The organism is Cupriavidus basilensis, assembly GCF_000876015.1.
In the GTDB taxonomy this organism is placed as follows: domain Bacteria; phylum Pseudomonadota; class Gammaproteobacteria; order Burkholderiales; family Burkholderiaceae; genus Cupriavidus; species Cupriavidus basilensis_B.
The window spans coordinates 1-54776 of the sequence record NZ_BBQM01000027.1 but is presented as its reverse complement, the minus strand read 5'-3'; the positions used below and the strand labels follow the sequence as shown (position 1 = coordinate 54776).

The 54776-nt window shown below is 69.8% G+C and carries 55 protein-coding genes (1 of these 55 running past the window's edge); 11 read left to right on the top strand and 44 right to left on the bottom strand.

Features of this window, described 5'->3' with window-relative positions; genetic code table 11:
* The 4 genes from hslU to KF708C_RS28930 form a co-directional block, all read right to left on the bottom strand.
* Nucleotides 1-621, bottom strand: the 5' portion of a protein-coding gene (gene hslU, locus KF708C_RS28945) for an ATP-dependent protease ATPase subunit HslU (RefSeq protein ID WP_020205157.1). The gene continues 711 nt to the left of window position 1, outside the view; 621 of the gene's 1332 nt are visible here — the first part of the coding sequence; its start codon is at nucleotides 619-621; its stop codon lies off the left edge, out of view.
* 66 nt (nucleotides 622-687) lie between these two features.
* A complete protein-coding gene (gene hslV, locus KF708C_RS28940; protein WP_020205158.1) occupies nucleotides 688-1224 on the bottom strand; it encodes an ATP-dependent protease subunit HslV in 537 nt (178 codons plus the stop codon).
* Nucleotides 1225-1524: 300 nt separating this feature from the next.
* Entirely contained in the window at nucleotides 1525-2511 is a 987-nt protein-coding gene (locus KF708C_RS28935) for a tripartite tricarboxylate transporter substrate-binding protein (protein WP_059414814.1), read from the bottom strand.
* Nucleotides 2512-2817: 306 nt separating this feature from the next.
* Nucleotides 2818-3717 (bottom strand): alpha/beta fold hydrolase, encoded by a 900-nt coding sequence (locus KF708C_RS28930; RefSeq protein ID WP_059414812.1) that lies wholly within the window; start codon nucleotides 3715-3717, stop codon nucleotides 2818-2820.
* A 300-nt stretch (nucleotides 3718-4017) separates the two neighbouring features.
* Between KF708C_RS28930 and KF708C_RS28925 the strand changes: the two genes are divergently transcribed.
* The 7 genes from KF708C_RS28925 (at nucleotide 4018) to KF708C_RS28895 (ending at nucleotide 12846) form a co-directional block, all read left to right on the top strand.
* A complete protein-coding gene (locus tag KF708C_RS28925) occupies nucleotides 4018-4494 on the top strand; it encodes a Fur family transcriptional regulator (protein WP_156174016.1) in 477 nt (158 codons plus the stop codon).
* 97 nt (nucleotides 4495-4591) lie between these two features.
* A complete protein-coding gene (locus KF708C_RS28920; protein ID WP_059414808.1) occupies nucleotides 4592-5656 on the top strand; it encodes a CobW family GTP-binding protein in 1065 nt (354 codons plus the stop codon).
* Nucleotides 5657-5958: 302 nt separating this feature from the next.
* Nucleotides 5959-6645 carry an RNA polymerase-binding protein DksA gene (dksA, locus tag KF708C_RS36800; RefSeq protein ID WP_231401717.1) on the top strand — a complete coding sequence of 229 codons (687 nt, stop codon included), beginning with the start codon at nucleotides 5959-5961 and terminating at the stop codon, nucleotides 6643-6645.
* 269 nt (nucleotides 6646-6914) lie between these two features.
* Entirely contained in the window at nucleotides 6915-8258 is a 1344-nt protein-coding gene (gene zigA / locus KF708C_RS28910; RefSeq protein WP_059414803.1) for a zinc metallochaperone GTPase ZigA, read from the top strand.
* Nucleotides 8248-8730: a hypothetical protein gene (locus KF708C_RS28905; RefSeq protein ID WP_063923083.1), complete on the top strand. Its 483-nt coding sequence runs from the start codon at nucleotides 8248-8250 to the stop codon at nucleotides 8728-8730. Before zigA ends, KF708C_RS28905 begins: the two co-directional genes overlap by 11 nt.
* A gap of 195 nt (nucleotides 8731-8925) precedes the next feature.
* Nucleotides 8926-11088, top strand: a complete 2163-nt coding sequence (locus KF708C_RS28900; RefSeq protein WP_020206486.1) for a TonB-dependent receptor — start codon at nucleotides 8926-8928, stop codon at nucleotides 11086-11088.
* 177 nt (nucleotides 11089-11265) lie between these two features.
* A complete protein-coding gene (locus KF708C_RS28895) occupies nucleotides 11266-12846 on the top strand; it encodes an ABC transporter substrate-binding protein (RefSeq protein ID WP_059414799.1) in 1581 nt (526 codons plus the stop codon).
* A gap of 859 nt (nucleotides 12847-13705) precedes the next feature.
* Here KF708C_RS28895 and KF708C_RS28890 read toward each other — a convergent pair.
* The 23 genes from KF708C_RS28890 to KF708C_RS28780 form a co-directional block, all read right to left on the bottom strand.
* Nucleotides 13706-14254 (bottom strand): GNAT family N-acetyltransferase, encoded by a 549-nt coding sequence (locus tag KF708C_RS28890; protein WP_020206976.1) that lies wholly within the window; start codon nucleotides 14252-14254, stop codon nucleotides 13706-13708.
* Between the two features lie 95 nt (nucleotides 14255-14349).
* The gene (locus KF708C_RS28885; RefSeq protein WP_059414797.1) at nucleotides 14350-14961 is read right to left on the bottom strand and encodes a GatB/YqeY domain-containing protein; all 612 of its coding nucleotides are present in this window, start codon (nucleotides 14959-14961) and stop codon (nucleotides 14350-14352) included.
* A 138-nt stretch (nucleotides 14962-15099) separates the two neighbouring features.
* The gene (locus KF708C_RS28880) at nucleotides 15100-16032 is read right to left on the bottom strand and encodes an MBL fold metallo-hydrolase (RefSeq protein WP_059414795.1); all 933 of its coding nucleotides are present in this window, start codon (nucleotides 16030-16032) and stop codon (nucleotides 15100-15102) included.
* Between the two features lie 59 nt (nucleotides 16033-16091).
* Nucleotides 16092-16853 carry a 2-hydroxychromene-2-carboxylate isomerase gene (locus KF708C_RS28875; RefSeq protein ID WP_059414793.1) on the bottom strand — a complete coding sequence of 254 codons (762 nt, stop codon included), beginning with the start codon at nucleotides 16851-16853 and terminating at the stop codon, nucleotides 16092-16094.
* 7 nt (nucleotides 16854-16860) lie between these two features.
* Nucleotides 16861-17121, bottom strand: coding sequence for a DUF1289 domain-containing protein (locus tag KF708C_RS28870; protein ID WP_059414788.1), 261 nt, complete (start codon nucleotides 17119-17121; stop codon nucleotides 16861-16863).
* A 4-nt stretch (nucleotides 17122-17125) separates the two neighbouring features.
* On the bottom strand, nucleotides 17126-17647 hold the full coding sequence (locus KF708C_RS28865; protein ID WP_020206981.1) for a YbaK/EbsC family protein: 522 nt from the start codon (nucleotides 17645-17647) through the stop codon (nucleotides 17126-17128).
* A 20-nt stretch (nucleotides 17648-17667) separates the two neighbouring features.
* Nucleotides 17668-18603, bottom strand: coding sequence for a hydroxymethylglutaryl-CoA lyase (locus tag KF708C_RS28860; protein ID WP_020206982.1), 936 nt, complete (start codon nucleotides 18601-18603; stop codon nucleotides 17668-17670).
* A 71-nt stretch (nucleotides 18604-18674) separates the two neighbouring features.
* Nucleotides 18675-19616: a 2-hydroxyacid dehydrogenase gene (locus tag KF708C_RS28855; RefSeq protein WP_020206983.1), complete on the bottom strand. Its 942-nt coding sequence runs from the start codon at nucleotides 19614-19616 to the stop codon at nucleotides 18675-18677.
* Nucleotides 19617-20675: 1059 nt separating this feature from the next.
* Nucleotides 20676-21719 (bottom strand): biotin synthase BioB, encoded by a 1044-nt coding sequence (bioB, locus tag KF708C_RS28850; protein ID WP_059414785.1) that lies wholly within the window; start codon nucleotides 21717-21719, stop codon nucleotides 20676-20678.
* Between the two features lie 52 nt (nucleotides 21720-21771).
* The gene (gene bioD / locus KF708C_RS28845) at nucleotides 21772-22485 is read right to left on the bottom strand and encodes a dethiobiotin synthase (protein ID WP_059414783.1); all 714 of its coding nucleotides are present in this window, start codon (nucleotides 22483-22485) and stop codon (nucleotides 21772-21774) included.
* Nucleotides 22482-23696 (bottom strand): 8-amino-7-oxononanoate synthase, encoded by a 1215-nt coding sequence (bioF, locus tag KF708C_RS28840; protein ID WP_059414778.1) that lies wholly within the window; start codon nucleotides 23694-23696, stop codon nucleotides 22482-22484. Before bioF ends, bioD begins: the two co-directional genes overlap by 4 nt.
* Nucleotides 23686-25170 carry an adenosylmethionine--8-amino-7-oxononanoate transaminase gene (bioA, locus tag KF708C_RS28835; protein WP_059414776.1) on the bottom strand — a complete coding sequence of 495 codons (1485 nt, stop codon included), beginning with the start codon at nucleotides 25168-25170 and terminating at the stop codon, nucleotides 23686-23688. The genes bioF and bioA overlap by 11 nt, the downstream gene beginning before the upstream one ends.
* 312 nt (nucleotides 25171-25482) lie before the next feature.
* On the bottom strand, nucleotides 25483-25911 hold the full coding sequence (locus tag KF708C_RS28830; protein ID WP_020206775.1) for a YchJ family metal-binding protein: 429 nt from the start codon (nucleotides 25909-25911) through the stop codon (nucleotides 25483-25485).
* Entirely contained in the window at nucleotides 25908-26597 is a 690-nt protein-coding gene (locus KF708C_RS28825; protein ID WP_059414774.1) for an HAD family hydrolase, read from the bottom strand. The genes KF708C_RS28830 and KF708C_RS28825 overlap by 4 nt, the downstream gene beginning before the upstream one ends.
* Entirely contained in the window at nucleotides 26594-27271 is a 678-nt protein-coding gene (locus KF708C_RS28820; RefSeq protein ID WP_020206773.1) for a 2-hydroxychromene-2-carboxylate isomerase, read from the bottom strand. The genes KF708C_RS28825 and KF708C_RS28820 overlap by 4 nt, the downstream gene beginning before the upstream one ends.
* Before the next feature lie 105 nt (nucleotides 27272-27376).
* On the bottom strand, nucleotides 27377-28507 hold the full coding sequence (locus KF708C_RS28815; protein WP_059414771.1) for an acyl-CoA dehydrogenase family protein: 1131 nt from the start codon (nucleotides 28505-28507) through the stop codon (nucleotides 27377-27379).
* A 66-nt stretch (nucleotides 28508-28573) separates the two neighbouring features.
* Entirely contained in the window at nucleotides 28574-29254 is a 681-nt protein-coding gene (locus KF708C_RS28810) for an SDR family oxidoreductase (RefSeq protein WP_020206771.1), read from the bottom strand.
* Between the two features lie 83 nt (nucleotides 29255-29337).
* A complete protein-coding gene (locus KF708C_RS28805) occupies nucleotides 29338-30534 on the bottom strand; it encodes an acetyl-CoA C-acetyltransferase (protein WP_020206770.1) in 1197 nt (398 codons plus the stop codon).
* A gap of 85 nt (nucleotides 30535-30619) precedes the next feature.
* Nucleotides 30620-31291, bottom strand: a complete 672-nt coding sequence (gene can, locus KF708C_RS28800) for a carbonate dehydratase (RefSeq protein ID WP_059414769.1) — start codon at nucleotides 31289-31291, stop codon at nucleotides 30620-30622.
* A complete protein-coding gene (gene aceK / locus KF708C_RS28795) occupies nucleotides 31288-33096 on the bottom strand; it encodes a bifunctional isocitrate dehydrogenase kinase/phosphatase (protein ID WP_020206768.1) in 1809 nt (602 codons plus the stop codon). Before aceK ends, can begins: the two co-directional genes overlap by 4 nt.
* A 138-nt stretch (nucleotides 33097-33234) precedes the next feature.
* A complete protein-coding gene (locus KF708C_RS28790) occupies nucleotides 33235-34416 on the bottom strand; it encodes an isovaleryl-CoA dehydrogenase (protein WP_059414767.1) in 1182 nt (393 codons plus the stop codon).
* 86 nt (nucleotides 34417-34502) lie between these two features.
* Complete coding sequence (locus KF708C_RS28785) at nucleotides 34503-34970, bottom strand: PaaI family thioesterase (RefSeq protein ID WP_059414765.1); 468 nt, start codon at nucleotides 34968-34970, stop codon at nucleotides 34503-34505.
* Between the two features lie 138 nt (nucleotides 34971-35108).
* A complete protein-coding gene (locus KF708C_RS28780; protein WP_029044304.1) occupies nucleotides 35109-35549 on the bottom strand; it encodes a MerR family transcriptional regulator in 441 nt (146 codons plus the stop codon).
* Nucleotides 35550-35755: 206 nt separating this feature from the next.
* On the opposite strand from KF708C_RS28780, the gene KF708C_RS28775 reads away from it, so the two are divergent.
* Complete coding sequence (locus KF708C_RS28775) at nucleotides 35756-36829, top strand: MBL fold metallo-hydrolase (RefSeq protein WP_020206321.1); 1074 nt, start codon at nucleotides 35756-35758, stop codon at nucleotides 36827-36829.
* 33 nt (nucleotides 36830-36862) lie between these two features.
* Here KF708C_RS28775 and KF708C_RS28770 read toward each other — a convergent pair whose 3' ends face one another.
* The 5 genes from KF708C_RS28770 to argS form a co-directional block, all read right to left on the bottom strand.
* On the bottom strand, nucleotides 36863-37693 hold the full coding sequence (locus KF708C_RS28770) for a helical backbone metal receptor (protein ID WP_059414763.1): 831 nt from the start codon (nucleotides 37691-37693) through the stop codon (nucleotides 36863-36865).
* The gene (locus KF708C_RS28765) at nucleotides 37690-38490 is read right to left on the bottom strand and encodes an SDR family oxidoreductase (protein ID WP_059414761.1); all 801 of its coding nucleotides are present in this window, start codon (nucleotides 38488-38490) and stop codon (nucleotides 37690-37692) included. Before KF708C_RS28765 ends, KF708C_RS28770 begins: the two co-directional genes overlap by 4 nt.
* Before the next feature lie 142 nt (nucleotides 38491-38632).
* Nucleotides 38633-39271 carry a thiol:disulfide interchange protein DsbA/DsbL gene (locus KF708C_RS28760; RefSeq protein ID WP_020206324.1) on the bottom strand — a complete coding sequence of 213 codons (639 nt, stop codon included), beginning with the start codon at nucleotides 39269-39271 and terminating at the stop codon, nucleotides 38633-38635.
* A gap of 90 nt (nucleotides 39272-39361) precedes the next feature.
* A complete protein-coding gene (locus KF708C_RS28755) occupies nucleotides 39362-40117 on the bottom strand; it encodes an SPOR domain-containing protein (protein WP_020206325.1) in 756 nt (251 codons plus the stop codon).
* A gap of 116 nt (nucleotides 40118-40233) precedes the next feature.
* Nucleotides 40234-42027 (bottom strand): arginine--tRNA ligase, encoded by a 1794-nt coding sequence (gene argS / locus KF708C_RS28750; RefSeq protein ID WP_059414759.1) that lies wholly within the window; start codon nucleotides 42025-42027, stop codon nucleotides 40234-40236.
* Nucleotides 42028-42277: 250 nt separating this feature from the next.
* Here argS and KF708C_RS28745 point away from each other — a divergent pair, with 250 nt between their 5' ends.
* The gene (locus tag KF708C_RS28745; RefSeq protein ID WP_020206327.1) at nucleotides 42278-42598 is read left to right on the top strand and encodes a DUF1840 domain-containing protein; all 321 of its coding nucleotides are present in this window, start codon (nucleotides 42278-42280) and stop codon (nucleotides 42596-42598) included.
* Between the two features lie 330 nt (nucleotides 42599-42928).
* On the opposite strand, the gene KF708C_RS28740 is transcribed toward KF708C_RS28745, so the two are convergent.
* The 3 genes from KF708C_RS28740 to KF708C_RS35140 form a co-directional block, all read right to left on the bottom strand.
* Nucleotides 42929-43375 (bottom strand): DUF883 family protein, encoded by a 447-nt coding sequence (locus KF708C_RS28740; protein WP_020206328.1) that lies wholly within the window; start codon nucleotides 43373-43375, stop codon nucleotides 42929-42931.
* A gap of 43 nt (nucleotides 43376-43418) precedes the next feature.
* The gene (locus tag KF708C_RS35145; RefSeq protein ID WP_020206329.1) at nucleotides 43419-43580 is read right to left on the bottom strand and encodes a DUF1328 domain-containing protein; all 162 of its coding nucleotides are present in this window, start codon (nucleotides 43578-43580) and stop codon (nucleotides 43419-43421) included.
* A 75-nt stretch (nucleotides 43581-43655) separates the two neighbouring features.
* Complete coding sequence (locus KF708C_RS35140; RefSeq protein ID WP_020206330.1) at nucleotides 43656-43829, bottom strand: DUF1328 family protein; 174 nt, start codon at nucleotides 43827-43829, stop codon at nucleotides 43656-43658.
* A 297-nt stretch (nucleotides 43830-44126) separates the two neighbouring features.
* Here KF708C_RS35140 and KF708C_RS28735 point away from each other — a divergent pair, with 297 nt between their 5' ends.
* Nucleotides 44127-45548 carry a CHASE3 domain-containing protein gene (locus KF708C_RS28735; protein ID WP_020206331.1) on the top strand — a complete coding sequence of 474 codons (1422 nt, stop codon included), beginning with the start codon at nucleotides 44127-44129 and terminating at the stop codon, nucleotides 45546-45548.
* Nucleotides 45549-45808: 260 nt separating this feature from the next.
* Here KF708C_RS28735 and KF708C_RS28730 read toward each other — a convergent pair whose 3' ends face one another.
* From KF708C_RS28730 to KF708C_RS28705, 6 genes are all read right to left on the bottom strand, one after another.
* Nucleotides 45809-45952: an entericidin A/B family lipoprotein gene (locus KF708C_RS28730; protein WP_020206332.1), complete on the bottom strand. Its 144-nt coding sequence runs from the start codon at nucleotides 45950-45952 to the stop codon at nucleotides 45809-45811.
* An 83-nt stretch (nucleotides 45953-46035) separates the two neighbouring features.
* Nucleotides 46036-46443, bottom strand: coding sequence for a response regulator (locus tag KF708C_RS28725; protein ID WP_059414757.1), 408 nt, complete (start codon nucleotides 46441-46443; stop codon nucleotides 46036-46038).
* Between the two features lie 100 nt (nucleotides 46444-46543).
* Nucleotides 46544-47176: a response regulator gene (locus KF708C_RS28720; protein ID WP_059414755.1), complete on the bottom strand. Its 633-nt coding sequence runs from the start codon at nucleotides 47174-47176 to the stop codon at nucleotides 46544-46546.
* 256 nt (nucleotides 47177-47432) lie between these two features.
* Nucleotides 47433-47747 (bottom strand): hypothetical protein, encoded by a 315-nt coding sequence (locus tag KF708C_RS28715; protein WP_020206336.1) that lies wholly within the window; start codon nucleotides 47745-47747, stop codon nucleotides 47433-47435.
* A gap of 249 nt (nucleotides 47748-47996) precedes the next feature.
* Nucleotides 47997-50744, bottom strand: a complete 2748-nt coding sequence (gene metH / locus KF708C_RS28710; RefSeq protein WP_082080086.1) for a methionine synthase — start codon at nucleotides 50742-50744, stop codon at nucleotides 47997-47999.
* A gap of 41 nt (nucleotides 50745-50785) precedes the next feature.
* Nucleotides 50786-51886, bottom strand: a complete 1101-nt coding sequence (locus KF708C_RS28705) for a homocysteine S-methyltransferase family protein (protein ID WP_059414753.1) — start codon at nucleotides 51884-51886, stop codon at nucleotides 50786-50788.
* Nucleotides 51887-52063: 177 nt separating this feature from the next.
* Here KF708C_RS28705 and KF708C_RS28700 point away from each other — a divergent pair, with 177 nt between their 5' ends.
* Nucleotides 52064-52456: a rhodanese-like domain-containing protein gene (locus tag KF708C_RS28700; protein ID WP_020206339.1), complete on the top strand. Its 393-nt coding sequence runs from the start codon at nucleotides 52064-52066 to the stop codon at nucleotides 52454-52456.
* Between the two features lie 143 nt (nucleotides 52457-52599).
* Here KF708C_RS28700 and KF708C_RS28695 read toward each other — a convergent pair whose 3' ends face one another.
* The 3 genes from KF708C_RS28695 to KF708C_RS28685 all read right to left on the bottom strand — a co-directional run.
* The gene (locus tag KF708C_RS28695) at nucleotides 52600-52857 is read right to left on the bottom strand and encodes a BTH_I0359 family protein (RefSeq protein ID WP_017227282.1); all 258 of its coding nucleotides are present in this window, start codon (nucleotides 52855-52857) and stop codon (nucleotides 52600-52602) included.
* Nucleotides 52858-53092: 235 nt separating this feature from the next.
* Nucleotides 53093-53935 carry a 3-oxoadipate enol-lactonase gene (gene pcaD, locus KF708C_RS28690; RefSeq protein ID WP_020206340.1) on the bottom strand — a complete coding sequence of 281 codons (843 nt, stop codon included), beginning with the start codon at nucleotides 53933-53935 and terminating at the stop codon, nucleotides 53093-53095.
* A gap of 90 nt (nucleotides 53936-54025) precedes the next feature.
* Nucleotides 54026-54776 (bottom strand): DUF3108 domain-containing protein (locus tag KF708C_RS28685; protein ID WP_059414751.1); only part of this gene is annotated, 751 nt, incomplete at its 5' end.

The following is a 54776-nucleotide window of genomic DNA, read 5'->3' as shown; positions in this document are numbered from 1 at the left end:
GCCCAGGCCCGCGAACATGGTGCGGATCTGCTCGGTCATGTCTTCCATGCCCGGCGGGCCCATGATGTCCATGCTGGGCGTGCCGGCGGAGACCTCGAGCTCGATTTCCTTGTCGTCGAGCTGGCCTTCGCGCAGCTTCTTGCGGAACACCTGGCGGGTGTTGGAATCCTTTTCCTCGGGCTGGTTGAAGCCGATATCGCGCGGCGGCGGCAGCAGCACGTCGAGCAGGCGGTCCTCGGCGGCTTCCTCGGCCTTGGTGCGCACCTTCTTCATCTCGGACTCGCGCGCCTGCTTGACCGCCATCTCGGCGAGATCGCGCACAATGGTGTCCACGTCGCGGCCGACGTAGCCCACTTCCGTGAACTTGGTCGCCTCGATCTTGATGAAAGGCGCGTCGGCCAGCTTGGCCAGGCGGCGCGCGATCTCGGTCTTGCCGACGCCGGTCGGCCCGATCATGAGGATGTTCTTCGGGGTGATTTCCTGGCGCAGGGGTTCTTCCACCTGCTGGCGGCGCCAGCGGTTGCGCAGCGCGACGGCCACCGCCTTCTTGGCCTTGTTCTGGCCGATGATGTGCTTGTCGAGTTCGGAAACGATTTCCGACGGGGTCATGGTATGCGGCATGGTATCCGTTCAAGAAAGGAGACGCGCAGGCCTCGCGCCGGCGGCGGCGCGGGGGCCGGCCGACGCTTATTCCAGCGTCTCGATGACGAAGTTGGTGTTGGTGTAGATGCAGAGCTCGCCGGCGATGCCGAGCGACTTTTCCACGATGTCCCTGGGCCCGAGGTCGGTGTTCTCCACCAGGGCCTTGGCCGCCGACTGGGCGTAGACGCCACCCGAGCCGATCGCGGCGATGCCGCCTTCGGGGTCGAGCACGTCGCCGTTGCCGGTGATGACCAGCGTGGTGTCGCGGTCCGCGGTGATGAGCATGGCTTCGAGCCGGCGCAGCGCGCGGTCCGAGCGCCAGTCCTTGGCGAGGTCGACGGCGGCGCGGGTCAGGTTGCCCTGGTATTTCTCCAGCTTGGCCTCGAAGCGGTCGAGCAGCGAGAATGCGTCGGCCGTGCTGCCGGCGAAGCCGACCAGGACCTTGCCGTTATAGATGCGGCGCACCTTGCGCGCCGTGCCCTTCATGACGACATTGCCGAGAGTGACCTGACCGTCACCGCCGAGCGCAACCTGGTTGCCGCGCCGCACGCTGACGATGGTAGTGCCGTGATACTGTTCCATGATGCCTTCGCGAGAATATGTCTGGGGGCTACTTGGCGACGGTAGCAACGAATTCAAGGGCCGCGGCGGTGACGCCCCGACCGGCTGCCGGACGGCGGCACCAGACCAATATAGACGAGCGCCGCGCGGCGCAGCGGACAGGCCGGGCCGCCAACGGGCCAGCCTGGCAGACTCGGCGGGATGCCGGCCGGCCGCGCGGGAACGGCGCAAGAGCGGTGCAGAAACGGCGCAGAAGCGGCGCAAAAGCAAAAAGGCCACGCGTCGCGCGTGGCCTTTTCTTCATTCCGGCTGGCCGGAGGCTCAGTCGGCGTACACCCCGGCCTTCTTGATGACCGGCGTCCACTTGCCGATTTCGGCGGTCAGGAAGGTCTTGAGCGAATCCGGCGTGGCGCGCTGGGCCGGCACCGCCTCGGCGCCCAGCTCGGCCATCTTGGCGCGGAAGTTGGGGTCGGTCACGGCCTTCTGCAGCGCGGCGGACAGCTTGTCCACCACCGGCTTGGGCGTGCCCTTGGGCGCGTACATGGCGTGCCAGATCTTCACTTCCACGCCGGGCAGGCCCTGCTCGGCCGCGGTCGGGATGTCCTTGAACGCTTCCACGCGGCGGCTCTGCATGGCGGCGTAGGGCTTGAGCGAACCGGCCTTGAGCTGGCCGGCGATATTGGTGGTCTGGTCGCACATCAGGTTGACCTGCCCGCCCAGGATGTCGGTCAGCGCCGGCGCCGTGCCCTTGTAGGGCACCGTGGTCAGCTCGGTCTGGATCGCGCTCTGGAACAGCAGTCCGCACAGGTGCGAGGCCGAGCCGATGCCGGCGTTGGCCAGCGACAGCTTGGCGGCGTTGGCCTTGATGTACGGCAGCAGGTCCTTGAAGTTGTTCGGCGGCAGGTTCTTGTTGCCGACCATCACCATCGGCACGTCGGCGATCTCGCCCACGGTCTCGAAGTCCTTGAGCGGATCGAAGCCGAGGTTGCGGTACAGCGCCGGCGCCGTCGACATGCCGATGTGGTGGATCAGGATGGTGTAGCCGTCGTTCTTGGACTGGGCGACCTTCTTGGCGCCGATGGTGCCGCCGGCGCCGCCGAGGTTCTCGATCACCATCGTGGTGCCCAGGTGCTTGGACATGATCATCACCAGCTCGCGCGCGACCTTGTCGGTCGGGCCGCCCGCCGCGAACGGCACCACGGCCGAGACCGGCTTGCTGCCCGGGAATTCCTGCGCCTGCGCGCCCGCCTGCGTGCCCATCACGCCCACCGCCAGCGCGGCTGCGACAAATTGTGCAACTCGTTTCATGCTATCTCCTGGATACCCGCCTCATTCCCCGTTTGGCGCCGTCCCGGCCGGAGCGGCGCGCCCGTCCTCGCGGACGGAGCGCGGCCGTTCCCGCGCCGCCGTCCCGATCCGAGCGATCCCGACGGCGGCGCCGACCATGACACGGGCACGGCGCACCGGCCCGCGGCAAGGGCCGCGCAACCGGAGCGCAATGCTATCAATGCCGAAAAATGCCAAATATCCGGAAAAACCCGCGAAGACATTTCCATCGCCGCTTAAAAGCCGGTTTCCGGCCCACCCTGGTCGCGCCGGGGCCGGCCCGGACAATCAGCGGAAGAAATCGAGCATGTCCTGCTGCAGCAGCGCCGGCGCTTCCTCCGGGATGTAGTGCCCGCACGGCAGCGCCTGGCCGCTGACGTCGGCGGCCACTTCCTGCCACAGCGAGAGCGGCTCGAAGCAGCGCGCCACCACGCCGTGCTCGCCCCACAGCACGCGCAGCGGACACTCGATGCGGCGGCCGTCGGCGCGGTCGGCGCGGTCGTGCTCCAGGTCGATGGTGGCCGCCGCGCGGTAGTCCTCGCACATGGCGTGCACGTGGGCCGGGTCGCGCATGGCGGCGACGTAGGCGGCCATCGCGTCGGGCGCGAACGGGCTGGGGCCGCCGTGGCGCAGCCCCATCAGCTTGTGCAGGTAGAACTCGGGCTCGGCATTGATGAGCGTCTCGGGAAACGGCGCGGGCTGGATCAGGAAGAACCAGTGCCAGTAGGCGGCGGCAAAGGCCATGCTGGTGCGCTCGTACATCGCCAGCGTGGGCGCGATGTCGAGCAGCATGGCGCGCGTGACGCGCCCGGGGTGGTCCATGCACAGGCGGTGGGCCACGCGCGCGCCGCGGTCGTGCGCGCACAGCGCGAAGCTGCCGAAGCCCAGACGCGCCATCGCCTCCACCTGGTCCTGCGCCATCGCGCGCTTGCTGTAGTTCTCGTGGCCGGCGCTGCCCGGCGGCGCGTCGCTGCCGCCGTAGCCGCGCAGGTCGGTGGCGATGACGGTGAAGCGGTCGGCCAGCGCGGGCGCCACCTTGTGCCAGATCAGGTGGCTCTGCGGATGGCCGTGCAACAGCAGCAGCGGCGGCCCGGAGCCGCCCCGCACGCCGGCGATGGAGACTTCGCCCAGTTGCAGGCGGAACGGCTCGAAATTGGGGAACAGCAGGGCACTGGCATCGTTCTGCATCGGGACGTCTCCTGGGGACCGGCGGCCAATACGCGGCAATGCGGCGGGGCGCGCCGCGCCATCCTGGCGCCGCGCGGCCTGCCGTTGCCGATGATAGACGCAACCGGGGCACAAGCGGAGCACAAGCGGGGCACAAGCGGGGCACAAGCGGCGCGCAACCGGAAAGCGGCCGGAAGACCCGCCCCGGGCCATCCGCCCAAGCGCAGTTGACGCAACTGAATTGCATCAGTACCGGCGCTATGGTTAAATCGGCCCATGAGCAGCAGCCCCACCCCCAACCTGGCCGCGCCGGCCCCCGGCATGACGCCGGCGGCGACCACCCTGGACGCCGCCCACGAGCGCCTGCGCGAGCTGGGCGCCCGCGTCACCCAGCCGCGCCTGGGCATCCTGGCCTGCCTGATGGAGAGCAGCGAGGCGCTGACCCACCAGGCGGTGATCGACCGCATGCCGGCCGACGGCGAGGCGGTGGACCGCGTGACCGTCTACCGCGTGCTGGACTGGCTGGTCGAGCAGGGCCTGGCGCAAAAGCGCGCCGGCCACGACCGCGTGTTCCGCTTCAGCCTGGTCGAGCACGAGGCCGCGCGCGCCCAGGCGCACCGCCAGCACAGCCATTTCCATTGCAGCCGCTGCGACCGCACCTTCTGCCTGGACGGCGCCAGCGTGCCGGCCCAGGCCGCGCCCAAGGTGCCGAGCGGCTTCGCCGTGGAGCACGTGGAACTCACCGTCAACGGCGTCTGCGCCGAATGCGGCGCGCACACGACCGGGCGCGGCCAATGAACGCCCGCGCCGCCCGGCACATGCCGCCGGCATCACCCCAATCACACCGGCCCCGCGCACGGCAGGCCAGCGGTATTCCCTTCCCGGAGAAACAACAATGTCCAAACTGACCCCGGTCACCATCCTGACCGGCTTCCTCGGCAGCGGCAAGACCACCTTGCTCAAGCGCATCCTGAACGAGCAGCACGGCATGAAGATCGCCGTGATCGAGAACGAGTTCGGCGAGGAAAACATCGACAACGAGATCCTGGTCCAGGATGGCCGCGAGCAGATCGTGCAGATGAGCAACGGCTGCATCTGCTGCACCATCCGCGGCGACCTCGTGGCCGCGCTGTCGCAACTGATGACGCAGCGCGACGCCGGCGAGATCGGCTTCGACCGCGTGGTGATCGAGACCACCGGCGTGGCCAACCCCGGCCCGGTGGCGCAGACCTTCTTCATGGACGACGAGATCGCCTCGCGCTACCTGCTCGACGCCGTGATCACGCTGGTGGACGCCAAGCACGCCAACCTGCAGCTCGACAAGCAGGAGGAGGCGCAGCGCCAGGTGGGCTTCGCCGACGCCATCTTCATCACCAAGGCGGACCTGGTGGACGAAGCCGACGTGGCCGAGCTGCGCCACCGCCTGCTGCACATGAACCCGCGCGCGCCGGTGCGCACGGCGCATTTCGGCGAGGCGCCGATCGAGACCATCTTCGACCTGCGCGGCTTCAACCTGAACGAAAAGCTCGAGATCGACCCCGATTTCCTGCGCGCCGAGGCCGAGGAACACGATCACGACCACGGCCACGCGCACGGCGAGCACTGCGGCCACGACCACCACGACCATCATCACGGCCACGATCACCACCACCATCATCACCACACCGACCGCATCGGCTCGTTCGTGTTCCGCAGCGAGCGGCCGTTCAACTACGCCAAACTGGAGGAATTCCTGTCCGGCATCCTCTCGGTCTACGGCGAGAACCTGCTGCGCTACAAGGGCGTGCTGTACATGGACGCGGTCGACCGCAAGGTGGTGTTCCAGGGCGTGCACCAGCTCATGGGCAGCGACATCGGCGCCAAGTGGGGCGACGAGACCCCCGGCACCAAGATGGTCTTCATCGGCGTCGACCTGCCCAAGGACGCCATCCTGAAGGGCCTGGCGACCTGCCTGGCCTGACCCCGCGGCGGGCGCCCTCCGCCCGCCCCGCCCGCCCCCGCCGGCAAGGGGGTCGGGAACTCAGGGAAAACTCCCCGCTTTTCCCCCATATCTCCAAAATTTTTGTTCAAGTACAATAGTCTGGATTTAGTGCGGGTTACGCAGCCTCGGCGGCGGCGCCCGCGCAATGCAGGGCGGCGGTCGTCGTCAGCATGAGGCGGGCTGCCGGCAGGTGCGGTCGCAGTGCTTCGTGCGGAGACCGCCCTCCGCTTGGGGCACAGGTTCCGCGCCGATATCGACCGACGCGAGAAAAGAGGTGTCCCATGGTAGCCGCAACGAAAACGAAAGAAAGCCGCAGCAAGAACGGTAGCGCTGCGGCCGAGACGCTGAAGGCGCGGCCCACCAAGGCTGCGCCCGCTCCCCGCGGCAGTACGGTGCACGCCGGTGCGGGCGAGGCCAAGGGGGGCACGCAAAGCAGCAAGACTGCAGCCAGCCAGAGCGAAACGTCCACGCCGCGCAAGCGGCAGGACACTGCACCCGAGCGGACCAAGACGCCGCCGGTCGCATCAACAAGAGAATCAGCAGCAACCATGAGCAGCAATAAACTTCTGACTGAAGCTGAAATCCTGAAGATGGGCGACAAGGATTACATGAACGAGGCGCAACTGGCCTTTTTCAAGAATCGCCTTGAGCAGCTGCGCGACGACATCCTGAAGAACGCCGATCAGACCACCGAGCACCTGCGCGAAACGGTGATCGTGCCCGATCCGGCCGACCGCGCCACCATCGAGGAAGAGCACGCCCTGGAGCTGCGCACGCGCGACCGCGAACGCAAGCTGCTCAAGAAGGTGGAGCAGTCGCTGGCCCGCATCGAGTCCGGCGACTACGGCTGGTGCGAGGAAACCGGCGAGCCGATCGGCGTGCCGCGCCTGCTGGCGCGCCCCACCGCCACGCTCTCGCTGGAAGCCCAGCAGCGCCGCGAATTGCGCCAGAAGCTGTTCGGCGACTGAGCCGGACCCGCCGGCGCGCTCCCAGACGGCCCGGTTCCCCGGGCCGTTTTGCTTGGCCGCGCGCCGCCGCGCCGGTGCCCTGTCCGGCACGTCTTTGCGGTGTCACGTCACCGGCCTATCATTAGGCACGGCGGGAGAACTGCCGCCCGCCGCCCCGGCATGGCCGGGCGCAATATCGGCCGCGGCGGCCCCGAAACACCCGCTTTCTGATACAGTCGCAACTTTGTTGCAATAACATGCGCGCACCTCGCCGGGCGCGCCTTCCCGTCATGGCCGATCGCCTGCCCGTCACCGTGCTGTCCGGATTCCTCGGTGCCGGCAAGACCACCCTGCTGAACCACATCCTCGCCAACCGCGAAGGCAGGCGCGTGGCCGTGATCGTCAACGACCTCGCGGACGTGAACATCGATGCCCGCCTGGTTGCCGACGGCATGGTGGCACAGAGCGGCGAGCGCCTGGTGGAGCTGTCCAACGGCTGCATCTGCTGCACGCTGCGCGAGGACCTGCTGGTCGAGGTGGCCAAGCTCGCGCGCGAAGGCCGCTTCGACTACCTGCTGGTGGAATCGACCGGCGTGGCCGAGCCGCTGCCGGTGGCCGAGACCTTCACCTTCGCCGACGAGCAGGGCGTGGCGCTGGACAGCCTGGCGCGCCTCGACACCCTGGTGACGGTGGTCGACGCCGCGCACTTCCTGCAGGACTTCAACGAAGCCGATTTCCTCCAGGACCGCGGCCAGGCGCGCGACGAGGACGACGACCGCACCGTGGTCGACCTGCTGATCGAGCAGGTCGAGTTCTGCGACGTGATCGTGCTCAACAAGCTCGACCTCGTCGGCGACGCCGAGCGCGCGCGCCTGACCGGCATCCTGCGCTCGCTCAACCCGCGCGCGGCCATCGTGCCGGCCAGCTTCGGCAAGGTGCCGCTGGACAGCGTGCTCGACACCGGCCGCTTCGACTTCGACGCCGCCGCGGCGGCGCCCGGCTGGCTGGCCGAGCTGCGCGGCGAGCACGTGCCGGAGAGCGAGGCCTACGGCATCGGCAGCTTCGTCTACCGGCGCCGCCGCCCGTTCCACCCGCAGCGCTTCGCCGACCTGATCCACACCGAATGGCTGCGCGAGCACGGCAGCGTGCTGCGCTCCAAGGGCTTCTTCTGGCTGGCCACGCGCATGGACACGGCCGGCACCTGGGGCCAGGCCGGCGGCGTGTGCCGCCACGGCGGCGCCGGCGCCTGGTGGGCCGCGCTGGATGCGTCCGAATGGCCCGACGACGACGACAGCCGCGCCGGGATCGAGGCCGACATGACCGTGGACGGCCAGCCCGCCCCGTTCGGCGACCGCCGCCAGGAACTGGTGCTGATCGGCCAGGACCTCGACCGCCCCGCGCTCGAGGCGCTGCTCGATGCCTGCCTGCTGACCGACGCCGAAATGGCGGCCGGCCCGGCGGCCTGGGCGAGCTATCCCGACCCGTTCCCGTCCTGGGAAGACGGACTCGACGACGACCACGTGCACGGCGACGACTGCGGCTGCGGCGACCACGGCCACCATCATGGCCACGCGCACGATCACGGCGACGACGGCCACGGCGGCGGCGATGGTCACGGCGGGCATGCCCGCTAGGCCGGTCCCGCCCTGGCGGCGCCTGCAGCGCCGCCGCGCGCGCGGCCTCGGCCTGTGGCCGGCGCTATGGCTCGCGCTGTGCCTGCTGCTGGCCCAGCACGCCGGGCTGACCCACCGCGTCCACCACGGCGCGATGCCGTACCTGCCGGCGCAGGCATCCGCCGACGCCATCAATGACGCCGCCGGCTCCGCCCTGGCCGCCGCCGAACTGGCCGCGGACACGGACATGGACACGGACGACGACCTCCAGCCCGAACCCGCCGTCCCGCTGTCCGCCGGCGCGGCGGGACACTTCTGCGTCCTGTTCGACGGCGCCACCGTGGCCGCCAGCCATTGCGGCACGCCGGCCCTGCCGGCGCTGACCCATCTCCAGTCCCCGCTGCCGCCCGCCAAGGGCTGGCGCAAGCCTGACCTGCCTCCGGCCCGGCCCTTCCACCCGCGCGCCCCGCCCGCCGCCTCCGCCCTCGCCTGACATCCGGGCCGCGGCCGCCGTGCCGCCGCCCGCTTCCTGACGCACCGCGCCACACACGCAGCCTGCCACGCCGCTTGCCGTGCCGCCCCGCGCCCGTACATGCCCGCACTGGCCTGTACGCGCCCGGCGGCGCGGCGCGCGTGCGCGGCCGCCGGCGCCGTGCGCCCGACCGCAGATAAAAAAGCAACGCGAGCCATGTCCTTGTCTTACCGCTTCCAACCCGAATCCCTGCTGCGCCGCACCCCGCTGGCCGCCATCGCCGCCCTGATCGCCTCCGCCCCCGCCGGCGCCTTCGCGCAGGGCGCGCCCGCGGCTTCCACGGCGGCTCCCGCACCGACTGCCCCGGCCGCGCCCGCCGCCACGCTGCGCGAGGTGGTCGTCACCGCCAACCCGCTCGGCAGCGAGCTCACCGACCTGGTCGCGCCGGTGTCCAGCCTCGGCGGCGACGCCCTCGCGGTGCGCCAGGCCAGCACGCTGGGCGAGACGCTCGACCGGCTGCCCGGCGTGTCGTCCAGCTACTTCGGCCCCAACGCCAGCCGCCCGATCATCCGCGGCCTCGACGGCGACCGCATCAAGGTGCTGCAGAACGGCGGCAGCACCATCGACGCCTCCACCCTCTCCAACGACCACGCGGTGCCGGTCGACCCGCTGGTGGCCGAGCGCATCGAGGTGGTGCGCGGGCCGGCCGCGCTGATGTACGGCGGCAACGCCATCGGCGGCGTGGTCAACGTGATCGACAACCGCATCCCCAAGGAGCCGATCCACGGCGTGGGCGGCGCGGTGGACGCCAGCGCCACCGCCGGCGGCGACACCGCGCGCGGCGCCAGCGGCCTGGTCGAGGCCGGCAACGGGCAGTTCGCCGTGCACGCCGACGGCTTCGTGCGCAAGACCAGCGACCTGCGCATTCCCGGCTACGCGCGCAGCGCCAGCCTGCGCAACAGCCAGCCGCTGCCCGAAGGCGAATCCGAGGCCTACGGCCGCCTGCCCAACAGCAGCGCGCAGCAGCAGGGCGGCTCGCTGGGCGGCGCCTACACCTGGGCCGACGGCTTCGTCGGCGCCAACTACAGCGAATACCACAACGAATACGGCACCCCGGCCGAGGACGACGTGCGCCTGCAGATGCGCCAGCAGCGCTTCGCGCTCGAAGGCGAGGCGCGCAACCTGGCCGGGCGCACCGGCGGCTTCATCGAATCGGTCAAGGGCAAGTTCAGCTACACCGACTACGAGCACAAGGAAATCGAGTCCGGCCAGACCGGCACCGTCTTCAAGAACCACGGCTGGGACGCGCGCTTCGAGGCGAAGCACGCGCGCATCGGCAACATGACCGGCGTGATCGGCACCCAGTTCGGCTCGACGCGCTTCTCGGCGCTGGGCGAGGAAGCCTTCGTGCCGAGCACCGACACCGACAACGCCGCGCTGTTCATCTTCGAGGAAATGCCGCTGACCGCCGGCGGCGACCTCAAGCTCAACCTCGGCGCGCGCATGGACCACACCAGCCTGAAGGCGCGCGCCGACGGCAACGAGCGCTTCTCGGACGCCAGCCGCAGCTTCAATGCCGGCAGCGCCTCGGCCGGGCTGCTCTACAAGCTCGCGCCGGCCCTGTCGCTGACCTCCAACCTGGCCTACACCGAGCGCGCGCCGACCTTCTACGAGCTCTACGCCAACGGCCCCCACGTGGCCACCGGCGCGTGGGAACAGGGCAACCCGGATGCGTCCAAGGAACGCGCCACCTCGCTCGATCTCGGCGTGCGCTTCAAGTCCGGCCCGCACAGCGCCAGCCTGTCGGGCTACTACAGCCGCTTCTCGAACTACCTGGCGCTGTCGGCCACCGGCAACGCGCGCGACGCAGAAGGCAACGTGGTGGCGCCCGGCGCCGCCGGCGCGCTGCCCGAGTTCCAGTACCAGGGCGTGGCCGCCACGCTGTACGGCTTCGAGGCCGAAGGCCGCGCGCGCGTGGCGCAGAAGCTGCTGACCGGCAGCGACACGCTCGACCTGGAAGCGCGCGCCGACTACGTGCACGGCCAGAACCGCACCACCGGCGAGCCGCTGCCGCGCCTGTCGCCGCTGCGCCTCGGCGCCGCCGTGGTGTACGGCGCCGGGCCGTGGGGCGCGCGCGCCGACGTGACCTACGCCGCGCGCCAGTCGCGCGTGCCGGCCAACGACACGCCCACCGACGGCTACACCCTGCTCGGCCTGTCCATCACCTACAAGTTCAAGCTGGCCGGCACGCAGACGCTGGTCTACCTGCGCGGCGACAACCTGACCAACCAGGACGCCCGCAGCTCGACCTCGATCCTGCGCGACATCGCGCCGCTGGCCGGGCGCAACGTCAAGATCGGCCTGCGCACCACGTTCTGAGCGCCGCCGCCCATGCCTTGCCGTGGTGAAAGCGCGGCGGCGGGCGCCAGCATCGCGCCCGCCCGCCGTGCATCCCGCCTCGGCGCGGTGCATCGCGCGCCGCGGGTCGGCCCGCCTTGACCGGGCATGGGCGAGTCCTGACAATGCCTGCATCGCAGGACAACCACGGACCACCCGATGACCCTCATTCGCCGCGCCCTTGCCTGTGCAGCCCTCGCCACGAGCCTGGCCTGCGCCATGTCCTCCCCGGCCGCCGTGGCCGCCGGCCTCACCATCGGGCTGTCCGGCGACATCACCTCGCTCGACCCGCACTATCACAACGTCACGCCCAACGCGAACGTCGCCGAGCACATGTTCGAGGCGCTCATCGCCAAGGACGAGAAGATGCGCTTCAAGCCCGCGCTGGCGCTGTCCTGGAAGCCGCTCGACGACACCACCTGGGAAATCAGGCTGCGCCCCGGCGTGAAGTTCCACGACGGCAGCGAGTTCACCTCGGCCGACGTGGTCTACTCGCTCAACCGCCCCGCCACCGTCAAGAACAGCCCGTCGCCGTACACCATCTACACCAAGGGCTTCAAGGACATCGTCGCGGTCGACAAGCTGACCGTGCGCATCACCACCAACGGCCCGTACCCGCTGGTGCCCAACGACCTGTCCACCATCTACATGGTGTCGAAGAAGGTCGCCGAGAATGCCAGCAGCGACGACTTCAACAGCGGCCGCGCGATGGTCGGCACCGGCCCCTACAAGTTCGCCAGCTTCCGCAAGGGCGACCGCGTCGAGCTCGTGCGCAACGACAGCTACTGGGGCCCCAGGCCCGAGTGGGACACCGTCTCGCTGCGCATCCTCACCAACGACGCGCCGCGCGTGGCCGCGCTGCTGGCCGGCGACGTGCAGGTCATCGAGAACGTGCCCACCTCCGACATCCGCAAGCTGTCCGCCGACCCGGGCGTGAGCGTGTTCAAGGTGCCCACCTTCCGCCTGATGTACCTGCACCTCGACAGCAACCGCGACGTCACCCCGTTCGCCGCCGACAAGGCCGGCAAGCCGCTGGCGAAGAACCCGCTCAAGGATCCGCGCGTGCGCGCCGCCATCTCGCACGCGATCTCGCGCCAGGCCATCGTCGACCGCGTGATGGAAGGCGCCGCCGAGCCCACCGGCCAGCTGGTCAACTCCACGCTGTTCGGCTACGCGCCGTCGCTCAAGCCCGACACCTTCGACGCCGCCGCGGCCAGGAAGCTGCTGGCCGACGCCGGCTACCCGGACGGCTTCCAGCTCACGCTGCACGCGCCCAACAACCGCTACGTCAACGACGAACAGGTCGCCCAGGCCATCGCCTCGATGCTCTCGCGCATCGGCATCCAGACCCGCGTGGAAGCCATGCCGTCGGCCACCTTCTTCACGCGCGCCAACAAGCTCGACTTCTCGTTCATGCTGGCCGGATGGGGGGCAGACACCGGCGAGGCCGGGTCCTCGCTCAAGTCATTGCTGGCGACCTATGATCCGGCCAAGGGATGGGGGGCGTCCAATCGCGGGCGCTACAGCAATGCGGCGCTCGATGCCAAGCTGAGCGCGGCGCTGACCACGATTGACGATCGCGCGCGCGAGAAGCTGTTGCAGGATGCGACCGAGATCGGGATCAAGGATTATGGGGTGATTCCGCTTTATTTTCAGATTAATGTTTGGGCGGCGAGGAAGGGATATAACGTGGTGCCTCGGCAGGATGAGAGGACTCATGCGTTTGCGATTTCCAAGTAGTTTTTTGGTATTTTTTAGGTTTCTTGTTCTGGCTGTTGTGGGCCTTGAGGCTTGGGCGGTTGTTGGCGCTTGAACCCAAAAGCTGTATGACATCCCCGCTGCGCGGGGATGCCAGTCACTTTCTTTTATCTGAAAAGAAAGTAACCAAAGAAAGCAGACCCCTTGCAGGGGGGCTGGGCGCTCAGACTTTATGGCTGGTGCTGGATTCGTGGTGCGGGCGTTGGCTTCGATGAGGCTGCTGACGCTACCGGCTTGCTTGCCTGCGGCGTCGCAAACGAAATTGGATTCGTGGTGGCGCTGCATGATGGCGGCGGCCCAGACCCTTCAGGCTGCTGCCGCGACCGAAGCGAATGGGCACGTCATGGGAGCGGCACTGGTTTCGTGGTGGGCACGGTGGCCCCGGATTGAAATGCGCCCGGCACGAGAACCTCAACGCTGACCGAAACCCAACACACTCGCACCGGGTCCACCACGCCCACCACGAAACCAGTGCCGGTGCTACGCCGTGACCGCCTGCACCGGTAACGGCAGATGCCCGAACCAGCAGTGCACCCGCCATCATAGGTCTGACCCCGTGACCACCACCGCCAGCAAGTTCGTGGTGAGCCGAACCGGTAACGGCAGGATGCCAGCAGAACCGCAGGCCCCACGACGAAACCACCAACAACCAGCAACACTGTTCGGCTCTGCCCCTGCCGGCCAGGCAGCCCGCTTTCTTTGCCTACTTTCTTTTCGGGGAAAAGAAAGTAGGTCGCTCCGGGGGAGCGAAAGCCTTTGACTTTGACTTTGACCTTGATTTTGACTTTATGCCTTTAAGGCCCTTTAAATTTACTTTAAAGTTGAAATCTCTGATTAAAACCTACTCCCCCTCATACCAAGGCGGCACCAACGAATACATAGCCGCCGCACACGGCACCCCATGCAACACCAGCCGGTTCCGCGCAATGCACTCGAAACGCGCGCCGATCTTCTCCGCCACCGCGCGGCTGACCGCGTTGTTCTCCGCGGCCACGACCTCGAGCCGCGTCAACCCCAGCCAGTGAAATCCATAACACGCCATCATGTCGGCCGCGCGCGCGCCGATGCCCTGGCGCTGGCGGCTTTGCCGGATCCAGTAGCCGAGGTTGCCGAAATTGTAGTCGCGGTTGATCTGGTTGATGGAGACGCCGCCGTACAGCTCGCGGCCGTCCGGCGCGAACACGCCGATGTCGTAGGCTTCGCCGCTGCTCATGCTTTCCGCGCACATGTCGAACCAGCTTTCGGCGTCGCGCACGTTGTAGCCGGCGTGGCACCAGGGCATCCACTTGCCCACGGTGTCGAGCGATTCGTGCACGGCCGCGACGAACTGCGGCACGTCCGTGTAGCGGAACGGGCGCAGCAGGAAACCCTGGCCGTGGAGCGCTTGCATGATGGGGCCTCGTGTCCTCAAAGTGTTCTGGTCCTCGGTTTCTCGCGGCGGGTTCCGCTTCGCCTGCGCTTGCCGCGCCTCGTGCTTCGCCGCACTCAGCGCAGCGCCCTGCCGCCGCGCGCCATCGCCCCGGCGATCAGCAGGCGGGCCTGCACGCGCGCGTGCAGCAGGGCCATGTCGGCATGGCGCAGGCGCGGGTCGCGGCTGAGGATGGCCATTGCCTTGCCGGCCTGCCGCGCGCCGGCGGCGCCCGCCTCGGCCGCGGCGCGGTCGATGGCGGCGTCGAGCTCGCACTCGGACAGCGGCGCGGCGATGCGCGCGGCCAGATGCAGCGCGGTGTCGTCGAAACCGGCGCCGTCGTCGAAGTGGATGCGGCCTTCGATCTCCACGTCGAGGCCCTGCGGGTCGAGTTCGCCGAAGCGCAGCGCGCCGACGTCCACGGCGTGGTGCCGGCCGTCGAGATAGAGCGAGCCGTCGATATAACCCGGCTCCGGGTTGAGCGGGAAGCGCAGGCGCCGGCCGGCGAGCCGCGCCAGGCTGAGGCTGGGCAGGCTCACGCCGTCGAGGCGGAGCGCCGTGCGCACCTGCGCGCCGCCGAGCGGGAACGGCGCGAGCTCGATCAGCAGGTCGGCGCCGTGCGCGCGGATGGACGAGGGGGTGAGATGGGCAACCAGGGGCTGGAGCAATGCGACGGGAAAGACAGGCATCGGCGGCTTCCTCGCGGACGGTTCGGGGGGCGCAACGTGCCTACATGCTACGGCGTCCGGCGGGCGCGATCAAACGGAAAACGAGGGGAACCGCCGCTGGCCGCCCACGCTCCGTCGCCCGCCCCCGGTTGTCCGCCCTTAATCCCGGTTATGGACTTCGTCGCCTTCCACCGCCACCGCGCCGGCCTTCGCCAGCGACGCCAGCATGCGCGCGAGCATGGCGCCGAAATCCTCGCCGGCCAGGAAGCGCGCGTGGATGCGCCGCATCAGCGGGGTCTGCCCGACCCACGCCAGCAGCGCCGCGTGGGACATGCGCCGCTGCTCGAGCAGCTTGAACTTGATCAGCACCTTGACCGCGTGCGCGGCGTTGCGCGCGGGGTCGGCGCTCAGGTAGGCCAGCCGGCCGCCGGCCACCTCGAGCGCCGCGTCGACGTCGGTGAAGGGCCGGCCGTGGCCGGGAATCACCACGCGCGCGCCGAGCGTGGCGATGCGCGCCAGCACCGCGGCCTGCTCGGCGAAGCCGCTTTCGCCGTCGAGTTCGGGGAAGATCACGCCGAAGCCGTTCTCCCACAGCGCGTCGCCCGAGATCAGGATGCGCTCGTGCGGCGCGAACAGCATCACCGCGTGCGGGTCGTGCCCGGGCGCGGCCACCACCTGCCAGTCGATGCCGCCCAGGCGCAGCGCGTCGCCGTCCTGCACCACGCCGTCGAAGGCGAAGCGGTCGCACTGCTGGCCGGTGGCGCGGTAGCTGAGCAGGTCGTCGTCCCAGCTCCGCACGGCCGCGGCCTCGGCCGCCGGGATCAGCGTGCGCGGCTGCCAGCGCCGCTGCAGGATGGCGTTGCCGCCGCAATGGTCGGAATGCAGGTGGGTGTTCACCAGCCGCCGCAGCGGTTTGCCGCCCAGGCCGGCCTCGGCCAGCGCCAGCGTCTGCGGCGCGTGCGTGACATAGCCGGAATCGACCAGCGCGGTGTCGTCGCCGTCGACGAACAGGATGTTGTTGGCCGACAGCCAGCCGCGCTCGAACACGCGCATGGTGGAGGGCAGGACCGGCGGGGTGAAGGCATCGGGCATCGGCGTTTGTCTCTGTGTTTTTCTGGTTTTTCCGGTTTTCTGATTCTGGCCCGCGCCGGCTAGGGGCCGGCCGGCTTCGGCGCATCCGCGCGGCCTTCGCCGGGCGGCAACTCCCCGGCCGCGCGGAAGGCGTCGGAGGCGAAGAACGGGTCCCGCCGCAGGCGCGCGGCCAGCATGTCGAGCGCGTCGAGGCCCCAGAACAGCTGGCCGGCGGGGTCGCCCGGCAGCACCGCGGTCGGCACGCCGAACACGCCGCGCGCCACGGCCTCGTCGCCGTGCTCGCGCAGGCGCGCCTTCACCGGCTCCCGCGCCAGCGCAGCGGCGGGTACGCCCAGCGCGCCGCACAGCACCGCGAATTCGGCCTGCCGCTGCGGCACGTGGCCGTGCCGCCAGACGAAATGCAGCAGCGGCGCCAGCGTCTCGCGCGAGAGCCGGCCCTCCAGTTCCAGCGCCACGGCCAGCCGCAACAGCGGCAGCGGATTGAACGGGTGCGCCGCCGGCATGGCCAGCGGCACCTCGTCGCGGTGCGCGATCCAGGCGACGTGCTCGAAGGTGAAGCGGCGCTTGGGCGGAATCTCCGCCGGGCCGACGTTGCCCCAGTGCCGCAGCAGGCCGGCGAACAGCACCGGCACGTAGCGCACGCGCGTGGCGGCCGGCAGGACCTGCGGCAGCCGCTCGAAGGCGAGGTAGGAGAACGGCGAGATCGGGTCGAAGTACCAGTCGACGGCGGCGGGAGCGACAGCGGGATCGGTGGCGAAATCGGCGACGAAATCGGTGGCGGGGCTGGTGGCGAAATCGGTAGCAGAATCGGCGGCGGTCATGGCAGCCTCACTCCGTGCCGGGCCGCGCGGCCTGCGCGGCCAGTTGCGCGGCGCGCGCCGGCAGCCGCGCCCAGATGGCGCGCCGCGCGGCGTCGTCGCTGCCGGACCACGCGGCGATTTCGTCGATGGTGCGCAGGCAGCCCTCGCAATAGCCGCTGGCCGCGTCCATGCGGCACACGTTGCGGCATGGCGACGGCACCGGCAGCGCATGCTGCGCGGCCTGCGCGCCGCGCGTCAGGTCCGCGGCCAGGCGGGACAGCCGCGACACGGCCTCAGTCCCCGGCCCGCTGCGCCACGTCGGCCACCGGGGCGCCGGTCATGCGCTGCAGCTCGTGCGGGGTGAGGTTGAACACCGCGTGCGGATGGCCGGCGGCGGCCCACAGGCTGTCGTAGCGGAACAGGTCGCTGTCGAGCAGCATCACCGGCGCCACCGCATGGCCGATCGGGCAGACCCCGCCGATGGCGTAGCCGGTCTTCTCGCGCACGAATTTCGCGTCGGCCTTGCCGAGCGGCCCGACCACCGCCGCCACCTTGGCTTCGTCGACGCGGTTGCTGCCGCTGGCGATCACCAGCACCGGCGCGTCGTCCGCCACGCGGCGGAAGATGATGGACTTGGCGATCTCGGCCACCGAGCAGCCCAGGCCCGCCGCGGCCTCGGCCGAGGTCTTGCCGGTCGCCGGCAGCATCACCACCGGCTTGGCATGGCCCAGGCCGGCCAGCAGCCCGGCCACGCGCTGCGCGGCCTCGGGCAGGGGCGCCGCGGCCTCGTCGTCGTTCACGGAACGGTCGTTCATGTCTTCTTTCCGGTGCGGGTTCACACGCAGGCCGGCGCCGCCTCGGCGGCGCTCGCCCACTTGGTCAGCAGCGCGCGGCCCACGCGCGAGCTGTTGGCGCGGCCGATGGCCTGCGAGATGAAATCGCCGGCGCGCACCACCTGATCCAGGTCCACGCCGGTGTGCAGGCCCATGCCGTGCAGCATGTACAGCACGTCCTCGGTGGCGACGTTGCCGGTCGCGCCCTTGGCATACGGGCAGCCGCCCAGGCCCGCGACGGAGGCGTGGAAGATCGAGATGCCCACTTCCAGGCTGGCCAGGATGTTGGACAGCGCCTGGCCGTAGGTATCGTGGAAATGGCCGGAGAGGCGGTCCATCGGAAATTCCGCCGCGGCCGCGCGCATCACTTCCTGCACGCGCACGGGCGTGCCCACGCCGATGGTGTCGGCAATGTCGATCTCGTCGCAGCCGAGGTCGCGCATGCGGCGCACCACGTCCACCACGGCGCGCACCGGCACCTCGCCCTGGTAGGGACAGCCCAGCGCGCACGAGAGGCTCGCGCGCAGGCGCAGGCCCTTTTCCTTGGCCGCCGCGGCCACCGGCTCGAAGCGCGCGATGGATTCGGCGATCGAGCAGTTGATGTTCTTCTGCGAGAACGCCTCGCTGGCCGCGCCGAAGATCACCACCTCGTCGGCGCCGGCGGCCACCGCGCCCTCGAAGCCCTTCATGTTGGGCGTGAGCACCGAGTACAGCGTGCCCGGGCGGCGCTGGATGCGCGCCATCACCTCGGCGCCGTCGGCCATCTGCGGCACCCACTTGGGCGAGACGAACGAGGCCGACTCGATGTTGACGAAACCGGCGTCGCTCAGGCGGTTGACCAGCTCGACCTTGACCTCGGTCGGCACCAGCGCCTTTTCGTTCTGCAGCCCGTCGCGCGGGCCGACCTCGACGATCTTCACATAGTTGGGCAGTGTCATGGCGTCTCCTCCGTGTCCTGCCGCCGCGGCGCGCACGCCGCGGCGGCTGTGTCTGCTTGCTGTGTCTGCGTTCAGTAACCGCGCTGCAGGTCGACCACGCCGGCAATCGGCTGGCCCGCCCCGAGCGCGCGGATCTTGCCGGCGATCTGGGCGATGCTGTCCTCGCGCAGCGTCAGCGCGGCGATGTGCGGCGTGATGGTGATGCGCGGCTCGCCCCAGAACGGATGCTCGGCCGGCAGCGGCTCGGTGCGGAACACGTCCAGCGTGGCGCCGGCAATCTGGCCGGACTGCACCGCCGCCAGCAGGTCTTCCTCGACCAGATGCTGCCCGCGCGCCACGTTGACGAGATAAGCGCCCTTGGCCAGCTTGCCGAACAGAGCCGCGTCGAGCATGTTCTCGGTCTGCGGCGTCAGCGGCAGCACGTTGACCAGCACGTGCAGCCCGTCGAGGAACGCGGCCTGCCCGGCCTCGCCGGCAAACCCCTGCACACCCTCGATCTCGCGCGGCGTGCGGCTCCAGCCGCGCACCGGAAACCCGAAACCCGCCAGCGCCCGCGCGATCTGCGCGCCGAGCGTGCCCACGCCCATCACGCCCACGCTGAAACCCGCGCGGCGATGCGGCTTGAGAAAGCGCCAGTTGCCGGCCTGCTGCGCCAGCGCGTATTCGTCCAGGCGGCGGAAATAGCGCAGTACCGCGTGCGTCACGTACTCGATCATCTGCGCGGCCATGCCGGCATCGTCCAGGCGCACGATGGGCACGCCGTCCGGCAGCGCGCGCGGATCGTCGTCACGCAGGCGCAGGATGCCGTCCACGCCGGCGCCGAGGTTGAACACCGCCTTGAGGTCGGTGCGCCCGCGCAGCATCTCCAGCGGCGGGCGCCACACCACGGCGTAGTCAGCGCGTTCGGATTTGCTGTCTTCCCAGGTCAGGCATTGTGCCTCCGGCAGGGCTTCGGAGAAGCCGTCGATCCAGGGTTGGTAGCGGCCGTCGGGCACGTACAACTGCAGCTTCATTTCTTCTCCACAGGGGGTTCTTATCGTGATTTGGTCTATTTTCGCAGAGATGGGGTGGGAGTGGGGGGCTTCTGGGGGCCTGGCGGCGGCGGGGGGTGTTCGTTTGGTTTCTTGGTTGACTGTTGAGGGTCAAGGGTGACTGTTGAACGGGGACTGTTGAACGTCAAAGTCAACTGCTGAACGTCAACGGCTGAACGTCAAAGTCAAAGTCAACTTCAAAGTCAAAGGCTTTCGCTCCCCCGGAGCGACCTACTTTCTTTTCCCCGAAAAGAAAGTAGGCAAAGAAAGCGGGCTGCCTGGCCGGCAGGGGCAGAGCCGAACAGTGTTGCTGGTTGTTGGTGGTTTCGTGGTGGGGGTGGTGGTTCTGCTGGGGTTCTGCCGGTACCGGTTTTGGTGGTCGCGTTCTCTCGGGTGGTGTTCGATTCGTGGTGGCGCTGCATGATGGCGGTGGCCCAGGCCCTTCGGGCTGCTGCCGCGACCGCGGCAAATGCATACGGCATAGGAACGGTGCTGGTTTCGTGGTGGGCGTGGTGGCCCCCATTCGATCTCAGTGCCAAACGGTTTTGACTTGAGAGGTAATCCGGGTCAAAGCAACCCAACACACTCGCGCGGGGTCCACCACGCCCACCACGAAACCAGTGCCGGTGCTACGCCGTGACCGCCAAAACCGGTAACGGCAGATGCCCGAACCAGCAGTGCGCCCGCCATCATAGGTCTGACCCCGAAACCCATACCGCCAGCCAGATCGTGGCCGCTCGCACCGGTAACGGCAGGATGCCAGCAGAACCGCAAGCCCTACGACGAAACCAGCAACCAGAGAAACCCCAACGTTTCTGCCCCTGCCGGCCAGGCAGCCCGCTTTCTTTGCCTACTTTCTTTTCGGGGAAAAGAAAGTAGGTCGCTCCGGGGGAGCGAAAGCCTTTGACTTTGACTTTGACGTTCAGCCGTTGACGTTCAGAAGTTGACTTTGACGTTCAGCCACCGACGTCAAACCATTGAAGCCAAAGCCAACTTCGAAGTCAGCCAATCCCCCCCACCACCCCGAACAAAAAAATCCCCCTACCCACCATACCCCTCAGTCCGAATATCCAACCTCGCCAGCAAAGCCCGATCCCGATCCGCCTGCGGATTGGCCGTCGTCAACAGCCGATCCCCATAAAAAATGGAATTGGCCCCCGCCATGAAACACAACGCCTGCAACGCATCATCCATCGCCTCGCGCCCGGCCGACAGCCGCACCATCGCCCGCGGCATGGTGATGCGCGCCACCGCGATGGTGCGCACGAACTCGAACGGGTCGATCGGCTCGGCGTGGGCCAGCGGCGTGCCTTCCACGGCCACCAGGTTGTTGATGGGCACCGACTCGGGATACGGGTCCATGTTGGCGAGCTGGGCGATCAGCCCGGCGCGCGCGTCGCGCGATTCGCCCATGCCGACGATGCCGCCGCAGCAGACGTGGATGCCGGCGTCGCGCACGTGGCCGATGGTGTCGAGGCGGTCCTGGTAGGTGCGGGTGGTGATGATCTCGCCGTAGAACTCGGGCGAGGTGTCGAGGTTGTGGTTGTAGTAGTCCAGGCCCGCTTCCTTCAGGCGGCGCGCCTGCTCGGCTTCGAGCATGCCGAGCGTGACGCAGGTCTCCAGGCCCATCGCCTTGACTTCCTTGACCATCTCGATGACCGGCTCGAGGTGGCGCTCCTTGGGGCTGCGCCAGGCCGCGCCCATGCAGAAGCGGCCGGCACCGCTGGCCTTGGCGGCGCGCGCGGCTTCGAGCACTTCGTCCAGCGCCATCAGCTTCTCGGCCTTGACGCCGGCGTCGTGGTGCGCGCTCTGCGGGCAGTAGCCGCAATCCTCCTCGCAGCCGCCGGTCTTGATCGACAGCAGCGTGGAGAGCTGCACGGCGTTGGGGTCGAAATTCTCGCGGTGCACCTGCTGGGCGCGGAACAGCAGGTCGTTGAACGGCAGCGCGTAGAGCGCGGCGACGTCGGCCACGGACCAGTCGCCGGGCTTGGCGGGCGCGGGTTCGGCGAAGCGGCGGGCGGTCTGGCGCAGGCTGTCGGCGGAGATGGTGGCGATGGCGTCGCCGGCGAGGGTGTTATTGGTCATGGTCGTTTCCGTGTTCTGTCTTGTCTTGGGGGATAGGTTCCGCGCGCCGCGCTCAGCCGAGCAGCGGCGCGAGCGCCAGCCGGCCGGCGGCTTCGGCCGGCGGCACCTGCCACGGCAGCGTGCCGAGCAGGGGCGCGTCCAGCGTGCGGCGCAGCGTGTCGATGTTTTCGTCGGCGAGGTCCATGTCCGGGTCGATGCGGTTGGCGATCCAGCCGGCCAGGCGCAGGCCGCGCGCGCGCACCGCCTCGGCGGTCAGCAGCGCGTGGTTGATGCCGCCCAGGCGGATGCCCGCCACCAGCACCACCGGCAGGCCGAGCATCACGGCGAGGTCGGCCGTGTCCCAGCCGCCGTCCGCGGCCGGCGCGCCATCGAGCGGCACGCGGAAGCCGCCCACGCCTTCGACCACCACCGCATCGGCGCGCGCCCGCAGGGCGGCGAAGGCGGCGCGGATCGGCTCGCGCGTGATGCGCGCGCCTTCGGCGGCGGCGGCCAGGTGCGGCGAGGCCGGCGTGCGCAGCAGGAACGGGCAGGTCAGCGCCCGCGGCACGTCCACGGCGCTGGCCGCGCGCAGCTGCGCGACGTCGTCGTTGTGCCAGTGGTCGCCGCGCCATTCGCTGCCGCTGGCCACGGGCTTCATGCCCACGGCCTGGCGGCCGGCGGCGCGCAGCGCGTGCAGCAGGGTGGCGCTGGCGTGGGTCTTGCCCACGCCGGTGTCGGTGCCGGTGACGAAGCACGCGAACGGGGCCGCGCTCATGCTGCCGCTCATGCGATCTCCCTGCGCGGCACCACGCTGCCGAGGCTGGCCAGCAGGCGCTCCACGTCGGCCTGCGCATGCGCGGCCGAGAGCGTGATGCGCAGCCGCGCGGTGCCGGCCGGCACCGTGGGCGGGCGGATCGCGCCGACGCGGATGCCGTCGGCCTCGAGCGCCGCGGACAGCGCCAGCGCGGCCACGTTGTCGCCCACGATCACCGGCTGGATGGCGCTGGCGCTCTCGCCCAGGCGCCAGCCGGCGGCGCGCGTCAGGCCGGCCAGGCCGCCGCGCAGCGTGCGGATCAGCGCGGCCAGATGGGCGCGGCGCTGCCGCCCTTCCTCGCCGGCGATCAGCGCCAGGCTGGCCGACACCGCGTGCGCCACCGCGGGCGGCGCGGCGGTGGTGTAGATGTACTGGCGCGCGGTGTTGATCAGGTGCTCGATGATGGTTTCGTGCGCGGCCACGAAGGCGCCCGCCACGCCGGCGGCCTTGCCCAGCGTGCCGACGTAGATCAGGCGCGGCGAGGTCAGCGCGAGGTGCTCGAGCACGCCGCGGCCGGACTCGCCCAGCACGCCGAAGCCGTGCGCGTCGTCGACGATGATCCAGGCGTCGTGGCGCTCGGCCAGCGCCAGCAGTTCGTCCAGCGGCGCGAGATCGCCGTCCATGCTGAAGATGCTGTCGGTGACGATCAGCTTGAGCGGGGTGGCGGCGCCGGCCAGCAACTGCTCCAGCGCGGCCACGTCACGGTGCGGGTAGCGCGTCACCTTGGCGCGGGCCAGGCGCGCGCCGTCGATCAGCGAGGCGTGGTTCAGCTCCTCGCAGAACAGCGTGGCGTCGGCGCCGCCGAGCGCGCTCAGCACGCCCATGTTGGCCATGTAGCCGGTGCAGAAGTACAGCGCGCGCGCATGCGGGATGTGGGGCGCGAACCATTCGCCCAGCTCGCTCTCGAGCAGGTGGTGCGCCTGCGAGTGGCCGCTCACCAGGTGCGACGCGCCGCTGCCCGCGCCGTAGCGGCGCGCGCCCTCGGCCATCGCCTCGACCAGCGCCGGGTGGTTGGCCAGTCCCAGGTAGTCGTTGCTGCAGAAAGTCAGCAGCGCGTGGCACTCGCCGCCGGCGTCGCTGACTTCCTGGTGCGGCGCGCACGCGGTGTGGGCGGTGCGGCGGCGGCGCGTGAGGGCCTGCTCGTCGCGCTCGGCGGCGGCCAGCTTCAGGTGTTCAAGCAACATCGTGCGTCTCCGTGGGTTGCGCCGGCGCGGCGGCTGGTACGTCTGCCGGCGCGGCGGCCGGTCCGGACAGTACCGTGTCGAGCGTGGCGTGCAGCCGGTCCGCCAGCCATTGCGCCATGTCCGCGTCGAACACGTAGGGCGGCATGACGTAGAGCGTGCGGCCGATCGGGCGGATCAGCACGCCGTGCGCGCGCGCGGCGTGGTGGAAGCGCGCGGCGAAGTCGCCGGCGCCACCCGGCACGCAGGCTTCGCGCACGTCGGCGGCCCAGATCAGGCCGCGCTGGCGCACGTGCTCCAGCCGCGCGTCGGCGGCCAGCGCGGACATGGCGCGCGCCAGCCACTGCGCGCGCTCGCGGTTGCGCGCCACCACGCCGTCCCGCGCGAACAGGTCGAGCGTGGCGAGCGCGGCGCGGCAGGCGAGCGGGTTGCCGGTGTAGGAATGCGAATGCAGGAAGCTGCGGGCGCGGTCGGGGTCGTGCGCCGCGGTGACGAAGGCGTGCTGCAGCGCGCTGCGCGACATCACCAGCGAGAGCGGCAGATAGCCGCCGCTGATGCCCTTGGACAGGCACAGGAAATCGGGCCACAGGTGCGCCGGCAGCGGGCCATCCGCGGCGGGCTCGCCGCGCGACTGCTCCCAGGCGAAGAAGGTGCCGGTGCGCCCGCAGCCGACCGCGATCTCGTCGGCGATCAGGTGCACGCGGTAGCGGTCGCACAGCGCGCGCACGCCGGCCAGGTAGAGCGGGTCGTGCATCGCCATGCCGGCCGCGCACTGCACCAGCGGCTCGACGATCAGCGCCGCGATCTGGCCGCCGCGCGCCTGCAGCAGCGCCTCCAGCTCGGCGAGCGCGCGCTGCGCCACCTGTGCCGCGCTCTCGCCGGGCGCGGCCTGGCGCGCGTCGGGCGACATCACCACGTGCGACTGCATCAGCATCGGGTCGTAGGCGTCGCGGAAGATCGCCACGTCGGTCACCGCCAGCGCGCCCACGGTCTCGCCGTGGTAGCCGTGGCGCAGGCAGACGAACTCGCGCTTGCCCGGCAGCCCGGTGTTGCGCCAGTAGTGGAAGCTCATCTTGAGCGCGATCTCGACCGCCGAGGCGCCGTCGCTGGCATAGAACACGTGGCCCAGCGCGCCGCCGGTCAGCGCCGACAGGCGCTCGGCCAGCTCCACCGCCGGCGCGTGCGTGCAGCCGGCCAGCATGACGTGCTCGAGCGTGTCGAGCTGCGCGCGCAGCGCGGCGTTGATGTCGGCGTTGGCGTGGCCGAACAGGTTGACCCACCACGAGCTGGTGGCGTCGAAATAGCGCTGGCCGTCCTCGCCGTGGAGCCACGGCCCCTCGCCGCGGGCGATGGCCAGCGGCAGCTCGCCGGCGTCGGGCCGCAGCGGCGTGCAGGGATGCCACACCGCGCGCAGGCTGCGTTCGCCGAGCGACGGCGCGGCTAGCGCCGCGCGCGGGGATTGGGACTGGTTGTCCAAGGAAACCCTCCTTTGTTGACCGCGCACCGTGCCGGCCGGGCCGGCGGGCGCCGGCGCGGCGGCACTCGCGTGCGCGTTGGGGAGAGTCATGGTAGGGAGCTCCCCTGCCCCTTGGCAAACAGGCCCGGTTTTACACGTTAGCGGCATGTTGAGCGACAAACCGCGAAGAAGCCGGCAAGCGTCCGGCATCGTGCCGCCAGCATGCGCCGATCCGCGCAGCGGATGTGGCCGATGCGCCGCGGCGCGCTCAGGATGGCGGGCCGGACGGCGGCCCCGGCTCCCGGAAAAGGCGCGCCGCCGCGCCCCCCGGCGTCATGGCGCCTCCCCCAGCATGTCGCCATCCACATAAAGCCAGCGCGGCGCCTCGCCGGCGGCGCGCGGCTCGCGCACGAAGCGGCTGCGCTCGTGCAGCCGCCACGCGCGCCCGCCGACCTTGTAGCGCGCGACGAACTCCACCTGCGCGTGGGTCTCGTCCTGCTGCGCGTGCGCCTTGATCGCCAGCCCGAGCCAGCGCGTGGCGGTATCGGGCGCGAGATCGGGCGGGCAGGTCGACGGATGCCAGGTCTGGCGCAGCCACGCCACGTCGCCCATCACGTAGGCGCAATAACGCGAGCGCATCAGTTGCTCGGCATTGGCCGGCAGCGCCTCGCCGCGGTGGAAGCGCCCGCAGCAGGCGGCGTACTCGCCACCGCCGCACGGGCAGGCCGCGGCGCCCGCGCCAGGCTTGCGCGCATCTTTCATCCGATCCGCTCCGGCAGCTCGCGCATGTCGGCGAAGGTGCTGCCCGCGCCGGCCGCCAGCAGCGTGGCGGCAGCGTTGCGCGCGGCATAGCCGAACACCGTCATGCCGGCCGCCACGCCGGCGGTGATGCCGGCCGGGCTGTCCTCGATCACCGCGCAGCGCGCCGGCGCCACGTTCATGGTGCGCGCGGCCAGCAGGTACACGTCGGGCGCGGGCTTGCTGCGCGCGACCTCGGTGGCCGAGAAGATGTGCTCGCGCTCGTCCTGCCGGAACAGCTCCACCAGCCCGGTGCGGGTCAGCTGCAGCTTGACCTTGATGCGGTCCGCGCCGGAGGCCACGCACACCGGCAGGCCGGTGGCGGCAATGGCGGCGACCGCCTCGCGCACGTGCGGCACGGCCTGCACTTCGGCCTCCAGCACCGCGTTGCGGCGCGCGAACCAGTGCGACAGCCAGTTCTCCGGCAGCGGCGCGCCGCGCCTGCGCTCGATGTTGGCGAGCTCCTCGCGCACCGCGCGGCCGAGGAACCACTCGGTGGATTCCTCCAGCGAGATGCGGATGCCGAGCTCGTTGAGCATCTCGTTGAGCACGCGGTTGACGATGGGCTCGCTGTCGACGAGCACCCCGTCGCAGTCGAAGATCACGCAATCGAAACGGGGATGGCGGACCGGCCGGATACTGGCATTCATGCGGGTTTCTTTTCCTTGCTGCTGTCTGTGTTGCTGGTTGTGCCGCCGCCGGCCACCGCGCGCAGTTCGGTCTGGCGGCGGCTCTTGAGATGGGCCTCGATCTGCTCGAAGCGGTCGAAGCCCCAGAACGGCTCGCCGTCGATGATGACGAAGGGCGAGCCGAACACGCCCTTGGCCATCGCCACCTCGATCTCCGCCTTGAGCTGGTCCTTGATCTGGAAGCTGCTGGCGCCGGCGTCCATCGCGTGCGCGTCGATGCCGAGCGGCTCGGCCAGCTTCACCAGCTCGGCCGGCTCGGCGATGTTGACGTCGTCGACGAACAGCGCATGGTAGACCGACTTGGCGAAGGCCGAGGCGATGTCCGCGCCGTGATGGTTCTGCAGCCACAGCATGGCGCGCGCGGCCTGCGTGGTGGGCAGCGGGAAATGCGTGGGGCGCTTGTACTCGATGTGGTGGAAGGCCGCGGTACGCTCGAAATCGAGCCAGCAGTAGTCGCCCTTGAGCGGCACGTGCGGCAGCGGCGCGCTGCCGGTGGTCTTGAACACCACCCCGAGCAGGATCGGATGCCAGGCCACGAAGCGGCCGTATTTCTGCGCCAGCTCGTCGATGCGGGTGCTGGCGAAGTAGCCGTAGGGCGAGGAGAAATCGAAGTAGAAATCGATGGGGGCGGTCATGGCGTGGGGGACTCCTGGGGTCTGGCCGGGTTCGATGCTGCGTTGGGTTGGTGCTGCACTGGGTTCGGTGCCGTGCTGCCGCGCCGGCTTGGCGCGCGGCAGTCGTCAGGATAACGCGCGCGCGATCAGGATCTTCTGGATGTCGCTGGTGCCCTCGTAGATCTGGCAGACGCGCACGTCGCGGTAGATGCGCTCGACCGGGAAATCGCTGACGTAGCCGTAGCCGCCGAATACCTGGATGGCGGCCGAACAGACCGCCTCGGCCATCTCGCTGGCGTAGAGCTTGGCCATCGCGGCCTCCTTCAGGCACGGGCGCCCGGCGTCCCGCAGCGAGGCCGCGTGCCACACCATCTGGCGCGCCACCTCGATCTTGGTGGCCATCTCGGCCAGGCGGAACTGCACCGCCTGGTGCGCGAACAGCGGCTGGCCGAAGCTCTCGCGCTCCCTGGCGTAGGCCAGCGCCGCCTCGAAGGCCGCGCGCGCCATGCCGATGCTCTGCGAGGCGATGCCGATGCGCCCGCCTTCCAGCCCCGACAGCGCCATCTTGTAGCCGGCGCCTTCGTCGCCGAGCAGGTTGGCGGCCGGCACGCGGCAGTCCTCGAACACGATCTGGGCGGTGTCGGACGAATGCTGGCCGAGCTTGTCCTCGATGCGCGCGACCACGTAGCCGGGCGTGGCGGTCGGCACCAGGAAGGCGCTGATGCCGCGCTTGCCGGCGGCCTTGTCGGTCACGGCCAGCACGATGGCCACGTCGGCGTTCTGGCCGCTGGTGATGAACTGCTTGACGCCGTTGAGCACGTAGTGGTCGCCGTCGCGCACGGCGCTGGTGCGCAGCGCGGCCGCGTCCGAGCCGACGTGCGGCTCGGTCAGGCAGAACGCGCCGAGCATCTCGCCGCGCGCCAGCGGCACCAGCCACTGCCGCTTCTGCGCCTCGCTGGCGAACGCCATCAGCATGCTGCACACGGGGCAGTTGTTGACGCTGATGACGGTGGAGGTGCCGCCGTCGCCGGCGGCGATCTCCTCGAGGATCAGCGCCAGCGAGAGATAGTCCAGCCCGGCGCCGCCGTACTGCTCCGGCACCGCCACGCCGTAGGCGCCGAGCGCGGCCAGCTCGCGGTGCACGGCCTTGGGGAAGGTCTTGTCGCGGTCCCACGCGGCGGCGTGCGGCGCGATCTCCCGTTGCGCGAACTGGCGCACGGCGTCGCGGATCATTTCCTGTTCGGGTGTGAGCAGCATGTCGTCCCTGTCTCTATCTCTGTTCTGTTTTTCCGCGCGGCCGGCGCCGCGCGGCGCCGGCCCGGCTCACCACGGAATCACCGCGCCGTCGTAGTTGCGGAAGCCGCCGTTGTCGTGCCGCGTGGCGCCGGCCATCACGCGGCGCATGCCGGCCACGCTCTGCTGCGGCGTGATGTCGGCTTCCTTGCCGCCCATGTCGGTCTGCACCCAGCCCGGGTGGAAGGCCAGGCAGGTGGCGTGGCGCGCGTCGAGCGAGGCGGCCTTGAGCGCGGCGTTGGCGGCGGCCTTGCTGACGCGGTAGAGCCAGCTGCGGTTGCTGTCCATCGCGCCGATGCTGCCCATGCGCGAGGCCAGCACCGCCAGCACGCCGCCCTGGCCGCCGCGGCCGGTTTCCACCATCGGCAGCAGCAGCGGCAGCGCCATCATCGGGCCGAGCACGTTGACGTGCATCACGGCGTCGAAGTCCTGGCGCGAGACCGGCTGCGCGCCTTCGGTGCGCGGGCCGATCACGCCGGCGTTGTAGACCGCCACGTCGAACGATTCGCCATCGAGCTTCCAGCCCAGCCCGGCGACCTGCCCGGCGTCGGTCAGGTCGGCGCGCAGCGCCTCGGCGCCGAGCGCCTCGATGGCGGCGATGCCTTCGTCACTGCGCGCCACGGCCAGCACGCGCCAGCCGTCGGCGCGGTACTGGCGCACGAATTCGAGGCCGATGCCGCGCGAGGCACCGAGGATGAGAGCGGTAGGCAAGACGGACTCCTTGTTTCTGGTCGATGGATTGCGGGGCCGCGGCCGCGCGCCGCCGGGCGGCGCGCGCCGGATGCCCCGGGTGGTCAGATGATTTCCAGCCCCACGGCGGTGGCCTCGCCGCCGCCGATGCACAGGCTGGCCACGCCGCGCTTGCCGCCGGTCTTGCGCAGCGCGCCGATCAGCGTGGCCATGATGCGCGCGCCCGAGGCGCCGATCGGGTGGCCCAGCGCGCAGGCGCCGCCGTGGATGTTGACCTTGGCGTGCGGGATCTTGAGATCGTGCATGGCGGCCATCGGCACCACCGCGAACGCTTCGTTGATCTCGAACAGGTCGACGCTGTCGGTGGTCCAGCCGAGCTTGCGGTAGAGCTTGCCGATGGCCTCCACCGGCGCGGTGGTGAACCAGCCCGGCTCCTGCGCGTGCGTGGTGTGGCCGAGCAGGCGGGCCACCGGCTGCAGGCCGAGGCGCTTCGCGGTGGACTCGCGCATCATCACCAGCGCGGCGGCGCCGTCGTTGATCGACGACGACGAGGCGGCGGTGATGGTGCCGTCCTTGGCGAACGCGGGCCTGAGCGAGGGGATCTTGTCGAGCTTGATGCGGCGCGGGCCTTCGTCGGTGTCGATGACGGTGTCGCCGCCGCGCCCGGGCACCGTCACCGCGGCGATCTCCCAGCGGAAGTCGCCGCGCTCGGTGGCCTGCTGCGCGCGCCGCACGCTTTCCATCGCGAACTCGTCCTGCGCGGCGCGCGTGAAGCCGTACTTCGACGCGCAGTCCTCGCCGAAGGTGCCCATCGAGCGGCCGCCGCCCTTTTCGTCGCGGATATAGGCGTCCTCGAGGCCGTCGAGCATCATGTGGTCGAAGATCATGCCGTGGCCGATGCGGTAGCCGCCGCGGCCCTTGGGCACGAGATAGGGCGCGTTGGTCATGCTTTCCATGCCGCCCGCCACCGCGACCTCGAACGCGCCGGCCAGCAGCGCGTCGTGCACGGTCATGGCCGCGCGCATGCCGGAGCCGCACATCTTGTTGACGGTGGTGCAGCCGGTGCCCATCGGCAGGCCGGCGCCGAGCGCGGCCTGGCGCGCGGGCGCCTGGCCGAGGCCGGCCGGCAGCACGCAGCCGAACACCACTTCCTCGACCTGCTCCGGCTTGAGGCCGGCGCGCTCCACCGCGGCGCGGATGGCGGCGGCGCCGAGCTGCGGCGCGGTCAGCGCGGCGAACTCGCCCTGGAAGGCGGCCATCGGCGTGCGGGCCGCGGATACGATGACGACGGGATCTTGCATGGTATGTCTCCGTTGATGTGTGGGTTGCAATGGCGGGCGGCGCGAACCGCCCTGCCGTGAATGCGCCGCTGCCGCGCCGCGCGCGTCAGCGGATCGACGCCTGCGGCGGATCGCCGAACTGGCGGTACGCCGCCTCGAGCTGCAGGTGCAGCTCGTCGTTGCTACTGGCGGCCATGCCGAGGTCGCGCAGCAGGCCGTCGGACACGCCGTAGACCCAGCCGTGCACGGTCACTTCCTGGCCGCGGCTCCAGGCGTCCTGCAGCACGGTGGTCTGGCACACGTTGTTGACCTGCTCGATCACGTTGAGCTCGCACAGCCGCGTGTGGGCGTCTTCCTCGCGCGTCACGGTGCCCAGGTAGGCGCCGTGCTTGTCGGCCACGTCGCGCACGTGGCGCAGCCAGTTGTCGGCAAGGCCGACGCGCTCGCGCATCAGCGCGACCTTCACGCCGCTGCAGCCGTAGTGGCCCACCACGGTGATGTGGCGCACCTTGAGCACCTCCACCGCGAACTGGATCACCGACAGCGCGTTAAGGTCGCTGTGCACGATCACGTTGGCGATGTTGCGGTGGACGAACACCTCGCCGGGCGCCAGCCCGAGGATCTGGTTGGCCGGCACGCGCGAATCGGAGCAGCCGATCCACAGGTATTCGGGCGCCTGCTGGTTGGCCAGGCGCATGAAGAAGCCGGGGTCTTCCGCGTTGACGCGGTCGACCCACTCGCGGTTGTTGCGGAACAGTTGATCGATGGCGTCACTCATGCTGCCCTCCTCGCGGCGGCAGCGGGCTCGCCGTAGCGGTTGATGAAGCGCTCTTTGACGTCGTAGGCATAAAAGTCATGGATGTGTCCGGCCAGCAGCCGGTCCTTGTGGCCCTGCCACATGGCGGGGTCGAAGAAATCTTCGTGGTGGCGCAGGAACGCCGCGCGCACGCGCGCGTCGCCCAGCAGGAAAGTGCGGTAGGTCTCCGGGAAGATGTCGTGGCGGCCCACGCTGTACCAGGGCTCGCCGGACATCTCCTCCTCCTCGTTGCGCGGCTGCGGCACGCGGCGCACGTTGATGTCGGTCAGGTATTCGATCTCGTCGTAGTCGTAGAACACCACGCGGCCGTGGCGCGTGACGCCGAAGTTCTTGTACAGCATGTCGCCGGGGAAGATGTTGGCGGCGATCAGCTCCTTGATGGCGTTGCCGTACTCGACGATGCCGTGCTCGACCTGCGCGTCCGAGCCTTCCTGCAGCCAGATGTTGAGCGGCGTCATGCGGCGCTCGATGTAGACGTGGCGCACCACGATCTCCTCGCCGCCGTCCTTGCCGCGCTGGTATTCGATCATCGACGGCGCGTGCAGTTCCAGCTCGCGCACCAGCGCGTCGTCGAAGCGCGACAGCGGGAAGGCCACGTCGGAGTATTCGAGCGTGTCGGCCATGCGCCCGACACGGTCGTGCTGCTTGACGAGCTGGTACTTGGACTTGACCAGCTCGCGCGTGGTCTCCTTGGGCGCCGGGTAGAAATCCCTGATGACCTTGAACACGTAGGGATACGACGGCAGCGTGAACACCAGCATCACCAGGCCCTTGATGCCGGGCGCGCTGATGAACTTGTCCGACGAATGCTGCAGGTGGTGCAGGAAGTCCCGGTAGAACAGGTTCTTGCCCTGCTTCTGCAAACCCAGCGAGGTGTAGATTTCGGCGCGCGGCTTGCGCGGCATGATGTCGCGCAGGAAGGTCACGTAGGCCGAGGGAATCTCCATGTCGACCATGAAGTAGGCGTGCGTGAACGAGAACAGGATCAGCAGCTGTTCCTTCTTCAGCAGCACCGTGTCGAGCATGAGCCTGCCGCCCGGCGCGTGCACGATCGGGATGGCCAGCGGGTAGGTGCGGTCGGCGTTCACCACGCGGCCGATGATGAAGGCCGACTTGTTGCGGAAGAACAGCGACGACAGCACGTGGACCTGGAAATTCGGCGCGATGCGGAAGTCGCCGAAATACTCGGTGACGGCGCGCACCACGTAGTCGATGTCGCGCCGCAGGTCCTCGAACGGCAGATCGAGCTGGAAGTTGTGGACGATGCGCTCGAAGCAGGCCGCCATGCCGGCGCGGCTGCCCGGGTAGTAGGCGCGGAAGGTCGGCCGCGTGGGCGACTCCTCGTTCTCGATGTACTCGGTCGAGATGGCCGGGCGCACGAAGATGAAGTCGTTGTTGAAATACGAGCGGTGCAGGATGCGCGTGCACACCGAGTTGAAGAAGGTCTCGGCCAGCTCGGGCTGGTGATGGTTGGTCAGCAGGCCGATGTAGTGCAGCTTGATCTGCTGCCAGATCTCGTCCTCGATGCGCTCGGCGTCGTATTCGTCCTCCAGGATCACGCTGGTCTCGCGCACGCGCTCGTTGTAGAAGGCGATGCGGTCGCGCTGGAGCTGCTGCAGGCCGTGCCAGTCCGCCGCCTCGAAGCGCCGCTTGGCTTCGTGGCTGACCTCGCGGAACAGGCGATAGTGCTTGTCGAACCCGTCCAGCATGGTGCGGGCCACGTCGTAAGCGATCTGCGAGGACAGCAGCTTGGGGAAGTGGGACATGGCGCGGGCCGGTGGCAAGGAAAAAGCGACGACTGCGGGCAACGACTGCGAGTTTCCGGAGATTGTAAATTGGTTCGAGGGGCCGGCGCTGCCTGTTTGGCGCGATGGCCGGCCGCCGGCCCGCTTGTCACGCTGGCGTCACATCGTCTCGGCGTACAGTTCGCGCCCGATCAGCATGCGGCGGATCTCCGAGGTGCCCGCGCCGATCTCGTACAGCTTGGCGTCGCGCCACAGCCGGCCCACCGGGTATTCGTTGATGTAGCCGTTGCCGCCCAGGATCTGCACCGACTCGCCCGCCATCCACGTGGCCCTCTCCGCCGTGTACAGGATCACCGCCGCGCAGTCCTTGCGCACCTGCCGCACGTGCTCGCGGCCCAGCGCGTCGAGGTTCTTGCCGACCGTGTACAGGTAGCTGCGCGCGGCCTGCAGGGTGGTGTACATGTCCGCCACCTTGCCCTGGATCAGCTGGAACTCGCCGATGCTCTGGCCGAACTGCCTGCGGTCGTGGATGTAGGGCGTGACCACGTCCATGCACGCCTGCATGATGCCGACCGGCCCGCCCGAGAGCACCGCGCGTTCGTAGTCCAGCCCGCTCATCAGCACCCGCGCGCCGCCGTTCTCGGCGCCGAGGATGTTCTCCACCGGCACTTCCACGTCCTCGAACACCAGCTCGCCGGTGTGCGAGCCGCGCATGCCGAGCTTGTCCAGCTTCTGCGCCACCGAGAAGCCCTTCATGCCCTTCTCGACGATGAACGCGGTCATGCCGCGCGCGCCCAGGTCCGGCTCGGTCTTGGCGTAGACCACCAGCACGTCGCAGTCCGGGCCGTTGGTGATCCACATCTTGGTGCCGTTGAGCACGTAGCGGTCGCCCTTGAACTCGGCGCGCAGCTTCATGCTGACCACGTCGGAGCCGGCATTGGGCTCGCTCATGGCCAGCGCGCCGATCCAGTCGCCCGAGACCAGCTTGGGCAGGTATTTCGCTTTCTGCGCGGCGCTGCCGTTGCGGTGGATCTGGTTCACGCACAGGTTGGAGTGCGCGCCGTAGGACAGGCCGACCGAGGCCGAGGCGCGGCTGATTTCCTCCATCGCCACCATGTGGGCGAGGTAGCCCATGCTGGCGCCGCCGTATTCCTCGGCCACGGTGATGCCGAGCACGCCGAGGTCGCCCATCTTCTTCCAGGCGTCCATCGGGAACTGGTCGGTGCGGTCGATCTCGGCGGCGCGCGGGGCCAGCTCGGCCTGCGCCCAGTCGCGCACGCTCGCGCGCAGCATGTCGATGTCTTCGCCGAGGTGGAAGTTCAGGCCGGGGAGTTCTGTCATGTCGGTCTCCTTATCGTGATCGCGTGATTGCGTGATTGCGTGATTGCGTGAGCGCGCGATCGTTGTCTTCGTGCGCCGGACCGTCGTCAGACGTGGCCGAGCGTGCGCACCACGCACAGCGTCATCAGCATGGTGGCCACCTGCTTGCGCGCGCCGTCCTTCTCGCAGAACACGTCGCCCTGCGCCACGATCAGCGTGCGGCCGGGCTTGAGCACGCGGCCCACGGCGACCAGCCGCTCGCCCTGCGCCGGCGACAGCAGGTTGATCTTGTACTCGGCGGTCAGCCCGGCCTCGCCCTCGGCCACCATCGACAGCGCGGCGTAGCCGCACGCGCTGTCGGCCAGCGCGCCGACCGTGCCGCCGTGGAAGAAGCCGTGCTGCTGGGTGACGCCCTCGGACCACGGCATGGCGATCTCCACCTCGCCGTGCTCGATGCGCGTGAGCGCGGCGCCGAAGGTGGTCATCAGGCCCTGGCGGGCAAAGCTGGTGGCGATGGCGTCCGCGCGGGCCGCGGGAAGCGTGTTGCCGGAGACGGGAGCGGGGGCTGCGGGCATGGCGTTTCCTGGGTTGGCCGGCCGCCGGGCATGATGATGCGATGGCGCGGCGGCACGGATGACGGATTGCGAAGCTATTTTATTTACGTTTACGTAAACGTCAATCAAATCCGGCGCCAAGCGCCAGAAAGACGGCCATCAGGCGCTTTTGACTTCGGCGCCCGGTCCGGCGGCCTGCCCGGCGAGCAGCGCGCGGCACTGCCGCTCGTGCTGGTCGATCTCGGCCAGCTGGGCCTGCAGGTCCTCCAGCTGGCGCTCGAGCGCGCCGCGGTGCCGCGCCAGCGAGTGCAGGAAGCGCTCTAACTGGGGCGCGGTGTCGCGCGGCGACTCGTAGAGATCGAGGATCTCGCGGATCTCGTTGAGCGTCAGGCCCAGCCGCTTGCCGCGCAGCGTGAGCTTGAGGCGGGTGCGCTCGCGCCCGTTGTAGACGCGCTTGCGCCCGCCCGGCCCTTCGCGCTCGGGCGCCAGCAGGCCCTGGTCCTCGTAGAAGCGGATGGCGCGCGGGGTCACCTCGAACTCGCGCGCGAGGTCGGTGATGGTGTAGGTCGGCGCGGCTGGCAAGGCTGGCGAAGCTGGCATGGTGGCCCGTGAAAAGTGAACGGTCGTTCGTTGCGGAATGAAGTTTTCGCTTAAGATGGCGGAAGCCCGTTCCGATTGACGTTAACGTTAGCGTCAATCAAAACCCGTGGCAACCACGCCGTGCGCCTGCCTCCGCGGTCCGCGGCACCATGACAAGAAAGCCCGCCCGCGCCGCGCGCGCAGGGCTTCGGACCGGAGAGACGCTCATGAACGCACTCGAACACCAGCTCCAATACCCGTTCGGCGACACCCTGCCGCTCGCCGGCGCCCGCCAGGAAGTCGCGCCCGGCGTGTACTGGCTGCGCATGCCGCTGCCGTTCGCGCTGGACCATATCAACCTGTGGCTGCTGCGCGACCGGCTCGACGGGCGCGACGGCTGGACCGTGATCGACTGCGGCATCACCAGCGACACCATCAAGGCGCACTGGGAAACCATCTTCGCCAACGAGCTCGAAGGCCTGCCGGTGCTGCGCGTGCTGGCCACGCACTGCCACCCGGACCACATCGGGCTGGCGCACTGGCTGTGCAAGCGCTGGGACGTGCGGCTGTGGATGAGCCTGGGCGACTACATGAACGCGCGCGTGATGGGCGGCGGCACCGGCGCCGGCTCCAACGCCGGCGGCGACTTCGCCGCCAGCCACTTCGCCCGCCACGGCCTGACCGACCCCGACAGCCTGGAGAAGCTGCGCGCGCGCAAGAGCTACTACCCGTCGCTGGTGCCCGACCTGCCGGGCCAGTACCGCCGCCTGATGGACGGCGACACGGTCCATATCGGCACCGACCCGGCCACCTCGGGCTGGCGCGTGATCACCGGCTTCGGCCACGCGCCCGAGCACGTGGCGCTGTACAACGCCGCCACCAACGTGCTGATCTCGGGCGACATGGTGCTGCCGCGCATCTCCACCAACGTCAGCGTGTTCGACATGGAACCGGAGGCCAACCCGCTCAGGCTCTACCTCGATTCGCTCGGCAAGTACGAGCCGCTGCCGCAGGACGTGCTGATCCTGCCGTCGCACGGCAAGCCGTTCCGCAACCTGCACACGCGCATCCGCCAGTTGCGCGAGCACCACGTGGAGCGGCTGGCCGAGACGCGCGCGGCGTGCGCGCGGGCAGCCTGCAACGCGCACGACATCGTCGGCGTGATCTTCAACCGGCAGTTCGACATCCACCAGATGACCTTCGCGATGGGCGAGGCGCTGGCGCACCTGCACCTGCTGTGGCACGCGGGCGAAGTGCGCCGCGAAGTGGGCGACGACGGCATCGTGCGGTTCCGGGCCTGAGGCCCCGCCGGACAGCCGTGCCGGAACGGTGCGTCAGACCTGCGCGGCGAGGTCCATCAGGTAGCGCACGCCGTCCACCGCGCGGCTGCCGTACCACGACACCATCCCGCCGTCCGCGAGCAGCACTTCCTTGCCGAGCTGCCGCTCGAGCGCGTCGGCGTGCGCCTCGGTGAAGCGGTAGGGCTCGGTGGACAGCAGCACGAGGTCGAGCTCGCGCACCAGCGCGTCGCTCCAGCGGAAGCTCGGATAGCGCGCATCGGGCGCGTTGGGCCGGCTGCAATCGCCGTCCACGCACGCCTGCGCCGGCGCCGCCGGCCAGGTCCGCCAGTTGACCAGCGCCAGCATGCGGCTGATGTAGGTGTCGCGCGACACCGTCATCCACGGGTCCTGCCAGATCGCGTACAGCACCCGGCGCGCCGGCCACGGCCGGGCCCGCGCCTGCGCCAGCACCGCCTCCAGCGCGCCGCACAGCGCGCCGGCCTCGGCCTCGCGGCCGAAGATGCCGCCCAGCAGCCGGTACAGCGCGAGGTTGTCCTCGGGCGCGCACGGATGCGTCACGATCACGTGCGGCACGAACGCGCGGATCTCGTCGACGGTCTCGCGGCGGTTCTCGTCGATGTTGACGATGACGTGGGTGGGCGCCAGCGCGCGCAGGCGCTCGAGCCGGACGTCCTTGGTGCCGCCCACCTTGGCGACGGCGCGCACGGCCGGCTCGGGATGGACGCAGAAGCCGGTGCGCGCCACCACGCGCGGCCCCAGCCCGAGCGCGAACAGCAGCTCGGTCACGGAAGGCACCAGCGAGGCGATGCGGACCGCGCCGCCGGCCGCGCCGTGCCAGGCGCCGGCGGCATCCTGCCAGCTCATGGCTGGCGGTCCGGGCCGCGCGGCTTGCGCGGCGCGCGGGCGAACAGCGCGTCGTAGAGCCAGCGCGGCATCAGGTGCAGGACGGAGGCGACCACGCCCATCTGCCACGGCAACACGGCGAAGCGCCGGCCCGCGGCGATCGCGCGCACGGCCTTGCGGGCGAACACGTCGGCGTCCATCAGGAACGGCATGCGGTAGGGATTGTGCTCGGTCATCGGCGTGCGGATGTAGCCGGGCGCGATCGTGACCACGCGGATGCGCTCGCGGCGCTGCTCCAGGCGCAGGCTTTCCAGCAGCTTGATGACGGCGGACTTGGAGGCGCTGTAGGCGCCGCCGCCGGGCAGGCCGCGCACGCCGGCCACGCTGGCGATGCCCACCAGCGTGCCGCGCCAGCCGCCGGCGCCGGGCTCGCGCGCGCGCATCGGCTGCAGGAACGGCTGGAAGGTGGTGAGCACGCCGAACCAGTTGGTGTCCATCACCATGCGGAACGCTTCGAGGTCCTCGCGCTCGCTGGCGACCGTGCCCACCGACACGCCGGCGTTGGCGATCACCACGTCGGGGCAGCCGAAATGATCGAGGAAGTCCTGCGCGGCGGCCTGCATGGCGGCCGCGTCGCGCACGTCGGCGGCATAGACGCGCACCGCGTTGGGGTTCGGCAGGCTGGCGGCGAGCTCGCGCAGCGTGGCTTCGCGCCGGCCGACCAGCCCGAGGATGGCGCCCCGCGCGGCGTACTCGCGCGCCAGGGCCTGGCCGAGTCCGCTCGACGCGCCGGTAAGGAAGACTTTCTGAGCTCGCATCGGGATGGGAAGGGTCCAGGGGAAAACCGCAACATGGCCATGCCGGCGGACCCGCCCGATGCGGTCCGGCGGCTGGGAGCCAGCGCTGCCGGTCGGGCCGGCGGCGGCGCGGCCATCGGGCCGGCTGCCGCCGCGGGGAAGATTACAGCTTCTTGTCGCGCACCTGGCCGACCAGGTAGTCCATCGTCTGGATGGCGGCGGCCTTGGTGCCGGCGATGGACGGCGAGGTCGCGTACTTGCCCTGCACCACGATGGTCGGCACGCCGTCGATCTTGTAGGCGTCGGCAATCTTGTTGGCGCGCTGCGAGTTGGTCGTCACCGAGAACGAGTTGTAGGTGTCGAGGAAGGCCTTGCGGTCGATGCCGTTCTTGGCCATGAAGTCGGCGATCTCGTTCGGGTCGAGCATGCGCTTGCGCTCGACGTGGATGGCGTTGAAGACCTTGCCGTGCATGGCGTCGAGCTTGCCCAGCGCTTCCAGCGTGTAGAAGATCTTGGTGTGCGCCAGCAGATCGTCGCGGAAGGCCACCGGCACGCGCTTGAACACCACGTCCTTGCCCTGCTTGCCGACCCACGCCTCGAGCTCGGGCTCGAAGTCGAAGCAGTGCGGGCAGCCGTACCAGAAGAACTCGGTGACTTCGATCTTGCCCGGCGTGACGGGCTGCGGCGCCTTCAGGACCTGGTATTCCTTGCCGGCGGCGGGGGCGGCGGCCTGCGCGGGCGCATTCATCAGGAAACCGGTCACGGCGACCAGCGTGGCGAACAAGGTGGCGAGTTTCTTCATAAGGCGCGGCTTTCGAGAATGGGCGATGTGCGTATGACAGCGGCCGGGCTTTCCGGTTCAGCGGCGGCGCGCCGGCTTGGTTACGGTTGCTTACTGCTTGGTGAAGCGGATGACCGAAGCCTCGAATCCCGACGACTGCAGGCGGTCGCGCGAGCGGTTCATGTCCTCGATCCTGTTGTACGGCCCCAGGCGCACGCGGTACAGCTTGACGCCGTTGACCTCGCGCTCCGTCACCTTGGCCTCGAAGCCCTGCATGGCGAGGTTGGCCTTCTGGCGGTCGGCGTCGTCCTGCGAGCGGAAGGCGCCCACCTGCAGCAGGTAGCCGACCTTGTTGGCGTCGGCCTGGGCGATCTCGGCGATGGGGTCGGCGACCGGCTTCTCGGCGGGCTTCTCGGCTGCCTTGTCGGCGGGCTTCTGCGCCACCGCGGCGGGCTTGTCGGCCGGCTTCTCGGCAGGCCGCTCGGCCGGCTTGTCGGCCGGGCGGGTGGCGACCACCGGCGGCGCCGGGCGCTCGGCCGGCCTGACCGTGGGCGCCGGGCCGGCGGGCTGGTCGGGCTCGGCGGCGGGGCCGACCGGCTTGGCCGGGGTCTTGCTCCACAGCGGCTTGTTCGGATCGCTCGGGGCTTCCTGCGCCGGCGCGGGCAGGTTGCTGACGACGTTGCCGGGCTCGGCCTGCTTCTGTCCGTTCTTCTGCTGGAATGGCGCCGGGGAACGGGTGATGTACAAGGCGACCACCACCGCGATCGCCAGGCCGACGATCAGGCCCAGCACCAGTCCCAGGAACGTACCGCCGCGCTGCGGGGCGCGGCTGGCATTGCGCGGAGCGCGCTTGCGTTGCTGTTGCATGAATTCCTCTTGCGTGATGGCGCGATTATAGAGCCTGCGCCGTGACACGCATCACTGTCTGTGGTCAGGACGACACGCGCGGCCGCCGGCCCGGCGCGGCCGCGGTAAGCAGGGACTTACATCCGCTGCGGCGCGGACACGCCGATCACCGCCAGGCCGTTGCGCAGCACCTGGCGCGTGGCGGCCAGCAGCGCCAGGCGCGCCAGCTTGACCGGCTCGTCGTCCACCAGCACGCGGTCGGTGTTGTAGAAGGCGTGGAAGTCGCCGGCGAGGTCGCGCAGGTAGAACGCCACCGCGTGCGGCGCCAGTTCCGCCGCCGCCGCGGCCAGCATGTCGGGGAAGTCGGCCAGGCGCTGCCCCAGCGCGAGCGCCTGCGGGCTGGCGTCCGCGCCCGTCACCGGCGCCAGGTCGGTGCCGGCCAGCGCGGCGAGCCTGGCTTCCCAGCCGGCGCCGCCCCACGACTCGAAGATCGAGCAGATGCGGGCATGGGCGTACTGCACGTAGTACACCGGGTTCTCGTCGTTCTGCTTGAGCGCGAGGTCGACGTCGAACACGAACTCGGTGTCCGCCTTGCGCGACAGCAGGAAGAAGCGCACCGCGTCGCGCCCACGCGTGAAGTGCGACGGCCAGTCCGCCACGCCCGCCTCCAGGCAGCCGCGGATGGTCTCGCCGCCCTCGGCGCCGTTGCTCCACTCGATCAGGTCGCGCACGGTCACGTAGGAGCCGGCGCGCTTGGAGATCTTGACCTCCTCGCCGTTGCGCATGACCGTGACCATCTTGTGCAGCACGTAGTCGGGATAGCCGACCGGGATGCCGATCTCCAGCCCCTGCAGGCCGGCGCGCACGCGCGCGATGGTGCCGTGGTGGTCGCTGCCCTGCACGTTGATGACCTTGGCGAAGCCGCGCTCCCACTTGGTGGTGTGGTAGGCCACGTCGGGCACGAAGTAGGTGTAGGTGCCGTCGCCCTTGCGCATGACGCGGTCCTTGTCGTCGCCGTCGTCGGTGGTGCGCAGCCACAGCGCGCCCTCGTTCTCGTAGGTCTTGCCCTTGGCGACCAGCGACTGCACGGCGGCTTCGACCTTGCCGTCGGTGTACAGCGACGATTCCAGGTAATAGCGGTCGAACTTGACGCCGAACGCGCGCAGGTCGATGTCCTGCTCGTTGCGCAGGTAGGCCACGGCGAACTTGCGGATCGAGTCGATGTCCTCGACGTTGCCGGAGGCGGTGACGGCGTCGCCGTCGGAGGCGCGCACGCTCTTGCCGGCCAGGAAGTCGGCGGCGATGTCGGCGATGTAGTCGCCGTTGTAGGCCGACTCGGGCCAGCCCGCGTCGCCCGGCTTGAGGCCGCGCGCGCGCGCCTGCACCGACAGCGCCAGGGTCTGGATCTGCACGCCGGCGTCGTTGTAGTAGAACTCGCGGTGCACGGCGAAGCCCTGCCAGTCGAGCAGGTTGGCCAGCGCGTCGCCCAGCGCCGCCTGGCGGCCGTGGCCGACGTGCAGCGGCCCGGTCGGGTTGGCCGAGACGAACTCCACCAGCACGTTGCCGCGCGCGCCCCGCGCCTGGGCGCCGTAGCGGTCGCCCTGCTGGAGCACCGCGCGCAGCACGTCGGCCTTGGCCGCCGGCGTCAGGCGCAGGTTGATGAAGCCGGGCCCGGCGATCTCCATGCCGGCCACCAGGTCCGCGGTGCGCGCGTCGGCCTTGACCGCGTCGACGATCTGCTGGGCCAGCTCGCGCGGGTTGCGCTTGAGCGCGCGCGCGACCTGCATGGCGAGGTTGCAGGCGAGGTCGCCGTGGGCGGCGGCCTTGGGGCGCTCGAAGGTCGCGGCGGGCAGCGTGGCGCCGGCCGGGGCGAGGGCGCGCACGGCGTCGTCGAACGCGGCGGCGAGATTGGTGGTCTGAACAGGCAGCATGGATGTATCGTGGCCCCGGGGGCAGTTGTACGGTGCCGGCGCGGCAGTCCCGCCGTGGCGGCACCGTCACGCGGCGGCATGTGGATGCCGCGTCGCGTGGCAGGCAATGAATTGCAGAACGCGGATTTTATCAGGTGCTATGCTGACATCATGCAGCGCGCCCCAAACCGGCCGCTGCGCGCCCCCGCCCCGATTCCGGGACACGACGCGCGGTCTCGTCAGTTCGCTGTAGCCAAGGAAAGGAAATATCATGCTGATCACCTTCAAATCCCACGCGGCGCAAGACCTCATCATGATGAAGGATCTCGCCGTCACGCTACTCGGGATTATCGGCAAGCACCTGGGAGAACGCGGGGTGATCACCGCCGATGAGCTGCCGCGCGCGATCCACAAGCTCGAGGCCGCGGTCGCCGACGCCAGGCGGGCGCACCCGGCGGAATCGGCGGTGTCGCCGGACAAGGCCGACGAGGACGAGGAAGAGCCGCTGCACCTGGGCCAGCGCGCCTTTCCGTTCCTGGACATGCTGCGCGCCTCGCAGCGCGAGAACACCGAAGTGATGTGGGGCGTCTAGCGGCGCCGTCCGCGCCCTGCCGTTGCCGTTGTTCCTTGCTGTTCCCGTTCCGCCGGAGCCCGCTGACGCGGGCTTTGTCGCGTCTGGCCGGCGCCGGAAAAAAAGAAGCCCGGCCGGGGCCGGCCGGGCTTGCCGGATCAGGGAGGCAGATCCGGAAGGGGGTGAAGATCAAAGCGGTCGAAAGGAGTCGAAGCGGGTCGAAGCGGGTCGAAAGGAGTCAAAACCGGTCGGCGGCGGCCTCGGGGCGCCCGATGCGGCATTCGCCGCCCCGAAGGCGAGAATCTGCCCTAGCTTGCGGCGCGTGGCCGGGCGCGGGGGCCGCGCGCGGCGTCAGTCGCCGCCGCCCCGGCCGGCGCGACCGTTGACCGCCAGCAGCAGGCCGACGAAGGCGCCGACCGCGGCGGCGATGCCGAGCGCCTTCAGCGGCGACTCGACCACGCGCTGCTGCACGCCCTCCACGGCGTGGTCGACCCGCTCGCGGGCGCGGCTGGCGCCGTCCAGCGTGGCCTGGCGCAGGTGCTCGCCGAGCGCGCTGGCGCGGTCCTGCAGGCGCCGCCCGGCCTGCACGGCCTCGGACGAGCCTTCGCGCCCCAGCACTTCCATCGTCTGCTCGAGCTGCGCGATCAGCGAGCGCACTTCCTCGGCCACCGGGCCGGCGGCGTCGCGCGCCGCGCCGCGCGTGTCGCGCGCGGCATGCCGCATCTGGCGCACCGTGCTGCCGGCGCTGTCGGCCAGGTGCGCAAGTTCCTTCCGGACCTTCGGGTTGTGGGTCAGCATCGTTGTCCCTCCATGTCTGTCCTGGCCATCGTTCCCGCGGCGCCTATCGCCTGACCAGGCTGATGACGAACGTCACCAGCGCCACCACCAGGAAGATGAAGAACAGGATCTTGGCGATCTCGACGGCCCCCGCGGCGATGCCGCCGAAGCCGAACAGCGCCGCGATCAGCGCGATGACGAAAAATACGAGTGCGTAGTGCAACATGATGACGGCTCCCTGGATGGGTTCGGCCCCGCGCGCGGGTCCTGCGGCGGCGTTCCGCGGTCTGTCCGGCGCCCGCTACTTCACCGCCCTGAACACGGTCACGCCGAGGACCAGGAACAGCACGAACAGCACCACGAAGATGAAGAACAGGATCTTGGCGATGCCGGCGGCCCCGGCGGCGATGCCGGTAAAGCCGAGCAGGCCCGCGATCACGGAAACCACGGCGAAGATCAGTGCCCACTTGAGCATCGGCGTTTCTCCTTGCTGCGCTGTGCGGCTCGCGCGGCAGGCGCAAGCTCATGGATTCATGGTAGAAAGCGCGCCCCGGCGCAGGCACCCCCGCGCCACCGATTCCGGTGTCAGCGGATTCCTACAAGGCCAATGCCGGCGCGGGCCGGCGGGCACCGGCGCCGCGCGGCAGGTTGACCGGGCCGCGCCGATATGCTTCCATCGTCGCCGACAGGGTGCGCGGCCGGCATGCCCCACCGCCCGGCGCCGGCGCGTGCCGGCGCAGTCCCGGCCCCGCCCCGGCATCGGGAAACGACAATGTTCAAGCAGTCCATGCTGCGCTCCACGCTGCTGCTGGCTGGCGGCATCTTGCTGACGGTGGTGGTGCTGATGGCCTCCGAGGCGGGCAACATCCGCCTGCGCGAGGGTTATACCCAGGTGATCCAGTCGCAGCAGGTGCAGGGCCAGATCACCTCGCTGATCGGCGAGCTGGTCAATGCCGAGGCCGGCCAGCGCGGCTTCCTGCTGACCGGCAAGGAAAACTACCTGCAGCCCTACTACCAGGCCCTGCCGCGCATCAATGCGCTGATGAGCGCGCTGCGCAACCGCTACGCCAACGATCCCGAATCGCTCAAGCTGTTCGCCGCGGCGTCCACCGCCGTCAACCGCAAGCTCACCGAGATGGACCTGACGCTGATCTACGGCAAGCGCGACGTGGAAGTGGCGCTCGACCTGGTGCGCACGGACTTCGGCAAGCAGACGATGGACAACGCGCGGCGCGGGCTCGAGGCGCTGCTCGCGCGCGAGTCCGCCTCGGTCTCGCGCAGCCTCGAGTACGCCGACCGCGACCTGGCGCTGTCGCGCTACGGCATCGGCCTGCTGACGGCCATCAACATCGTGCTGCTGGTCGTGGTCGGCCTGCAGCACTCGCGCCGCATGGCGGTGTCCGAAGCCGCGCGCAGCGAGCTGGAAGAGGAAAGCGCGCGCCTGGAGCGCATGGTGCGCGCGCGCACGCGCCAGTTGTCGGCGCTGGCCTCGCACCTGCAGCGCGTCACCGAGGACGAGAAGACGCGCCTGGCGCGCGAGCTGCACGACGAGCTCGGCGCCATCCTGACCGCCACCAAGCTCGACATGCACTGGGTGCGCCGGCGCCTGGAGGACACCCATCCCGACGTGAAGGAAAAGCTCACCCGCGTGATGCTGCACGTGGACCAGGGCATCCAGATCAAGCGGCGCCTGATCGAGGACCTGCGGCCCACGGTGCTGCTCAACCTGGGCCTGAAGGAAGCCATCGGCCAACTGGCCGAGGAAGTCGCCGCGCGCAACCAGTGGGAGGCCGACGTGCTGCTCGGCGAGAGCGTGCCGCCGCTGCGCGACGATGCCGCCATCGCGCTCTACCGCATCGTGCAGGAATCGCTGACCAACGCCAGCAAGTACGCCGAGGCGAAGCGCGTGACCATCACGCTGGACGACGGCGGCGGCATGCTCACGCTGGAGGTCAGCGACAACGGCCGCGGCCTGCCCGAGGATTTCGAGACGCGCCGCACGGCCGGGCACCACGGCCTGCTGGGCATGGAGCAGCGCGTGATCGCGCTCGGCGGCACCATCGACATCCGCTCGCGGCCCGGCGCCGGCGTGACCATCCACGTGGAAGTGCCGCTGACCGACGCCATCGTGGCGCCCGAGCGCAACGACGACGAGGCGTTCGGCGAGACCGGGACGCCGCGCGCGCCGGGTTAGCCCGCGCCGGCAACATCAACGCGCCGCCCGTGGTCTCCCCTCTCCCGCCTGCGGGAGAGGGGTCGGGGGAGAGGGCCAGCGCCACCACGAAGTGAAAGCTTTCAGCATGCGCGAGCGCCCGCCCTCTCCCCCGGCCCCTCTCCCACGACGTGGGAGAGGGGAGCAAACCACCGGCAACCTGAGGCCTGCCAGCAGCCCATAAAAAAACGGCGGAACACCGGAGCGTCCGCCGTTTTCGTTCGCGGCGCCGCGCCGCCGCCTTACATCTTCTGCCTGGTGTCCTCGGCGGCGCCCTGCATTTTCTCGCCGCCGCGCTCTATGTCCTTGCCCGCGCCCGCCACGGTATTGCAGCCGGTCACCAGGACGACACCCGCCAGGGCGAACAACGCCATCAGTCTTCTCATGATTTTCTCCTTGCGTGGTTGACGCGGCGGCGCCGCGACGGGAATGCGCCAGTGGGAAAGGCCGCGGCGGCGCGGCCGCCGGTTCAGGCGCCCGCCTGCGCGTATTCCTCGATGACGCGGAATACCTGCTCGAGCTCGAGCGACTTGTCGAAGAAGTAGTCGGCTCCGGCCTCGGCGCACTGGCGCCGGTAGGTCGGCACCTGCGCGTGATTCGTGTACACGATGCGGATGCCCGAGGGCACGGATTTCCGCATGGCGCGCAGCACGTTGATGCCGTTGCCCTGCCGCAGCTGCAGGTCGACGATGACGACCTCGTGCCTGCCCGCCTCGTAGAGGCGCAGCGCCGAGCTTTCGGTATCCGCCCAATCCACGGCCTCGACGAACGGAAACGCGGTCAGGTACTCAAGCAACATACCCCGCAGGACCGCCGAGTCCTCGATGAGCAAGACCCGCAGCGCGCGATACGAAGAGGCCACAGCTTGATCCGACATGATTCAATGGTAGCAACTGGGCATGGAAAGCAACTATCGGCGTCCGTCCTACAGGGGTGTCGGCCAAGCGATGGTTCTGCCGCCGCGGCCGGGGCGGCGCCTACTCCACCAGCCCGTTCTTGATGGCATAGTAGGTCAGGTCCGCATTGGTCTTCATGCCCATCTTTTCCAGGATGCGCGAGCGGTACGTGCTGACGGTCTTGACGCTGAGGAACAGCTCGTCGGCGATCACGGAGACCGACTGGCCGCGCGACAGCTTGCAGAAGATCTGGAATTCCCGCTTGGACAGGGTCTGGTGCAGCGGCTGGTCGGTCGGCTTGTCGAGCCCGCCGATCAGCAGGTCCGCGACCGTCGCGCTGACGTAGCGGCGGCCCTGGGCCACGGTGCGGATCGCCTTGACGAGATCGTCCGGCGCGCTTTCCTTGGTGAGGTAGCCCGAGGCGCCGGCACGGATCAGGTTGATGGCGTACTGGTCCTCCGGGTAGGTGGACAGGATCAGCACCGGCAGGTCGGGATGGCGCTGGCGCAGCAGCTTGAGCACGTCGATGCCGTTGCGGTCGGGCATCGAGATGTCGAGCACGACCACGTCGAACTCGTGCTCGCGCAGCCGGGTCATGACTTCGTCGCCGCTGGCAGCCTCCCCTTCCACCCGGATGTCGGGCTCGTCGGAGATGAACTGGCGCAGACCGGCGCGCACGATCTGGTGATCGTCGGCGATCAGGACGCGGATCATGGGTCTCTCCCTGGGCATGGATGCGCCGTTCCGGTCGGAACGGGCATGCCCACTGGGCCAGTGGACTAAAACATTGTAGTGGTTACAAAGCCGCGGGAATGTCGGTGTAAGGCTGACAAGGCGCGGTGGCAGGGGGGCGGAATGGGGATGGAGAATGGGGGCGGGAGGACGATGACTTCGTTGATGCTCCGGCCCACTCCCCCGGCTCCTCTCCCGCAAGCGGGAGAGGAGCGCAGGCCTGCAGTCCCTGGCGGGCTTACTGGACCTTGGCCGCGGCGCCCGTGTCGGCCGTGGCGCCGGTCTCGGCGGCCGTGCCCTTCCTGGCCTTGGCGTGGCTGACGTGCTTGCCGGTCCTGGCGTGCGCGCCGGCCTTCGCGTCCGCGCCCTTGTCGCTGCCCGCGTTCACATCCGCGCCGGCCGCCACGCCCTTGTCCGCGGGCGCGCTCACCGCGGGCGCCGCCAGGGTGCCGGCGGCGCCTGCCTTGGCATCGGCGCCGGTACCTTGCGCCAGGGCCAGCGACGAAGCGGCGGCGATCGACAGGGCGGAAAGGGAGATCAGCAGTTTGTTCATGGAGAGGCTCCTTGCAGTTGGCTCCGCGGCGAAACGCTCGCCGCGGCGTTCACTTGATGTGAGCCCCCAGTCTAGGGACGCGCCGCGGCGCGGTCTGTTAGGAGATGTAATGCCTTGTAAGGAGTGGTGAAACCCCGCCGAGGCCGCGCCGCCGCGCGCGGGCGGGCGTTTTCCCTGCCTGCCCAACGGCTTGCGGCGCGGCGGCGGCGCGTATCGGCGCGTATCGGCGCGCGCGCCGCGCAGATGCGGTTACAGGTTCGGCGCGAGCGCGCGCTCGAGCACGCTGCGTTCCTCGCCGCGGCGCGCGGCCATGTCGTCGAGCTGGTCCTGGCCGATCTTGCCGACCGAGAAATACGTCGACTCGGGATGCGCGAGATAGAAGCCGCTCACCGACGCGGCCGGCGTCATGGCCAGCGAATCGGTGATGCCCATGCCGATCTCGGCGGCGTTGAGGTAGTCGAACATCGGCGCCTTGACGGTGTGCTCCGGGCAGGCCGGGTAGCCGGGCGCGGGGCGGATGCCGCGGTAGCGCTCCTCGATCAGCTGGTCGTTGGTCAGCACCTCGCCGGCGTCGTAGCCCCACAGATCGCGGCGCACGCGCTCGTGCAGGCATTCGGCGAAGGCCTCGGCCAGGCGGTCGGCCAGCGACTTGAGCATGATCGCGCTGTAGTCGTCGTGGTCGGCCTCGAACTGGGCTTCCTTCTTGTCCACGCCGATGCCCGCCGTGACCGCGAACACGCCGATGTAGTCGGCGATGCCGCTGTCCTTGGGCGCGATGAAATCGGCCAGGCAGCGGTTGGGGCGCATCACGCCGTCGATCACCGGGCGCTCGCTCTGCTGGCGCAGGTTGTGCCAGGTCAGCGCGACCTGGCCGCGGCTCTCGTCGGTGTAGATCTCGATGTCGTCGTCGTTGACGGTGTTGGCCGGCAGCAGCGCCAGCACGCCGTTGGCGCTCAGCCAGCGGCCCTGGATCAGGCGCGACAGCATGGCCTTGCCGTCGGAGAAGACCTTGCGCGCGGACTCGCCGACGATCTCGTCGTTGAGGATGTCGGGGAATTTGCCGGCCAGGTCCCAGGTCTGGAAGAACGGCGCCCAGTCGATGTAGTTGGCCAGCTCCGCGAGGTCGTAGTTGCGGAACACGCGCCGGCCGATGAACTTCGGCTTGGGCGGCACGTAGGCGCTCCAGTCGATCCTGGTCTTGTTGGCGCGCGCCTGCGCCAGCGTCACCATCGGCGTGGCCTTGCGGTTGGCGTGCTGGTGGCGGATGCGCTCGTAGTCCGTCTTCAGCTCGTCGAGGTAGCGCGCCGCGCCTTCGTCGGACAGCAGGCTCGAGGCCACGCTGACCGAGCGCGAGGCATCCGGCACGTAGACCACCGGGCCTTCGTAGTTGGGCGCGATCTTGACCGCGGTGTGCACGCGCGAGGTGGTCGCGCCGCCGATCAGCAGCGGAATCTTCTTGATGCGGAAGTAGTCGTCGCGCTGCATCTCCGAGGCGACGTAGGCCATTTCCTCGAGCGACGGCGTGATCAGCCCGGACAGGCCGACGATGTCCGCGCCCTCGACCTTGGCGCGCGCCAGGATCTCGTTGCACGGGACCATCACGCCCATGTTGACCACTTCGAAGTTGTTGCACTGGAGCACCACCGACACGATGTTCTTGCCGATGTCGTGCACGTCGCCCTTGACCGTGGCGATGATGATCTTGCCGCGCGCCCTGACGTCGCCGCCGGCCTCGGCCAGCAGGCGCTTCTCCTCCTCGATGTAGGGCAGCAGGTGGGCCACCGCCTGCTTCATCACGCGCGCGCTCTTGACCACCTGCGGCAGGAACATCTTGCCGGCGCCGAACAGGTCGCCCACGATGTTCATGCCGTCCATCAGCGGGCCTTCGATCACCTCGATCGGGCGGCCGCCGCGCGCCTCGACCTGCTGGCGCACTTCCTCGGTGTCCTCGACGATGAACGTGGTGATGCCGTGCACCAGCGCGTGCGCCAGGCGCTCGCCCACGGGCACCGGGTTCTCGGGCGTGCCGCGCCACAGCAGGTTCTCTTCCTTCCTGGCGCCGCCGCCCTTGAAGCGGTCGGCGATCTCGAGCAGGCGGTCGGTGGCGTCCTCGCGGCGGTTGAGCACCACGTCTTCCACGCGCTCGCGCAGCTCGGGGTCGAGCTGGTCGTACACGCCGAGCTGGCCGGCGTTGACGATGCCCATGTCCATGCCCGCCTTGATCGCGTGGTACAGGAACACGGTGTGGATGGCCTCGCGCACCGCGTCGTTGCCGCGGAACGAGAACGACACGTTGGACACGCCGCCGCTGACCTTGGCGTAGGGCAGGTTCTGCTTGATCCACGCGGTGGCCTCGATGAAGTCCACCGCGTAGTTGTTGTGCTCCTCGATGCCTGTCGCCACCGCGAAGATGTTCGGGTCGAAGATGATGTCCTCCGGCGGGAAGCCGATCTCGCCCACGAGGATGTCGTAGCTGCGCTTGCAGATCTCGGTCTTGCGCGCGTAGGTGTCGGCCTGGCCCTTCTCGTCGAACGCCATCACCACGGCGGCGGCGCCGTAGCGGCGGATCAGCCCGGCGTGGTGGCGGAACTGCGCCTCGCCTTCCTTGAGCGAGATCGAGTTGACCACCGGCTTGCCCTGCACGCACTGCAGGCCGGCCTCGATCACTTCCCACTTGGACGAGTCCAGCATGATCGGCACGCGCGCGATGTCCGGCTCCGAGGCGATCAGGTTGAGGAACCGGATCATGGCGGCCTTGGAGTCCAGCATGGCCTCGTCCATGTTGATGTCGATGATCTGCGCGCCGTTCTCGACCTGCTGGCGCGCCACCGCCAGGGCCTCGTCGAACTGGCCGTTGAGGATCATGCGCGCGAAGGCCTTGGAGCCGGTGACGTTGGTGCGCTCGCCGACGTTGACGAACAGCGTGTCCTCGTCGATGGTGAAGGGTTCGAGGCCGGACAGGCGCATCGGGCGCGGCGGCAGGGTAGCTTGGGTCATGGCTTGGTCTTGTTCGGTGGGCTCGTGGGCGCGCGGCGGGTTCACGCTGCGGCTGCGTCGTCGCTGCCGCTGTCGCGGTACTGGCCGGGCCAGGTGCGCGGCTTGCGGCTGGCCACGCGCTGCGCGATGGCGGCGATGTGCTCGGGCGTGGTGCCGCAGCAGCCGCCCACCAGGTTGACCAGGCCGGAGGCGGCGAACTCGTCCACCAGCGACGAGGTGACTTCCGGGGTTTCGTCGAAGCCGGTGTCGCTCATCGGGTTGGGCAGGCCGGCGTTCGGGTAGCACGACACCGCCGCGTCGCAGATCTTGGCCAGCTCGGCGATGTACGGGCGCATCAGCGTGGCGCCGAGCGCGCAGTTCAGGCCGAACGTGATCGGGCGCGCGTGGCGCAGGCTGTTCCAGAACGCCTCCACGGTCTGGCCCGACAGGATGCGGCCGGAAGCGTCGGTCACGGTGCCGGAGATCATCACCGGCAGGCGCTCGCCGGTGTCCTCGAACAACTGGTCGATGGCGAACAGCGCGGCCTTGGCGTTGAGCGTGTCGAAGATGGTCTCGACCAGGAACACGTCGGCGCCGCCTTCGAGCAGCCCCTTGCCCTGCTCGTAGTAGGACTGGCGCAGTTCCTCGAAGCTGACGTTGCGCGCGCCGGGATCGTTGACGTCAGGCGAGATGCTGGCGGTCTTGGGCGTGGGGCCGAACGCGCCGGCCACGAAGCGCGGCTTGTCCGGCGTGCTGTACTTGTCGCAGGCGGCGCGCGCGAGCTTCGCCGCCTCGACGTTCATCTCGTAGGCCAGCCCGGCCATCTTGTAGTCCTCCTGCGCCACGCGCGTGGCGCCGAAGGTGTTGGTCTCGATCAGGTCGGCGCCGGCGGCCAGGTACTGCTCGTGGATCTCGCTGATGACCTGCGGGCGCGTGAGCAGCAGCAGCTCGTTGTTGCCCTTGACGTCCACGTGGTGGCCGGCGAAGCGCTCGCCGCGGTAGTCCGCCTCGGACAGCTTGTAGCGCTGGATCATGGTGCCCATCGCGCCGTCCAGGATCAGGATGCGCTGGCGCAGCAGGGCGGGCAGGCTGGCCGCGCGGGTGTAGGGGGGCGCCGGCGGATGCGCGGCGGGCAGCGAGGCGGAACTTGGGGCGGCGCTCATGAGGGGCTTCTGCGGCAGGGAAAAGATGTCGATTTTATCAGTTACATCAATGGTTTGCGGATTACGCGGCGCCGCCGCCGGATGCCTCGCGCGCCGCCCGGCGGTTGCGGCCCGGCCGGCGCCGGCCCTACACTGCGGAAATCCCGCCCTCCCCCAACCCCAACGCAAACCCAGCCCATGCAACACCTCAGCCCCGTCGACGCGCAGGCCCTGCTCGGCGCATCGCCCGACGCGCTCTTCATCGACTGCCGCAGCGAGATGGAATACCTGTTCGTCGGCCATCCCAAGGGCGCGCACAACGTGCCGTGGAACGACGGGCCCGACTGGGAGGTGAACCCGCATTTCGTGCAGGCGGTGAAGAAGCTGGCCGGCCAGGCCTCGGCGCGGCCGGTGCTGCTGATCTGCCGCAGCGGCAACCGCTCGGCGGCGGCCGCGCGCGCGCTCGAAGGCGCGGGCTTCAGCACGGTCTACAGCGTGCTGCATGGCTTCGAGGGCGACCTCGACGCCGAGCGCCACCGCAACACGCTCAACGGCTGGCGCCACGCCGGCCTGCCCTGGGAACAGTACTGAACCGCTGCGCCGGCACTTGCGCGCGCGGCAAGAAGCAAAAAGCCCGTGCGCTCGGCGGCACGGGCTTTCCTGCTGCGCGAAGCCGGCTGCCGGCGCCGCCCTCCCGCGGGGGAAGGACGGCGGCCCCGCCGCGTCGGCTGCGTTCAGTGCATCACCAGCGGATGCGTCATCACGGTATCGAACTTCCCGAGGAAATCATCCACCTCTTCCACCGACGGCTCGCTTTCGATCAGACGCTTCACGTCCGCGCGAAAGCTCTCGGCCATCTGGCCGCCGAGGAAGATCTCGCGTTTCAGGTTCTTGTCGACGATTTCATAGCCGCCCGAGGCAAGAGGCGCATGCTCGACATCCGCGCCAAACTCGACGATGCAATAGTTGTCGCTGTTGTAGATCATTTGCATGGCACACCTCCGGGCTGTCATGGGTTGGCGGCGGGCCCATCGTTGTTGCATTCGCCGGAATCGTGCCCCGGCCCCACCGCGATTTCACCTCCAAGCTGAGGGCGTCCGCCGTGTTTTCAAGATTCCCTGCCGGCGAACCGCTCGAACGACCGCTTTACTGCCCGATAAGCGTTCCCTCGTTATATTGGGCAACGGCGGTGCCGGCAAGTTCTTGAGCCGGGCGGAAAAGTCTTGCTCATGGCGCGGCGCACTGGGCCCCGCAGGCGGCACTGCCGAGAAATGCGTCGAGCACCGCATGAAAGCGCTCGGCCTGCTCGATATGGGCCAGGTGCGCCGCGCGCGGCAGGATCTCCAGCCGCGCGGCCGGGATCGCGCCGGCGATCGCGCGCGCCATCGCCGGCGGCGCGCTCTGGTCTTCCTCGCCCGCCACCACCAGCGTGGGGCAGCGGATGCGCGCGATGGCGCCGGCCAGGTCGAACGCCATGATCGCCAGCGCGGTGCCCACGTAGCCGTGCACCGGCGCGGCCAGCAGCATCCGGCGCACGCGCTCGGCCTCGTCCGGGTGCGCGGCGCGGAACGGTCCGGTCAGCCAGCGCTGCAGCGTGCCGTCGGCCACGCCGGCCATGCCGTGCGCCTCCACGTGGCCGATGCGCTCGTGCCACATCGGGTGCGCCTCGAGCGGCGTGCGGTCGATGGTGTCGACCAGCGTGAGCGACAGCAGCCGCTCGGGATACCGCAGCGCCAGGGTCTGGCCGATCATGCCGCCGACCGACACGCCGGCGAAATGCGCCTCCGGCACCGCCAGCGCGTCCATCAGGCCGGCCACGTCGTCGGCCAGCCGGATCATCGAGTAGGCGCCGATCGGCGCGTCGCTCTGGCCGTGGCCGCGCAGGTCGTAGCGCAGCACGCGGTAGCGCGGCGCCAGGTGCCGCGCGGTGGCGTCCCACAGGGTGTGGTCGGCGCCGAGCGCGTGCGCCAGGATCACCCAGGGGCCGTCGCCGCCGTCGATGCGCACATGCAGGCTGATGTCGCCGACGCGCACGCGGCGGCTTTCGGTGGGTGGCTGGACGGCATGCATGGCGGACCTCCTGAAATGACGACGGCACGAATGACGACGACACGACCGGCCACCGCGCCCCGCCGCCGCGGGGCGCGGCATGCGGCGGGCTCAGCGCAGCGCTTCGCTGTCGCGGTAGACGAGTTCGATCTGCGTGCCGTCGGGCTCGGTCTGCCGCAGCCTGACCGGCAGCCATTGCAGCGACGGCGCCAGCCACACTTCCACGCGGCGCCGGTCGCCGGGGTGCCGCGGCAGGCGCACGAAGTGCTTGGCCCGCACCGCGCCCTGGCCCGTATCGACGTCCTCTTCCCCCACATACTGCACCTGCATCGGCTCCAGGTCACGCGTGTCGCTTACCTCGAAGCTCTCGGTCACGCCCGGCGCGGCGTAGCGCTGCGGATCGCCGCGCACCATGCCCACCAGCTGGAGGAACACGCTGAAGCGGTCCTGCGCGGCGGGCGGCAGCGGCACCTGCTTGTCGCGCCCTTCGAACACCAGCAGGCCGCCGGCGCGGTCGAAGCGGGCCGCCTCCACGCGGCTGCGGCGGCTTTCCTCGTAGCGCTCGGGCGCCAGCCCGTGCTCGCCCAGCGCGCCGCTGCTGAAGAAGGCGAAGCGGAACCACAGCACGTGCGTTTCCACCTCCAGCCGGTAGCGGCTGCCGTCGTTCTGCCAGCGGATCAGGCCGTCCGGATTCTGGATGCCGTTGACGAAGCTGGCGTAGTGCAGCAGCGTCGACGGCGGCGCCGCGTAGCGGGTGGTGTCGGCCGGCGCCGGCGCGGGCGCGGCGGCCGAGGCGGGCGCCGCCGGCGGCGCGGAGGCGGCAGCGCCGGCGTCGCCGCCGCCGCCCGCCGCGGCGGGGCTC

What these genes read in the sequence shown, in the direction of transcription:
- KF708C_RS28895 (WP_059414799.1), top strand. Translation starts at nt 11,266, where the DNA reads ATGACCCTCATTCGCCGCGCCCTTGCCTGTGCAGCCCTCGCCACGAGC.
- KF708C_RS28790 (WP_059414767.1), bottom strand. Translation starts at nt 34,416, where the DNA reads ATGACAGAACTCCCCGGCCTGAACTTCCACCTCGGCGAAGACATCGAC.
- KF708C_RS28705 (WP_059414753.1), bottom strand. Translation starts at nt 51,886, where the DNA reads ATGAGCGCCGCCCCAAGTTCCGCCTCGCTGCCCGCCGCGCATCCGCCG.
- KF708C_RS28805 (WP_020206770.1), bottom strand. Translation starts at nt 30,534, where the DNA reads ATGCAAGATCCCGTCGTCATCGTATCCGCGGCCCGCACGCCGATGGCC.
- KF708C_RS28920 (WP_059414808.1), top strand. Translation starts at nt 4,592, where the DNA reads ATGTCCAAACTGACCCCGGTCACCATCCTGACCGGCTTCCTCGGCAGC.
- dksA (WP_231401717.1), top strand. Translation starts at nt 5,959, where the DNA reads ATGGTAGCCGCAACGAAAACGAAAGAAAGCCGCAGCAAGAACGGTAGC.
- KF708C_RS28905 (WP_063923083.1), top strand. Translation starts at nt 8,248, where the DNA reads ATGCCCGCTAGGCCGGTCCCGCCCTGGCGGCGCCTGCAGCGCCGCCGC.
- zigA (WP_059414803.1), top strand. Translation starts at nt 6,915, where the DNA reads ATGGCCGATCGCCTGCCCGTCACCGTGCTGTCCGGATTCCTCGGTGCC.
- KF708C_RS28700 (WP_020206339.1), top strand. Translation starts at nt 52,064, where the DNA reads ATGCAACACCTCAGCCCCGTCGACGCGCAGGCCCTGCTCGGCGCATCG.
- KF708C_RS28885 (WP_059414797.1), bottom strand. Translation starts at nt 14,961, where the DNA reads ATGCCTGTCTTTCCCGTCGCATTGCTCCAGCCCCTGGTTGCCCATCTC.
- KF708C_RS28765 (WP_059414761.1), bottom strand. Translation starts at nt 38,490, where the DNA reads ATGCGAGCTCAGAAAGTCTTCCTTACCGGCGCGTCGAGCGGACTCGGC.
- KF708C_RS28715 (WP_020206336.1), bottom strand. Translation starts at nt 47,747, where the DNA reads ATGAACAAACTGCTGATCTCCCTTTCCGCCCTGTCGATCGCCGCCGCT.
- KF708C_RS28935 (WP_059414814.1), bottom strand. Translation starts at nt 2,511, where the DNA reads ATGAAACGAGTTGCACAATTTGTCGCAGCCGCGCTGGCGGTGGGCGTG.
- bioD (WP_059414783.1), bottom strand. Translation starts at nt 22,485, where the DNA reads ATGAGCGGCAGCATGAGCGCGGCCCCGTTCGCGTGCTTCGTCACCGGC.
- KF708C_RS28900 (WP_020206486.1), top strand. Translation starts at nt 8,926, where the DNA reads ATGTCCTTGTCTTACCGCTTCCAACCCGAATCCCTGCTGCGCCGCACC.
- KF708C_RS28865 (WP_020206981.1), bottom strand. Translation starts at nt 17,647, where the DNA reads ATGAACGACCGTTCCGTGAACGACGACGAGGCCGCGGCGCCCCTGCCC.
- KF708C_RS28830 (WP_020206775.1), bottom strand. Translation starts at nt 25,911, where the DNA reads ATGAAAGATGCGCGCAAGCCTGGCGCGGGCGCCGCGGCCTGCCCGTGC.
- KF708C_RS28880 (WP_059414795.1), bottom strand. Translation starts at nt 16,032, where the DNA reads ATGCCCGATGCCTTCACCCCGCCGGTCCTGCCCTCCACCATGCGCGTG.
- KF708C_RS28720 (WP_059414755.1), bottom strand. Translation starts at nt 47,176, where the DNA reads ATGATCCGCGTCCTGATCGCCGACGATCACCAGATCGTGCGCGCCGGT.
- KF708C_RS28930 (WP_059414812.1), bottom strand. Translation starts at nt 3,717, where the DNA reads ATGCAGAACGATGCCAGTGCCCTGCTGTTCCCCAATTTCGAGCCGTTC.
- KF708C_RS35140 (WP_020206330.1), bottom strand. Translation starts at nt 43,829, where the DNA reads ATGCTCAAGTGGGCACTGATCTTCGCCGTGGTTTCCGTGATCGCGGGC.
- KF708C_RS28730 (WP_020206332.1), bottom strand. Translation starts at nt 45,952, where the DNA reads ATGAGAAGACTGATGGCGTTGTTCGCCCTGGCGGGTGTCGTCCTGGTG.
- KF708C_RS28745 (WP_020206327.1), top strand. Translation starts at nt 42,278, where the DNA reads ATGCTGATCACCTTCAAATCCCACGCGGCGCAAGACCTCATCATGATG.
- KF708C_RS28775 (WP_020206321.1), top strand. Translation starts at nt 35,756, where the DNA reads ATGAACGCACTCGAACACCAGCTCCAATACCCGTTCGGCGACACCCTG.
- argS (WP_059414759.1), bottom strand. Translation starts at nt 42,027, where the DNA reads ATGCTGCCTGTTCAGACCACCAATCTCGCCGCCGCGTTCGACGACGCC.
- bioF (WP_059414778.1), bottom strand. Translation starts at nt 23,696, where the DNA reads ATGTTGCTTGAACACCTGAAGCTGGCCGCCGCCGAGCGCGACGAGCAG.
- KF708C_RS28725 (WP_059414757.1), bottom strand. Translation starts at nt 46,443, where the DNA reads ATGTCGGATCAAGCTGTGGCCTCTTCGTATCGCGCGCTGCGGGTCTTG.
- KF708C_RS28875 (WP_059414793.1), bottom strand. Translation starts at nt 16,853, where the DNA reads ATGACCGCCGCCGATTCTGCTACCGATTTCGCCACCAGCCCCGCCACC.
- KF708C_RS28860 (WP_020206982.1), bottom strand. Translation starts at nt 18,603, where the DNA reads ATGACACTGCCCAACTATGTGAAGATCGTCGAGGTCGGCCCGCGCGAC.
- KF708C_RS28740 (WP_020206328.1), bottom strand. Translation starts at nt 43,375, where the DNA reads ATGCTGACCCACAACCCGAAGGTCCGGAAGGAACTTGCGCACCTGGCC.
- metH (WP_082080086.1), bottom strand. Translation starts at nt 50,744, where the DNA reads ATGACCCAAGCTACCCTGCCGCCGCGCCCGATGCGCCTGTCCGGCCTC.
- KF708C_RS28770 (WP_059414763.1), bottom strand. Translation starts at nt 37,693, where the DNA reads ATGAGCTGGCAGGATGCCGCCGGCGCCTGGCACGGCGCGGCCGGCGGC.
- aceK (WP_020206768.1), bottom strand. Translation starts at nt 33,096, where the DNA reads ATGTCCCACTTCCCCAAGCTGCTGTCCTCGCAGATCGCTTACGACGTG.
- KF708C_RS28855 (WP_020206983.1), bottom strand. Translation starts at nt 19,616, where the DNA reads ATGAAGCTGCAGTTGTACGTGCCCGACGGCCGCTACCAACCCTGGATC.
- KF708C_RS28825 (WP_059414774.1), bottom strand. Translation starts at nt 26,597, where the DNA reads ATGAATGCCAGTATCCGGCCGGTCCGCCATCCCCGTTTCGATTGCGTG.
- KF708C_RS28820 (WP_020206773.1), bottom strand. Translation starts at nt 27,271, where the DNA reads ATGACCGCCCCCATCGATTTCTACTTCGATTTCTCCTCGCCCTACGGC.
- KF708C_RS28925 (WP_156174016.1), top strand. Translation starts at nt 4,018, where the DNA reads ATGACGCCGGCGGCGACCACCCTGGACGCCGCCCACGAGCGCCTGCGC.
- KF708C_RS28735 (WP_020206331.1), top strand. Translation starts at nt 44,127, where the DNA reads ATGTTCAAGCAGTCCATGCTGCGCTCCACGCTGCTGCTGGCTGGCGGC.
- bioB (WP_059414785.1), bottom strand. Translation starts at nt 21,719, where the DNA reads ATGACCAATAACACCCTCGCCGGCGACGCCATCGCCACCATCTCCGCC.
- KF708C_RS28760 (WP_020206324.1), bottom strand. Translation starts at nt 39,271, where the DNA reads ATGAAGAAACTCGCCACCTTGTTCGCCACGCTGGTCGCCGTGACCGGT.
- KF708C_RS28815 (WP_059414771.1), bottom strand. Translation starts at nt 28,507, where the DNA reads ATGCTGCTCACACCCGAACAGGAAATGATCCGCGACGCCGTGCGCCAG.
- KF708C_RS28780 (WP_029044304.1), bottom strand. Translation starts at nt 35,549, where the DNA reads ATGCCAGCTTCGCCAGCCTTGCCAGCCGCGCCGACCTACACCATCACC.
- pcaD (WP_020206340.1), bottom strand. Translation starts at nt 53,935, where the DNA reads ATGCATGCCGTCCAGCCACCCACCGAAAGCCGCCGCGTGCGCGTCGGC.
- KF708C_RS35145 (WP_020206329.1), bottom strand. Translation starts at nt 43,580, where the DNA reads ATGTTGCACTACGCACTCGTATTTTTCGTCATCGCGCTGATCGCGGCG.
- KF708C_RS28755 (WP_020206325.1), bottom strand. Translation starts at nt 40,117, where the DNA reads ATGCAACAGCAACGCAAGCGCGCTCCGCGCAATGCCAGCCGCGCCCCG.
- KF708C_RS28695 (WP_017227282.1), bottom strand. Translation starts at nt 52,857, where the DNA reads ATGCAAATGATCTACAACAGCGACAACTATTGCATCGTCGAGTTTGGC.
- can (WP_059414769.1), bottom strand. Translation starts at nt 31,291, where the DNA reads ATGAGTGACGCCATCGATCAACTGTTCCGCAACAACCGCGAGTGGGTC.
- KF708C_RS28785 (WP_059414765.1), bottom strand. Translation starts at nt 34,970, where the DNA reads ATGCCCGCAGCCCCCGCTCCCGTCTCCGGCAACACGCTTCCCGCGGCC.
- KF708C_RS28890 (WP_020206976.1), bottom strand. Translation starts at nt 14,254, where the DNA reads ATGCAAGCGCTCCACGGCCAGGGTTTCCTGCTGCGCCCGTTCCGCTAC.
- hslV (WP_020205158.1), bottom strand. Translation starts at nt 1,224, where the DNA reads ATGGAACAGTATCACGGCACTACCATCGTCAGCGTGCGGCGCGGCAAC.